Here is a 43,093-nt window from a genome sequence, read left to right on the forward strand (position 1 = left end):
ATGGAACTCCCCGACACGTGGAGGGCGTTATCTCTCCCGAATCCGAAAGCGATACTCACTCCACAGATTCCGCCAATAGTTAACGCGACCTCCGCGCACCCCCGTTCCCCTTTAGATGACGCTCTCTTTGTTGCAGTCGGAATTCCGGAAAAAACGACAGGCTTCCGACCGAATTTCATCGTGACCATCGATTTAATGGGGGAAAACCCGATACCCCTCGATGAAATTATTCCCGGCTGGATGACTATCGAAGAGACACGTTTCCCGATCCCAAATGATGACACACTGATGACTACCGGCCTTTACATTGACGAAGGACTCTCCTACACAGCGATCCAGTGGACCTGGACTCAGACAGTTAGTAACAGAACTGTCCGCCTCTATGCGACAGCAACCGCAACGACGACTTCAATTAATTCAATCGCTGATCAACTTCCCCGAATGCTCGAAACTTTACAGGTCACTCCATGAATACAAAAGATCGCCCCACAATTTCAATTCCGACTTTCCTCACAGAAGCGTTTCGCACTGCAGCTCTCGAGTCAGACAATGGCGAAAGGATATGGTTAGAAGCTGAAGAAGCAGCTGGACAACGCATTGAATCCGTTTTTTCTGCAGGCTGCCTGACCAAGGATGCACTGAATCTGTTTGCCCCTATCCAGAAGAGCACTCATCCGATCACTATTTATTCGCTCTCACCTCATTACACACCCAGCGTAATACGTCAGCTCTGTATTTTTCAGGCCCCGGTTTCGACAACAGTTTTACGCTCCGTCGGAGAAGAAAGCCATATCTATCTGATCGATACAGAAGAAACCCCCCACGTTTTACTGGCAAACTCCCCGATCTTCACTCGTGAGAACGATTTCGACGCTCCAAGATACATTCAGTCGCAGGCAGTTGAGGCACTCAGTAGAGGTGATATCGAAGAAGCCAAAGGACTGCTCATAGATCGGACGACTCGATATATGAATCCAAGGTTTCACCGGGAAATTGAGGAAGATAACTGGGAATATTCGGCGTGGACTCGATGGAAGCGCGTTGCCAGGCGCTATGAGCCAATTTCCAGCATCGCAACGCTATCAACTCCTTCGGCAAGCTACAAGATCGCAACCTCACGTGTGCCATCCAGCTACCTCGCTCCGCCCTGCATGGTTCGTAAACAACGTTCAGATCCGGCACGAGTTGGGCTCGAGGGCTACTACCAAACGATGCTCTGGTGCGAGCTCGCCAACTACTTCAACCTCTAGGAGGTAAGGTGTCTCAGGATATCGAATGGCATCCAGAATACGTGGCTCAAGCTGCGAAAAAAGCTGATGACGCCGGAGAAAGCGCGGCAAAAACACGACTCTCATCTATCCCAGCTGCTGGCACCAGCCAGGAGATACTCGATTCATTGATTGGTGAAATGAACAATCTAGCCGATCAGATAGTATTCGCTGCTGCAGGTATATCGCATGCGGTGACAGAGGTAAATCAAGCATTTATCCGCGTTGAAGCAGACAATCAGGATATAGCCAAATCGGCGATTATTTCATCCTGAAATAACCACCAATTTAGGAGCCCACCTGGTTTGGGACGAGAGAGAATATCCCCCGCCCCAAACCAAACTAGAAGATCAATCGACCTGTGCACCTCGGTAATGAGGGTTCGCAAGGTTTTCCGGCGAAAGAATCGCCTCGACCTCTTCATCCGAAAGCAATCCCATCTCGGCAATCACTTCGCGAACGGTCTTTCCCTCTGCAGCAGCGCGCTTACCCACAACATCGCCGAGGTGGTGCCCGATCACATCATTGAAGTACGTAACAATACCAATAGAGTTCTCAACGTAGGAGCGGCAGACCTCGGCATTTGCCGTGATTCCATTGACGCAGCGCTCACGAAGAGTGTCGCACGCATTCACAAGAAGATCGATGGATTCGAAGGTTGCTTGCGCAATAACAGGCTCCATGACATTCAACTGAAGCTGGCCAGCTTCAGCAGCCATTGTCACAGTTTGGTCATTTCCGATGACCTTAAAGCACACTTGGTTGACGACCTCGGGAATAATCGGATTCACCTTTGCAGGCATGATCGACGAACCTGCAGCCATCTCAGGAAGATTAATTTCATTCAAACCGGCGCGTGGCCCCGAAGCAAGCAAACGAAGATCATTACAGATCTTCGACAGTTTCACGGCTGTGCGCTTAATCGCTGCATGCATGGACACATATGCTCCGGTGTCGGAAGTTGCCTCAACCAAATGGGTCGCAGCCTTAACTCGAGAGCCGGTAATGCGACGCAGGTGACGGACAACAACGTCCTGATAACCAGTAGGGGTATTTAGCCCCGTACCGATCGCCGTTGCACCCAAGTTTGTTTCGAGGAGAAGCTCTGCATTCACTTCAAGACGTGGATCTTCCTCACGAAGCGTAACTGCAAAGGCCGACATTTCCTGCCCGAGCGTCATCGGCACCGCATCTTGCAGCTGAGTACGCCCCATGGTCAGCACATCACGGAATTCATCGCCCTTCGCTGCGAAAGCATCGGCAAGATCCTCCACAGCCCTGCGAAGCCTCTCGATCTTTCCATGAAGCGCCAACCGGAACGCAGTCGGATAGGCATCGTTCGTCGACTGCGAATGATTCACGTGGTCATTGGGGTTGATCACGTCATAATCACCGCGAGGAAGCCCCAGCATCTCCAGTGCACGATTCGCGATGACCTCATTGGCATTCATATTGACGCTGGTACCCGCGCCACCCTGGAATTGATCAATCGGAAATTGATCCATGCAGGTTCCATTAGTCAAAATATCGTCACAAGCCGCAACAATAGCCTCTGCGGTCTTAGCGCTGATCACATGAAGTTCACGATTTGCCAGAGCGCAGGCCTTTTTAACCTGGACGATTGCGCGGATCATCTCAGGAACTTGGTTGATTGTCCGACCACTGATTTGATAGTTCTCAAGGGCACGAAGCGTGTGGATTCCCCAGTATGCTTCATCAGGAACTTCTCGCGTACCCAGCAGATCTTCTTCGATTCGTGCCACCTGTGATTCTCCTTGAGTTGGTGTGGTCGCAGACAATGACACCATTCTAGGTCAGAAGTTTGAGACTACCTCACCAGCTCACCGACACTGCTCGTAATATCTCCGATGGTCACCCATTGGGATACCGCGGCATCCGGGATAGTGATAGCCAGTTCATGCTCGATGGCTGAAACAGCGGCATACAGAGATAAGGTGTCCAGATCAAGCGCGCTCAATAAACACGCATCATCGAGATTCTCTGGAACTACTGACGCGTTTGAAACAAGCGCATCCTGTACAACCTGACGCACGTGCTCAGCGCGTTCCTCTGCTGCCTGCTCGCGTGCGCCTTCAATTGCCTCAACGGGTGCAGCTTCAGAATTCGAGGCTAAGGCCTGTCCCAGCGCATCACCTAAAAGGTCACCGATAGTACCCATAGATTATTAGCCTACGCGGTTGAGCCAGCGAACGGGCGCTCCTGCTCCTGCGTGACGGAAGGGTTCCAGCTCATCATCCCAAGCCTGACCCAAAGCCAGATCGAGTCCTTCACGCAGCTCTTCATAAGAACTTGCCTTTTCGATAGCTGCACGCACACGGTCTTCGGGAACGACGACATTACCGACGCTGTCCATCTGCGCATGGAAAATACCCAATGACGGAGTATGCGACCAGCGTCCCGCATCGCAAGAGGGACTAGCTTCTTCGGTGACCTCGTAGCGCAGGTGCTCCCATCCGCGTAGTGCCGAGGCCAAGCGAGCTCCCGTACCGGCGCTTCCCACCCAGGAGTATTCGCAGCGGAGCATTCCCGGGGCCGCCTCTTGGGGGGTCCACTGAAGGTGAACTTCGCTTCCCAAGGCAGCACCGACAGCCCACTCGATGTGCGGACATAGAGCGGGCGGCGTTGAGTGTACGAAAAGTACACCGCGGGTATAGGACCCTCGCATTGTGGCCTCCTGTGTTTGAGGATCGTCTTCCCCTACGCCCTCAATCCAATGCCACAGCAAACGGTGTATGCACATTCTAACGCAAAAACTGCGGCGGATCGCGTGGGATCCGCCGCAGTTGCGCAAAGATCAGTTCGACATCTGTCTTTTAATAGTTTGCCTCGCGAATTTCACGCAGAGCGCGTTTACGCGTCTTGCGATCCAGTCGGTCAATATAGAGCATGCCATCAAGGTGATCACACTCATGCTGAATGCAACGAGCCATCAGCTCTTCACCCTCGATGACTACTGGCTTTCCATCCAAGTCAATACCTTCGCAGCGGGCATACCACGCACGCTGCGTGGGGAACCAGAGCTGAGGAACAGACAGACAGCCTTCATCACCGTCCTGATACTCGTCTTTGCTGAGCTCAACAATCTTCGGGTTCAGAACGTAGCCGATCTCGCCATCAATGTTGTAGGAGAATGCACGCAGCCCCACACCGATTTGGTTTGCTGCAAGACCTGCACGCCCATCCATATCAACAGTCTCAAGCAAGTCTTCGACCAATGCCTTCACAGAAGCATCGATATCAGTAATGGGATCACAGGGGGTTCGAAGGACTGGATCACCGATCACACGGATCTCACGCAGAGCCATTTACTTACCCTCCCCCATCAGCTCACGATGAAGCTCTTCGATACGCTCAACTGCTGATTCAACCGGAACCTCGAAAGACTCTCCACTTGCACGCAGACGGATCTCGACCTTGCCCTCTGCCAATCCACGGCCAACAACAACCGCAATCGGAAGACCGACCAGTTCGGCATCGGCGAACTTCACACCGGCGGATACTTTGCGGCGATCATCAAAGAGGACATCAAAACCATCACGGTCCAATGCTGATGAGATCGACTCAGCAACCTCGAAAATCTCATCCGTCTTACCCGTAGCAAGAACGTGAACATCGAATGGCGCGATATTTGCAGGCCATGCCAGACCACGCTCGTCACTATTGGATTCAGCAAGTGCGGCTAGGACACGCGAAACACCAATGCCGTATGAGCCCATGGTAACAACCTGGCTCTTGCCATTTTGGTCTAGAACGGTCAAACCCAAGGACTTTGCGTACTTGCGGCCAAGCTGGAAGATATGACCAACTTCGATGCCACGTTCCAAGTGAAGCGGACCAGAGCCATCTGGAGCCTGATCGCCCTCCCGGACCTCGGCGGCCTCGATGGTACCGTCGGCGGTAAAATCACGCCCCATCGTCAGCCAGTACACGTGCTTCCCGGGAGTATTTGCACCAGCGATCCACGTGGTTCCATCAACCACGCGTGGATCAACCAAGAAGCGAATACCACCCACAGGATTACCATCCTCATCGAGGTGGCGAGCAGGCGAGTTCGGTCCTGCAGCCATGGGACCGATGTAACCGGGAACTAACTCGGGGTGCTTCGCCAGATCTTCCGAACCGGCCATTTCAACTTCTGCCGGAGCGACCGAAGCCTCGAGACGCTTCATATCGATATCGCGATCACCGGGCACACCCAAGAGGACGACCTCACGCTCACCATCAGGGTGCGTGAGCGTGACAACGAAACTCTTCAATGTATCCGAGGCTTGCCACGGGCGATCATCGCGGGGGTAAAGCTCATTGGAGCGCTCAACCAAGGCCTCGATAGTCGGCGCATCGGGAGTTTCACGCATCTCGAATTCGGGAATACCATCGAAAGGAATCGGCTCGGGAGCGGGCGTCACCACGGCCTCGGCGTTAGCGGCGTAGCCTCCTGGAGAGCGCACGAAAGTATCCTCGCCAATCGGGCTGGGGTGAAGGAATTCCTCGGAACGAGAACCACCCATAGCACCCGACATCGCGGAAACAATCACGTACTCCAAGCCCAGACGCTTAAAGATGCGCTCGTAGGCATCGCGCTCATTCTGGTAAGCAGCATCCAGACCAGCATCATCAATATCGAAGGAATACGCATCCTTCATGACGAACTCACGGCCGCGGATCAGACCCGCGCGCGGACGGGCTTCATCACGATACTTCGTCTGAATCTGGTAGATCGTCAGAGGCAGGTCCTTGTACGAGGAGTACTGATCCTTCACCAAGAGGGTGAACATCTCCTCGTGGGTAGGAGCCAAGAGATAGTCCCCGCCCTTACGATCTTGCAGCTTGAACAGGGTCGGGCCATATTCATCCCAGCGATCGGTCGCCTTGTAGGGCTCTGCCGGAAGAAGTGCAGGAAGGTGGACTTCCTGGGCACCGATACGGTCCATCTCTTCACGAACAATTGCCTCTACCTTGCGCAACAGACGCAGGCCAAGAGGAAGCCACGTGTAGATACCCGGGGCAGTACGACGAATGTAGCCCGCACGGACAAGAAGCTTATGGGAAACAACTTCGGCATCAGCCGGATCTTCGCGCAGCGTGCGCAGGAAGAAAGAGGAAAGAGTTCTTAACACACCTCAATCCTAAAGCACAGCGGGCACAGGCACGAAGCCTGCACCCGCGGTGGACTATTGTTCAGCTCACAAAGCCTCTGCTGCTTCCTTCAAATCGCGCAGCATCGACATGGTTGAGTAGGACTCGGCACACACGCCAGCCCAGAGGCGCCAGAGTGGAGTCGACTCGGTAGCCTGGTGGCGCTCACGCAGGTGAAGGCGGGTACGGCCATTGGCCTCGGGAAGAAGAGCAAAAGTGCAGGTACCGGTGTACTCATCCACTTCGTCTTCCCACTCCAGATTGCGTCCCGGGGCGGGAACGCGGATCACCAGGCAATCGCCCTCCTGGCGGATCAGGACACGACCGTCCTCATCCTCTTCAAAAGCAGCATCAATCACTTCCCACACGCGAGTCGGCAGCGCGTCAATCTCTACCGCACGATCAACGACGACATCAGCATTCGGAAGCTCAAGATCGCCGGGAAGGGAAACCGAGGCCTCGGAACGAGTCAGTCCAATACGACGCGGAAAACCCGTCGCGTAAATTGCGCCAGCACAGCCCAGGACCCCCAGAGCAGCTACGGTACGAATCTTCATAACAAATCCCCTTTGATCAGGCTGTTACATTCAATGTTCTTATATGGAAGGATACGTGAATTCTTCGCGATTGTTGCCTTTATCGAATAACCGGAAGAACCTCGACAGATCCTTCACCTTCTTCAAGTCCCATTTCTTCAGCAAGCAGGTTCGCATGCTTAATGAGGGTTGGGACAATGTCATCTTCGGGAACGGTCTCGACGACCTCCCCACGGATGAAGATCTGTCCCTTGCCATTGCCCGAGGCCACACCGAGGTCAGCCTCACGAGCCTCGCCTGGACCGTTGACAACGCAGCCCATGACGGCAACGCGCAGGGGCACAGTCAGATCCTTGAGGCCTTCAGTGACATCTTCTGCCAGTGTCCAGACATCAACCTGCGCACGCCCACAGGAAGGACAGGAAACGATCTCAAGGGTCTTTTCACGCAGGCCCATGAACTCCAAGAGCTTCGTGCCGACCTTGACCTCTTCAACAGGAGGTGCAGACAGAGAGACACGGATCGTATCGCCAATGCCATCAGCCAAAAGCACGCCGAAAGCCGCGCAGGACTTAATGGTTCCCTGGAAAGCTGGCCCGGCCTCGGTCACGCCAAGGTGAAGCGGCCAATCGCCCTTTTCAGAGAGCAAACGGTAGGCCTGAATCATCGTCAAAACATCGTGGTGCTTGACCGAAATCTTAAAATCATGGAAGTCGTTCTCTTCAAAGAGCGATGCTTCCCAGACTGCTGATTCGACAAGGGCTTCAGGGGTCGCACGACCGTACTTCTTGAGAAGACGCGGATCCAAAGAACCCGCATTCACGCCAATGCGCAGCGAGGTTCCATGGTCGGAAGCGGCGCGGCAAATTTCCTTCACCTGATCGTCGAACTTACGAATATTTCCGGGGTTCACGCGAACCGCACCGCAACCGGCCTCAATCGCTGCAAAAACATACTTCGGGTTGAAGTGAATATCGGCAATAACAGGAATGCGCGATTGCTTAGCAATAATTGGCAGTGCTTCAGCATCCTTATCAGTCGGGCACGCAACACGAACAATGTCGCAGCCCGCTGCGGTAAGCTCTGCGATCTGCTGCAGCGTCGCACCGATATCGTGAGTCTTCGTTGTGGTCATCGACTGAACAGAAACGGGAGCACCCCCACCAACAGGCACATCCCCCACCATGATTTGACGAGTCTTGCGACGCGGAAAAGGAGCTTCGTGGACGCTGGGCATCCCTAAGTTAATTTCAGTCACCTTGTCATTATCTCCCACTTGTATGCAGCTGGCACCCGGGCCAGCCAGACGCTGATGAAATCGATGAAAGCTCGCAGTGCTATGAGCGACCTATTGAAGGCTGATTGGCACGACAATATCTGCAATCATCAGCAGAACGGTCATCGCTACCAAAATGGTGCCCATCGTGTATGTCAGTGGCATGAGCCGCGCAGTATCGACCGGTGGCGGCACTTCCCTTCCACGTACCCGAGCAAATCCTCGCCGAATCCATTCATAGATTGCCGGAACGATATGTCCTCCATCAAGCGGCGGGAAAGGAAGAAGATTAAACACAAAGAGCGCCATATTCAGGGAAGCCAGGATCGACAGCAAAAGGGCAGCCGATCGCATCCAACCACCGCTGCTTGCCGTCACATCAGACGATGTTGCATCTGCAGCAATCCTGCCGATACCGACAACCGACATGACCCCACCCGAATCACGGGGTGCGCCTGTGAAAATCGAACGACCAACATCCCACAGGGCAATTGGTAGACGGGCAACGACGCTCACTGTGCCGGTGAAGGTCTCCCCCACGGCTGAGGCAACAGTTCCCGCGCTGGCGGCTTGATATTCGGTCCCCGCAATGACACCGATGCTGACGCTATCTCCTGATCGCAGCGGATCGACTTTCGCGTGGAAAAGTTGGCCATTTCGCAGGTAGTCAATATCGATACTGCCCTGTGAGTCTGCAATGTTCTGGCGCATCTGCTCCCACGAGGTGACGGCGCTGCCGTTGATTCCCGTGATCGTATCCCCCGCTCGAATACCTGCGGCGTATGCCGGAGCATCGACGGTGGCTCCCTGGGTAGTCAGCTGCTGGGGAACCTCGCTCAGGGTCAACGAGGCTTTGGGAATTCCAATCCCAACCAGAGCAATCGATAGGAAGAGAATCGACAGGAATAGATTGACCAGCGGACCACTGATCATGACGATGATCTTCTGAGCGGGATGAAGAAGATAGAATGCGCGAGAGCTGTAGCCTTCTGGAATTTCTTCCATACTGGCCTCACGAGCCTCCTGTGCAAGGGTCGGCTTTCCGCGTCGATTCGTCGTTTTCACCCCGTCGCGAGCGGGTGCAAACATCCCTACCAAACGAACGTAGCCACCCAGAAGAATCGCTCGAAGGGAATAGGTCGTCTCCCCTTTTTTGACGCCAAAAATCTGAGGTCCAAAACCAACAGCAAACTCAGGAACGTAAACGCCAAATTTTTTTGCAGGAATCATGTGGCCACATTCGTGAAGTGCGACAGAGATCAACAATCCCACGACGATGACTAGAACACCAATAATTCCCACGAAAAACCTTTTTCTTTCCTCTCACAGGATGTGAGAACGAGCAGAAGCCTTGGCCCACTCTTGGGCGCCAAGAATATCCTCCAGCGTAGGCTCATCGATGCCTTCGTGCTCGGCCAGAACCTCCTCAAGAAGATCCACGATTGATAGATACGGAAGCTGTCCGCGTAGAAATGCCTCAACGAAAACTTCGTTTGCAGCGTTGTACACAGCGGGATGGGTCGGAGATTCAGTAACAGCAGCTCGTGCCAAATTGATTGCCGGGAAGGTTTGGGAATCAACCGGCTCAAAAGTCCATTCTTGTCGCTGAAGGAAATCCACTGGTCTTTCGATATCTGGAAGTCGCTTGGGCCATGTCAATCCCAATACAATAGGAAGCTTCATATCGGGGGGCGAGGCCTGGGCAATCGTCGCCCCGTCCTTCCATGTCACCATAGAGTGGACGATGGACTGAGGATGAACAACTGGGACAATATCCGAGGCCGGAACATCGAAGAGAAGATGCGCCTCGATGAGTTCTAGGCCTTTATTGACCAGCGTGGATGAGTTAATGGTGACAACTGGCCCCATATTCCACGTTGGGTGCGCCAGCGCCTGCTGCGGGGTTACTTCCGCCAGATCAGCGCGTTTCTTTCCCCTAAAAGGCCCTCCCGAGGCCGTGAGCACCAATTGCGCAAGTTCACTCTTGCCAGTGACTCGCTGCGCGGTCAAACCTTTTTCATGAACTCCACTGGCGAGACATTGGGCAATGGCCGAGTGTTCTGAATCGACAGGGACAATTTGCCCATCACGCTTCATCGCACGCCGGACTAGAGGCCCACCAACAACCAGAGATTCTTTATTTGTCAAGGCAAGAGTTGATCCGGCCTCGAGGGCCGCAAGGGTGGGACCAAGCCCAACACCGCCGGTAATACCGTTAAGGACGACTGCGTGAGGGAAGGATCCCGCAATTTGCGTTGAAGCATCCGAGCCGACCAAAATCTCTGGAATTTCACCAGCAGCCGCAGCAATCAGGTGCTCAAGCCTGTGCGCATCACCATCGTGGATTCCAACGACCCGAGGTCGATAACGAACGCATTGTTCTGCCAAAAGCTCAAGAGAACGGCCGCCAGCGCTCAGGGCAACAACTTCGAAATTTTCGTGGTGCTGGTCAATAACCTCAAGCGCCTGTGTACCGATTGATCCCGTAGAACCAAGCAGAACGACCTGTGTACTCATGTGTCAGTTGACTGAAAGAAGGATTTCAACAGCGCGCCCAAGATAGGCATCGACCGGACCCATTGCATAGGCCTTTTTACCGCGAGCGGACTTGAAAAGCGCATGCCGCACATCATCAGCAGCCAGATCCTCACGATCATCAAAGAAAGCTGCAATCTGATCCAAAAGGTCATCGACCTGTTCAGCGTTGTAGCCAATTCCCGAACGGGGATGTGAAAAACGCTGTCCATAGGGACGGAGCAGACGCGGATACAATGTCGTCGCACGATCGGCTACCTTTTCGTACCAAGCACCTTCGCCATTAACAGCGATGTGGTCGGCGCGGTCGCGCTGGACAAAAGCAGCTTCAAGTCGACTCATTGCCGCATCTACCGCTTGGGTGTCATAGCCATTACGTTGCCTTGGGAAGGACGCCTGACGAACCTGTTCAGCACTGAACTGTTCAGCCGGAAGCCCTCCTTCGTATGCATGACGAGCATCGATGAAGAACTCATCTACGGCATCCTTACCGTAACCGCGCCGGAAAATTCCCGTAGTCGGGAAAGCGTCGCCCATCACTTCTCCTCTTCGTGTGCACTATTATCACGTGCACTCTGACGTGCACGCTCACGGTTATTAACAGCCGTTGCGAGCTGACCGCAAGCCCCGTCGATATCGGAACCACGTGTGTCTCGAATCGTTGTCGAGATTCCATTGTCTCGCAGCGTCTTCACAAATGCATCCTGCGCCCGACGGGTGGATGCAGTCCAGATCGAACCAGGGGTCGGATTCAAAGGAATGGGATTGACGTGTGCCCATCCCCTGCCTCTCTTGTTGAGCTCATCTGCCAGCAACTGAGCACGCCAAACCTGATCGTTCATGTCTTTAATCAGCGCATACTCAATAGAAACGCGCCGACCAGTAGCTACAAAGTACCTGCGAGCCGCGTCCAGAAGCTCTCCCACTTTCCATTTGGAATTAATGGGGATGAGCTCATCACGAAGGTCATCATCCGGGGTGTGCAGTGAGACCGCAAGAGTCACCGGCAGACCTTCTTGAGAGAGACGATCAATTGCGGGAACCAAACCGACCGTTGAAACCGTCACGTTCCGTGCAGACATCCCAAAACCGGCAGGTGCGGGATCGATGATGCGGTGAAGAGCTGCGACCACCGCCTTGTAGTTCGCTAAAGGCTCCCCCATCCCCATGAAGACCACATTTGACAGGTGTGTTGAAGAACCCCCAACCAGCCCTTCTTCACATGCCTGGTGGGCAGCGCGCACTTGATCAATGATCTCTGCGGTTGAAAGATTTCGGGTTAGTCCCATCTGACCTGTAGCGCAGAAAGGACAGCCCATACCGCATCCAGCTTGGGAAGAGATGCAAAGCGTCGTACGGTCGGTGTAACGCATCAGAACGGATTCAACACGGGCGCCATCATAAAGCTCCCATAGGTGCTTGAGTGTTTCTCCGCCATCAGCTTCCAGAACAGCAACCTCACGAACAAGAGATGGAAGGAGAGTCGATGCAATGAGATCATGAGCACTCTTTGGCATATCCGTCATCAAGGCCGGATCGCTGATATGACGCTCAAAGTAGTGGCGCGACAACTGATCAGCGCGGAAGGAAGGGAGTCCGGCCTCGGACACAAATTCCTTGCGTTCCTTCTGATCAAAATCTGCAAGGTGGCGAGGAGCCTTACCGCGCCGACGCGCTGTAAAAGTAACTTGAGGCTTCGCATCAGGCGAGGTCGCACCCTCAGGTAACTGGTCTGTCGGGCGAACTTCTCGTCTTGCTCGATTGGTTGTGCTCATTCGTTGCTCCTCCTCTCCCCGTGCATAGCCTAGTCGCATGCGCCCTCAAGTGCTTTCATTCAGATGCGAACTTAACGCAAAGCGAAAATAAAGATCACATAGAAAACCGGGGCGGTCATCAGCAGCGAATCGACACGATCAAGCACACCGCCGTGCCCTGGGATCAATCTTGACATGTCTTTGAGCCCAACCTCACGCTTAATCAAAGATTCGGTGAGGTCCCCGATCGTCGCACACACGCAGCCACAAACACCGGCAATGACACCCCACCACCACGTCGCGCCCAGCAGTACGAATCCGCCGATTCCCATGAGGATGCAAAAAACCAAAGAGCCGATGAAGCCTTCCCACGACTTCTTCGGAGACAGTCGTGGTGCCATGGGATGTTTACCAAACATAATCCCCGCAAGCCATCCACCGATGTCATTGAAGCAGGTGACAAGGACATAAACACCGATCACCGCGGGCGAGCGAAAATCTCGCAGCAAGAGGACAACAAAGCAGGCCAAGAAAGGAACGTAGATGGCACTGAAGACACTCGCAGTGATGTCAGTGATTCTGGAAGGAGTCGGCGCATCAACCAATCTCCATGCGACGACAGCAAAAACCGTCAAGTACAGCGCCATTGTGACGGCCTCGGGCCCCAAGAACCACGCGCACACCATCATCCCAATTGCGCCAAGATACAGCGGCGACATGGCAAGACGTGTCCCCACGCGAGCAAAGGCTCCACCCAACTCCCATAAACCGAGGAGTGCAATGCAGCATACAAAGGCAACAAAAATACCTTGAACAACAAGCAGTGACGCGACAAGAAGGGCAATCAGCACGATTGCGGAAGAAACCGCTGCCGGAAGATTCCGTCCTGCCCGTCCGGTGGGTGCAAGTGGCTGAGTGTTTTCGCGCGGCTCCGGAGAGAAGACGCGCGAAAACACTGAGGGATGCGGTTGATGGAATGAAGCCGACATCAGATTGTCAGGAGTTCACTTTCCTTCGTAGCCAAGAGCTTATCGATCAGCTCAACACGTGCCTTCGTGGCGGATTCAAGAGCCTTTTCTGCGCGTTCGACCTCATCCTCACCTGCATCGCCATCCTTCTTTAGGCGATCAAGAGCTTCCTTGGCCTTACGACGGATAGAACGAACAGAAACGCGAGCGTCTTCGGCTTTATTCTTAGCCTGCTTCACGTATTCCTTACGACGCTCTTCAGTCAGCGCAGGCAGAACCACGCGGACAACATTGCCGTCATCGGTCGGGTTGACGCCCAGATCCGACTCACGCAGGGTCTTAATGATTTCTTGAGTCGCAGTGCGGTCGAAAGGAGAAATCAGAACCGTGCGGGCCTCGGGAATCTGGAAAGAAGCGAGTTGCTGCATGGGCGTCGGCGCACCGTAGTAGTCCACCAAGAGCTGTTCAAACATGCCGGCATTTGCACGGCCAGTACGGATATTTCCAAACTCGTGGCGGGCAGCCTCGACCGTCTTATCCATCTTGTCTTCTGCTTCGAGCAGGATGTCATCAATCACGGAAGTGTTCCTTTCAGTGTGATTCGCTGAGCACAAGCGTACCGATTTTTTCACCTCGTAGCGCTGCAGTAACGTTACCAGCTTCAGACATGCCAAAGACGCGCATTGTGAGACCGTTTTCCTGCCCAAGAGCAAACGCTGCAGCATCGACAACTTTCAGGCCTCGACTCAAGGCATCCTGGTAGGTGACAAAGTCGAGTTTCTTCGCATCGGGGTTAATACGGGGATCGTCATCATAGACGCCGTCTACACCATTCTTTGCGACAAGCAGTTCATCGCAATGAGTTTCCAAGGCTCGCTGCGCAGAGACGGTATCGGTGGAGAAATATGGAAGGCCCGCGCCAGCACCGAAAAGAACGACACGGCCTTTCTCCAAGTGGCGGATTGCGCGCAGAGGAATGTAAGGTTCGGCGACCTGCTGCATGGCAATCGCACTCTGAACGCGCGCCGGAACACCGGATTGCTCAATAAAGTCTTGAAGCGCAAGGGCATTCATGACGGTTCCGAGCATCCCCATGTAGTCTGCGCGGGAGCGGTCAAGCCCCTGTCGAGAGAGCTCAGCACCGCGGAAAAAGTTACCGCCACCAACGACGACTGCAACCTGGATCCCTGCATGAACGGCATCTGCGATCTGTTCTGCGATTGAACGCACTACCGTGGGATCGAGGCCGACGGAGCCTCCGCCGAAAGCCTCACCTGAGAGTTTGAGCAGGACACGACGAGCAGCTGGCATGGATTCTTCTCCTTTGAATATGTGCTGAGTCGAAAGAGATAGGGCGATGGCCCCGCCAGAAGCGGGGCCATCACACGAAATCAGGCGCCGACGTGGACGCGCACGAACTGGGTGACCTTTGCACCAGCGTCGCGCAGGACCTGTCCGACGGACTTTGAAGGATCGCGAGCAAATGCCTGATCGACCAGGCAGTTGTCCTTGAAGAACGCCTCAAGACGTCCCTGAACGATCTTGGGGACGATCTTCTCGGGCTTGCCTTCCTCGAGGGTGATCTTCTCGAGGGTGGCGCGTTCCTTCTCCAAGACATCGGCCGGAACCGAGTCACGATCAAGGTAAGCGGGCATGTAGGCGGCGACGTGCATCGCGATATCGTGTGCAACGCCTGCTCCAGCTGCGTCGGTGACGACGAAGACGCCAACCTGCGGGGGCAGGTCGGGGCTGGTCTGGTGCAGGTAGAGATCAACGTTCTCGCCTTCAACACGAATCACGCGACGGATCTCGAGCTTTTCGCCGATAACTGCGGCCATTGCGTCAAGCTGTTCCTTGACAGTGGAGTCGCCCATCGGAGCTGCAAGCAGCGAGTCGACATCGGATGCGCCGGAGGCAACAGCGGCCTCGAGGACAGAGTGTGCGAAGTCGATGAACTTCTGGTTCTTAGCAACGAAGTCAGTCTCTGAGTTGACCTCGACCATGACGCCCACGCCGTCCTGGACGGACGCAGCGAGCAGGCCGGCGGATGCCTGACGGCCTTCGCGCTTGGACAGCGACTTGAGGCCCTTCAGACGAATGATTTCGAGAGCCTTCTCGGCATCGCCTTCGGCTTCCTGGAGCGCCTTCTTGACGTCCATCATGCCTGCGCCGGTCTTCTCGCGCAGAGCCTTCACATCAGCGGCAGTGAAATTAGCCATTACTGAATTCCTTTCTCAGCTCAGTCCTGTGCAGGCTTTTCAGACTCTTCGGCAACGGCTTCTGCTGCGGACTCGTCAGCCGCAACTTCACCTTCGAGGAGCTCACGCTCCCACTCAGCCAGAGGCTCAACTGCGGAGGAATCCTCAGAAGCATTCTTACGGCCGGCGCTGCGTGCAAGCAGGCCCTCAGCAACTGCGTCTGCAATCACGCGGGTCAGCAGTGCAACCGCGCGAATCGCGTCGTCGTTGCCGGGAATGCGGTAGTCGACCTCATCCGGATCAGCATTGGTGTCCAGGATGGCAACGATCGGGATGTTGAGCTTGCGAGCTTCGGAGACAGCGAGGTGTTCCTTCTTGGGGTCAACGATCCACACTGCGGAAGGAACCTTGGCCATATCGCGGATACCACCGAGGGTGCGAGCGAGCTTATCCTTCTCGCGGCGCATCATCAGCAGTTCCTTCTTGGTGCGGCCGGAAGAGGCAACATCATCGAAGTCGATCTGCTCAAGTTCCTTCAGGCGCTGGAGGCGCTTGGAAACGGTGGAGAAGTTGGTGAGCATACCACCGAGCCAGCGGTGGTTCACATAGGGCATGCCAACGCGCTGTGCCTGCTCGGCGACAGCTTCCTGTGCCTGCTTCTTGGTGCCGACGAAGAGGATGGTTCCGCCGTGTGCAACGGTTTCCTTGACGAAGTCGAAGGCGATATCGATATCGGCAATGGTCTGCTCGAGGTCGATGATGTAGATGCCGTTACGCTCGGTCAGAATGAAGCGCTTCATCTTCGGGTTCCAACGACGGGTCTGGTGCCCGAAGTGAACGCCAGATTCCAGAAGCTGGCGCATGGTGACGACTGCCATTGCATCGTCCTTTCCCCGCTGAGCGGGATCATGGGGTTTCCCCCGGTTTTCTCGGTTAATGTGCCTTTCGGCCCTGGTGCCATGACGTTGCGACCCATTGGACCGTGACGCAACTGCCCCGGCACTTTCACTTCCGTGAGGTGCTCGGAAAATGGCACGCGAAGTCATCCGCATAGCGAATGCTGTTCAATCCTACCGTATTCGTCACAGAGATTCGGCTTTCAGAAGGTGCACAATGACGAAATTCAGCTTGTGATTGCTCACTTTTTATCCACAGGGTGTACGCCCTCTCCGTATTTTCCACAGATTCAAGCATGCTCATGCATACAGACGATTTTTAAAGAGATCGTGGTCTATGGCGATATTTCTTAATCTTCGCAAGATGCTGACACACATAGGACTGGTGGCATTCATCGTTTTCGGATTTCTTGTCCAACCAACATATGGTGCTGCTCCTGCCCATTCCGCTTCGCAGTGGCGCCAGCCTTTCGGAGGCGGCTTCACCTTGGTTAAAGCTTTTAACCCACCGGATAGACCCTGGCTGAGTGGATCTCGGGGAGTATGGCTCAACCTCCATAACCCACAAGGAACAATCGAATCACCATGTGACGGCAGGGTGATCTACAGCGCCGAGCTCGCTGGTCGCAAGGTTCTTTCAATTGACTGCGGCGGGATCCATTCGACTTTTGAACCGGTGGTCACCACGCTGCACGCCGGCCAACGCGTGGCGCGTGGAGAGCAAATTGCGTCAGTTCCTCCCTTAGCGAGCGCATGGACAAGCACATCTCTTCGAGAGGGAGAGATTCACTGGGGCGCAAAAGTCTCGCGCACTCGATATATCAACCCATTGCGGATGCTCACTGGGCACCCCAGGCTTAAAACCCTTTGAACACACTAGGCACGAGGGTGTGCTTGCCGATAAATCGCACTCAGACGCTGGGCATCAACATGCGTATACCTCTGTGTCGTCTGAAGCGAGGAATGCCCGAGCATTTCTTGCACTGCCCGAAGATCGGCTCCCCCACCCAAAATATGCGTTGCTGCGGTATGCCGAAGGGCGTGAGGTGCAATATCTCGAACCCCCGCTCGTGCGCACATCCGGTGGAGCATTCCTCGGATTACGCGCGGGTCGATGCGTTTACCTTTGTCTCCAACAAAGAGCGCTTTCCCTGCTTCTGGATGGGCAATCTCTTGCCTTGGACCATTGAGCCAACGCTGAAGGGCATTGAGACAAGTTCGAGTAAAGGGAACAATGCGTTCCTTGTTTCCTTTACCGATCACACGAAGGGTCATTCCCTGTTGATCAACCGAAGTCGTATCCAAGGAGCAGACTTCGCTCACACGTATTCCAGTTGCGTAAACGGTCTCCAGAATTGCCCAATCTCGTACTGCTGCTGGTGTGGGATCATCACTGGCTTGGAGCGCAGCACATGCAAGGAGGCGTTCAGTGTCAGAAACTGTTTGGACCTGAGGAAGCTTCTGATCACCGCGAGCGCTGGTCACAAGCAGCCCAGGATCAGTTGTGAGATAACCTCGACGGTGCGCCCATGCCGTAAATGAGCGTATCGAGGCAGTCTTGCGTGACACGGTCGACCGTGAGTTCCCCTTGCGAAGTTCATCTGCAAGCCACATGCGAATTGCGCGCAAGGTAACGACGTCATTGACGTTTTCTGCTGTGATCTCTTCAGTACCCGAATCTTCAAGGAATGAGTGCAAGTCTGCGGTATAGGCACGCAAGGTATGCGGAGAAACTACGGCATTAGCGCGCAGGTAAGTCTCCCACGCCTCCAGCAGTCTTTCCTCCATACCCTGCAGTTTAGCGATGCTGGGTTTTACTTCGATACCAGCCGCGCTCATCGTTTGCGACATAACCTTCTAATTGAAGCCGAACAAGCGCAACCTTCACGCTTTCCTCATCCAGACCAGCAGCAACTGCCGCTCTTTCAATCGTCATTGAACGCCTCTGCGGAAGCGCCTCAAAGACTCTGCGCATCAGCGGCTCGAGCGCATCAATCCCATCATCGGGAGCTGTTGGGTCCCCAAATAGTGGCATTTGGTTTTCTTTAGGAATCTTCTCCCCAATCATGTCGATGATATCCGCCCAATCACGAACGATTATCCCGCCATTACGTAACAGTTCGTGGACACCGCGTGAAGACTCGGCATAGACCGAACCGGGAACTCCACCAACGGGGGTTCCCATCTCAAGTGCCCAACGCGCAGTTGCTAGCGCACCCGAGCGCGGCGAAGCCTCGACGACAACAACCCCAGCGGCAGCTGCAGCGATCAGGCGGTTCCTTCCTAAGAAGCGCCACTTAGCGGGCCGGAAAGTGCAGGGGAGTTCGGATACTAACGCCCCTCCACACCTCAGAATCCCGCGAAAAAGATCGCTATTGCTGGCTGGGTAGAGGTTTCCTAATCCGCCAGCCATGTAGGCACAGGTATGGCCTCGAACATTAACGCTTCCCTGGTGCACCGCGGTATCTATTCCTATTGCTCCGCCCGAGATTGTCCCATAACCACGATGACACAGCTCTGAAGCCAGTTCACTAGCTACTTCGTTTCCATAGTGTGACGAGGCTCGAGCACCAACGATTGCGATAGAGGGGGACTTCGGCATCTCTCCGATGACCCAGAGTATTCGAGGCTGCCCCTCCCCTAGTTTTTCAAAGCCGCCTGGCCAGTCAGGATCGCTCGGAAGAACAAGACGCCCACCGATTTTATTCAGGATTTCCAATTCAACGTGTGGATTCGCAGCCAAAGCACGCGGTCGCCAGCGCTTCCAGCAGGAACGAAATACATCTTCCTCATTTCTCAAACACTGAGGGATTACGGGCTCCGAGGCTAAGATCCAGGATTTTGCATGCTCGTCTCCCAAACGCAGTCGTAAAAGATCAAGGTGCACATCCGATGGTTCGCTCACGCTATTCCACCAGATTTCGTCGAGTAGTTTCGGTGTCTCATCCGATGCCATAGTTCTCTCCTCCTTGCCTGAGCTGGAGAGCAGCAGAGAACTCATCCAGTCCAATCGAGTTTTTTCCCGAATAATCTGCGCAGGTCCACATAAGTCGCAGTAAGCGATCTGCTCCCCTCATTGAGAGTTGTCCTCGATCAACTGAGCGATCGATCATGCTCAGGATGTGATCCGAAGGTGGGTGAAGCGATCGAATCCACGAGCCAGCAACATCCCGATTGAGTCGCCATTGAGTATCTTTAAGCCGATGAGCAGCTCGTTCACGCGCTTCGCAGACCTTGTCTTTGAGTGAATGTGAGGTGAAGTGAGATGTACAAGCAAGTTCCGCCTGGCTGGGAACACGCATTGACAGTGTGATGTCGATGCGATCAATCAGAGGTCCCGAAAGACGTGCCAGGTAACGCCTTCTTTGAATGGAAGAGCAGGAACACGAACGGATTCGTCCGCCTAGGTGCCCACACGGACAGGGATTTGTTGCCATCACCAATTGGAAAGAAGCCGGGTAACGCGCCGTATGGCCTGAACGCTGGATACGCACCCACCCTGACTCCAGTGGTTGCCGAAGAGAATCCAGAACTGCCGGCGCAAATTCTGTCGCTTCATCAAGAAACAGAATTCCTGCATGTGCCAATGAAGCGGCACCTGGGCGGATGAGACCGCTGCCTCCACCGACCATTGCAGGGATTGACATCGAGTGATGCGGAGCTTGAAATGGAGGTTCTGTAAGCAACTCTCCGCTACTCAGGTCCCCGGCGATGGAATGAATAGCGCTAGCGGTTAAGGCATCGCTCTGCTCGAGTTGCGGAAGGATTGACGGAAGTCTGGAAGCCATCATCGTCTTCCCGCTTCCAGGTTCCCCGATCATCATCAGATGATGGCCGCCCGAGGCCGCGATGGCGACAGCCTCGATTGCGCAGTTGTGTCCGCGTACTTGAGAAAAGTCTCCTGCTCCCCCACTTCGCGTTCTTTCTTCCTCTACGTCCTTAAGCACCGGTTCTTCAGCGACTAGACCAAGTACTGTCGCTCGTTTTGCCTGCCCACCGAATGCCTGGACGAAGTCCGCGAGGTGCGCGAATGCGCACACTTCTATCCCTGGAACGAGTTGGGCTTCGTTCCGCGCCTCGAGAGGAACGAATACTCGGGTAATACCCGATCGTCGCGCCGAAATTACCGCAGGCAGAATCCCCGGAAGAGTATGCAGACTGCCGTCCAAAGCAAGTTCGCCAATAAAGACTTCACCTGCGACTCCTGTGCTTCGGATCTTAGAAGTCGCCAGAAGTATTGAGGCGGCAATAGAGAAATCAAATCCCGAGCCCGATTTTGGAAGCCCAGCGGGAGAAAGCCCGACCGTAACGTGCCGGTCGAGAACTTCCAGCTCACAAGCCTGGAGCGCTGAGCGAACACGATCGCGCGATTCTCTTAAGGATGCATCCGGAAGCCCGACTAGGGTGAAATTCACTAACCCGCGGCCGACATGCGTTTCAACGTCGACGATATTTCCATCGAGGCCCACCAAAGCAATTGCGCGAGTACGTGCAAGCGAAGAAGTCATGCGATCCCCCTGAGCCATTCAATCTTCGGGGGATATCGCAAGAAATCTACAGTTCCGCCTTCTCGCAGTTCTTGTCCGCAGGCTCTAGGCACCGTCAAGGCGATAATGTCGATACGCAGTTTTGAGAAGAGCCTGCGCTGGCGAGCCCACTGGGCCGCAAGCCGGCGGAGTTTCAGTACCTTCCGTGTATCAATTGATTCGAGTGCACTGCCGTAACCACTTCCGACGCGAGTGCGGACTTCGACAACGACTGCGGTATTTCCTTCGCGAGCAAGAATGTCGAGCTCTCCGCGGTTTGAGTCGCGCCAATTCCGTTCAAGAACTTCTAGTCCTTGTTCTTCAATGAAACGACAAGCATAGTCTTCCCCCGCTTGACCGAGGTATTTTCTGTAGTCCAACACAGCTCCTTCCCACTGAAGGAAGGATGACAAAACAGGGACTACGGGAAGCGCTCACATGAAATTCTGTGGAAAACACCGATGAGGTGTCAGCCCTGTGGACAATACGCACGCCTAAACAACGAGATGTGCAACAGACAATGAAGCACGCATCGGATGACCCGATACGTGCTTTCCAATAGCAACCCCAAATTAAGCGAGAGGTAGCTCAGGCTTATTGAGTTCCTCGACGTTGACATCCTTGTAGGTAACGACGCGCACTGAGTGTACGAATCGTGAGGAACGGTAAATATCCCAGACCCATGCATCGGTCAGGGTCAATTCAAAAAAGATATCTCCGCCAACGGGACGAGCCTGCACATCGACGTGGTTACACAGGTAGAAGCGACGCTCAGTTTCAACGACATACTTGAACAATCCAATGACATCGCGATATTCGCGAAACAGTTCAAGTTCGAGGTTGTTTTCATACGATTCGATATCGCCAGCCATGATCGCCTCCTGTGTTGCTCCCAGTATCTTAGAGCGCGACCGAGTAATTCAGCTTTCGACACCCGGAAGCCGCCATGAGCGCCGGTGAAGCTCCGAGGGCCCCAAACGCTTCAAAGCATCGACATGCGCGGCTGAAGAATAGCCTTTGTTAGATGCCCATCCATATCCGGGGTCCTCGTATTCTTCCATCAAACGATCGCGAAAAACTTTCGCAGCAACTGAAGCAGCAGACACCGTCGCACACGATGCATCTGCCTTAACACGAGTAAGGACCTTTGGCGTAGAGACTGTGGGATAAAGCGGACCATCAAGATCATCAAAAAGATCTGGAGAATCACTGAGCCAATCGTGGCTTCCATCCAAAATGACAAGATCTGCTTGAAAACCACGATCGGATGCGGCCTTCAAAGCACGCCGTCCGGCAAGTCGGAGCGCAGCGATAATTCCAAAACGATCGATCTCATCATTGCTTGCCTGACCAATTTGAATGCAAGGACTCCACTGACAAACAGGCTCGAATAAAGCCTCACGGGCGCGAAGACTGAGCATCTTCGAATCGGCGAGCCCCGGAAGAACTGGAATCCCGGTAGGAGGAGCGAAAGCCAAGCCAACGCATACCGGACCGGCAAGAGATCCGCGTCCAACCTCGTCCATGCCGGCGACCACGCCGAAACTGCCTTGGAGCTCTTCTTCCCACTCACGGGTGGGAGTAATTTTGGACGAGCGCTTCGGTGCTTCTCCGCGGCTCGAGGAAGTCTGCTTGGATGCGTTCATTTGGCGTCGGGGACGTCAGCGAAGACCGAGCGGTCTCCAAGCCACGTCAGGCGGTTGGTCGGCCAAATGACCGCGAATGCTCGCCCGACCACTGCGCTTTCGGGAACGTAGGGAGATTGTCCGTTCCCCATGTGATAGCGAGAGTCTGCCGAGTTTGTTCGGTTATCCCCCATGACCCACAGAGAGCCTTCAGGAACAGTGATGTCGAAAGTTATTGACGAGGCCGCACCTTGGTTGGCAATGTAGGGCTCGGTGATCGTGACGCCATTGACCTGAAGCTTGCCATCTGCCGTACAGCACGTCACGTGATCGCCGCCTAGACCGATAACTCGCTTCACTAAGGTTTGTTCTCCACCTGCGGGAAGCAATCCGGTAAATTCAGCCGCTTTTCGCAAAGGCGAAGAGGTCTCTGTATCGCTCTTGGCAAGCCATCCCAAAGTGTCATCAAAAACGACAACGTCTCCGCGCTTGATGTCTCCCGTAAAGTGAGAAACACGAGATACAGCGATGCGGTCTTTTTCAACCAGAGTATTACGCATCGATGCGGAAGGGATCCAAAAGACCTGCACAAGGAAAGCGCGTAGGAGCGAGGAGATCACCAAGGCACAGACGATAATAACGGCAAGCTCACGCAGCCAATTGAAGGGGTTCTTCCGTGCCCGACGTTCTTCGCGTTCGATGTCCTTAATCGAAGGGCCGTGAGCGACCGGCATTCGGACGACTTTCCCACGTGCGCCTGATCGACTCATAAACAGATCCCTTTCCTATGTCTACCGTAAATTCTCACACGTATGCGAAAACCCGGCATCCTTAAGGATACCGGGCTTATATCGCGAGCGAGTGTCACTCGGCAGATCCGGAGCGGTGCTCCTTGATCTTTGCGGCCTTACCGTGGCGCTCACGCAGGTAGTAGAGCTTTGCGCGGCGCACGTCGCCCTTGGTCACGACCTCGATCTTGTCGATCGTGGGTGCGTGCAGGGGGAAGGTACGCTCAACACCGACACCGAAGGAAACCTTGCGGACGGTGAAAGTTTCGGAAACACCGTGGCCACGGCGTGCGATAACAACGCCCTGGAAAACCTGGATACGTGAGCGGTTACCTTCGATAACCTTCACGTGAACCTTAACGGTATCGCCTGCACGGAAAGCAGGGATGTCTTCGCGCAGCGATGCTGCATCGACGGCGTCCAGCTTTTGCATTTTCACTCCTTGACGCTTCTGCCGCAGGTCAGTCACGTCTTTTCGGCAGGTCAAGCCTGCGTTTCTTCATATATCTGCATGATCCGGCGGCCCCCCACGGCAGGCTACGCCACACACAGACCGTATAATTGTGCCACAGCTCAGGTACTAAAGAACACCCCGAAAGCCCAGAAGTGTGAGCACAGAGCGGTGATTTCGCTAACTCTCCATGGGGCGAATCATGACGACGTCGGTGGCCTCGGTATTGGCACTCAAACGAAAACGACGCCTTCCTGCCTTTTTAAAACCATGCTTGCGATAAAACCGTTGTGCGCGTTCGTTATAGATGTGTGTTCCTAAAACAATTTGGCTTGCGCCTTCTTCTCTGGCAATACGAATCGTATGCTCCAGAATCGCTCCAGCAATACCTGTTCCGTGAGCATCTTTTCGCACATAGCACTTCGAAAGATAGGCAGCATGATCATCCAGCGGATACTTGCCATTTCCACGCGGCATGTCTTTCGGACTGCGCAAGAAAATCAAGGTGTAGGCAAGAAGCTGGCCTTCACTGACTGCAAGGAAACAGCGCGCATTGGGATCAGCAAGATATTCCTCAAAAACCTGCGGATTCAATCCATCAGAAATAAAAGCCTGGACATCTTCCTCAGGAATAAAGTCCGGAGGTGCCATGGGGAAAGTGAGGCTCGCAAGCTCACTGATGCGCTCGGCCTCGTCAGGGCGCGCAGCACGAATCTCAACGGGCGTAATGCGATCCTCACGCATCAGCACGCCGTTTTCCGCCAGGATTTCCCTGTCCCGAGTACTCAGTTGATCAGCTGAAGAACGCGCTATGCGGGCAACGATATCCGGGCGTCGTTGCGCTGTTCGCTCAAGACTGCGATCTAAACGCCAACGATCGATCTTAGCGTGGTCACCGGACATCAATACATCGGGAACCTGGTGCCCGCGCCATTCTTGTGGCTTCGTGTAAACCGGGTATTCCAAGAGACCAATACCGCTGTGGGATTCTTCAACCAGAGAATCTGGGTTCCCAATCACTCCGTCAATCAATCGACCAACAGCTTCAACCAAGACCAAGGCTGCCACTTCCCCACCGTTGAGGACGTAATCCCCGATGGAGAATTCTTCAACTACAACACCGCGATTACGGTAGTGATCAGCAACGCGCTGATCAATGCCCTCGTATCGTCCGCAGGCGACGATGATTCGATCGAAATGTGACAGTTCCTCAGCTTTTCTCTGGTTAAAGGGGATTCCCGAAGGTGTGGGGATAGCTAGAACGCACTTTCCAGGCTCTGCTCCGATGACGGTGTCCAGTGCCTCCCCCCAGACATCAGGCCTCATGACCATACCCGCACCCCCACCATACGGGGTGTCATCAACCGTTCGATGACGATCATGAGTCCATGAACGCAGGTCGTGGACGTGAATGTCCAGTTGGCCGCTTTGACGGGCCTTCCCCATGAGAGAGAGGTCAAGAGCGGCGAAGTACTGCGGGAAAATACTCAGCAGATCGATACGCATAGGCTTTCTCTTCCTCAGCGGGCCTCAATGGCTTGATCATCAAAAAGCCCGGGGAGCGGCTCGATCGTCACGGTACCGTTTGGGATGTCAACCGTGGGAACAAGTTGATGAACAAAGGGAACCATGACAGTGCCTGCGGAGGTCTTCACTAATAGGAGATCCTGAGCGGCCCCCATTTGGAGCCCTTGAACCACGCCCAGTTCATTCCCTTGAGGATCAACTGCGCGCAGGCCCTTGAGCTGGTGCGGATACCATGCATCTTCTTCTTCCCTCTCGTCGACAAGCAGACGAGCGCCGCGCAGCGCTTCGGCGTCCTCACGGCTTGAAACCTCATCAAACAAGGCGATCACACGATCTTTTTGCTGACGAATTGAAGAAAGCGTGAGCTTGGGGAACTGCGCATTCGAGGTCGAGAAGCTCTCTCCGGGGGTAAAAAGCTGCGGATCGTCGCTTCGAATATCCACAATGACTTCCCCACGCAGTCCGTGTGCGGGTCCAATCTGTGCTGCCGTCATAAGCATGGGATGAATCCTTTTCGGGGGTATGCCAAACGGGGACCTGTTTAAGCCAGGTCCCCGTTTGAGATCACTAAGTTGTCACTCGCGGTCGGTGTCAACGACATCAACGCGGACATTCCCCCGGGGAGAAAGCGCGTTCATTACCGTGCGCAGCGCACGGGCCGTACGACCTCCGCGGCCGATGACACGCCCCAGATCCTCAGGGTTCACGCGAACCTCAAGCATCTGCCCACGACGCATATTGCGAGAAGAAACCCGCACGTCTTCGGGGTGATCAACGATTCCGCTGACCAGGTGTTCGAGTGCATCAGCGAGCATGATCAGGCTTCCTCGCCGGCTTCTTCAGCCTTGGGCTCTTCTGCAGCTTCTTCAGCGGCAGCAGCCTGTGCGGCTTCCTCTTCAGCCTTGCGAGCAGCTTCTTCCTCAGCCTTCTTGGCGGAGGCGTCTGCCTTGCGCTTCTCAGCAGCGGCTTCGGCGTCCTTGATCGCCTGAGCAGCAGCGGCTGCCTTGTCGGCATCTGCGTACTGCACGCGGGACACTGCGTCTGCCTTGCCATTGAAGCGAGCGATGTCACCGGTCAGGACCAGCAGGTTACGAACCTGATCCGAAGGCTGTGCGCCAACGCCGAGCCAGTACTGAACGCGGTCAGACTTGATCTCGATGGTCGAGGGGTTCGGGGTCGGATCATACAGACCGACCTCTTCGATGACGCGTCCGTCACGCTTCTTGCGCGAGTCAACGACAACGACACGGTAAACGGGTGCATGGATCTTGCCCATGCGCTTCAAACGAATGCGAACTGCCACTGTTGTGGTCACTCCTGTTTCAAATCGGTGTGGAATAGACATACGTCAGGTAGGGAAACACAGACGATGATTATCCCGGGACGCGACGAACTCAGATGAGAGGGCTCTTCGCACGTCGAGTACAGCGATTAATTATGCCAGTTTTAGCTGGTCTTTCCAAGCCAATCGGCACCAGACTGAGTCAATTCACGGTGGTCTTGGTCACCGCTCATGCGAAGACGTCGAAGAAAGCGCAACGAGCTCTCCGCCTCGGCAGACCCAAAGTGGTGCAAGAAGCGTATCAATGTCGTCGGGACAAGCAGAGTATCCGACAAGATCAGCGCTTCCTCCAACGAGTCCTTCGTCAACTCCCAGATAGTGGCGCGTTTCCAGCGTTGCCCTTTGAAGAATTTCACGAGGCCTCAATCCAAGTTCACCCCAAGCACGCAGTTCCGCGAGGATACTTCCGGGCTGTTGGTAGCCGCCCGTATCACTTGCGGGTAAGACCGTAATTCCAGAGTCGAAGAGCTCTTGAGCTTGCTCATATCGGCGTTGCCACAGCGTATTCATTGTCGCTGAATATCGGGGATATTTACCTGCCGCCTGCTCAGAAAAATCCTTGAACAATTCGCGCTGAAGCATGGTGACAGATACCGCGATCCCACGTTTTTTCGCCTCTAGGATCTGATCTTTATCCATGCCACTGGCATGTTCAATATCATCAACGCCTGCTTCAATAAGGTCATCAATCACACGCGAGGAAAAGGCATGAACCGCCACACGACCCCCGGCCTCGTGAACCCCGGCGACGGCATCGATAAGAATTTCGCGGGGCCACAGGGGATCAAGATCGGCCTCCGCTCCCCCGCTGCGGTCAATCCAATCACCAACGATCTTTACCCACCCGTCACCGCGCGCACACTCTTCACGCGCAATATCTGGCAGCTCACGAACATCGTTGATCTCACGCGCAAGACCTCGGATATACCTCATCGGCCGAGCGATATGACGACCGCACCGAATGAGAGTTGGATATCGGGACTCGTCATTCACCCAGGAAGTATCAACGGGAGATCCACAATCGCGTAGAAGAGTCACCCCCGCATGAAGCATGGAATCAAGTTGCTCACGCTGCTCAGTGCGGCCAAGAGACGTCGCAGCTGCACCGACACCGACGTGGCAGTGAACATCAGCGAAAGCGGGGGCAGCCCACCCACTCAGAACGTGCGAATAGGCAGGAATCTCATCGACGGGCGAGATGACTGGAGTTAAATTCCACTGACCACTGACCCATCCTGAATCAGTAAAAAGATGCCCGTCGAAATACATCAGCCTCGGCCGAGCATACGTCGGATATCTTCGGGAAGGTCATCCAAGGTCGGGCGCGGCGCATTGGGGGCTTGCGCGGGTGTTTCGGTGACACCAAATGCGGATCCTGCAGGAGCTGAAGGGCGCTGCTCACGAGGAAGCATCGCCTCCAATTCCTGCTGACGACGCTTCGCCGGATTACCACTTCGCGCCTTCTTCGCAACACGTGCGCGCTGAGCGCGGTCCTTACGCGCCTGTGCCTTTTGCTTCGCTTTACCACCGCTACCGGGCATCGAACCAAATCCGGGCATTCCTCCCGGACCCATCTGTCCCATCTGCCCCATCATGGTCTTTGCGGCCTCGAAACGCTTGACCAGGTTATTGACCTCGGCAACCGTCACGCCTGAACCGCGGGCGATGCGCGAGCGACGAGAGCCATTGAGAATCGAAACATCGGCACGCTCAGCGGGAGTCATCGAACGAACAATCGCTTCGACGCGATTGACTTCACGCTCATCGAAGTTCTCAAGCTGATCACGCATCTGAGCCATTCCGGGGATCATGCCCAGAACCTTCTTCATTGACCCGAGCTTGCGGACCTGCTGAAGCTGGCTCAGGAAGTCATCAAGCGTGAGCTCGCCAGACATGGCCTTCTTGGCCATCTTCTCAGCTTCTTCTGCATCCAAGCGCTTTTCGGCTTGCTCGATGAGCGTCATGATGTCGCCCATATCGAGGATACGAGAGGCCATTCGGTCGGCGTGGAAACGCTCGAAGTCGTCCAAACCTTCACCCGTCGAGGCAAAGAGGATCGGAGCCCCTGTTACGCCGCGCACGGAAAGGGCGGCACCGCCTCGGGAGTCACCATCAAGCTTGGAAAGCACAACACCGGTGAAACCAACGCCATCACGGAATGCGGTCGCGGTATTGACCGCATCCTGACCGATCATAGCGTCAAGGACAAACATGACTTCGTGCGGATTGACGGCCTGGCGAATAGCAATCGCCTGATCCATCATCTCTTGGTCGACGCCCAAACGGCCCGCGGTATCGACAATCACAACATCGATGCCGTGAGTGATCGCATAATCCAAGCCGGAACGCGCCACTTGAACCGGATCACCAACACCGTTACCCGGTTCGGGTGCCCACACCTGAACGCCCGCGCGCTCACCAACAATTTGAAGCTGGCCGACAGCATTTGGGCGCTGAAGGTCAGAGGCGACAAGCAGAACGCTCTTTCCTTCTTCACGCAGCCACTTACCAAGTTTTCCGGCCAAAGTCGTCTTACCGGCACCCTGCAGACCTGCGAGCATGAAAACTGTCGGGCCTCGCTGAGCAAAATGCAGTTCTCGGGTTTCGCCACCCAGGATCTCGACAAGTTCATCATGAACAATGCGGACAACCTGCTGGCCGGGGTTTAGCGCGCGGGAACGAGCCGCTCCATAGGCCTTCTCGCGAACCTGAGTGGTGAACTGACGAACGACAGGAAGGGCGACGTCAGCATCGATCAGGGCACGACGAATCTCGCTAATAGTCTGATCGACATCAGATTCCGTCAAAACTCCGCGCGAACGGAGCCTCTTAAAAGACGCGGTCAAACGATCAGAAAGATCCGAGAAAGCCACTGTGACTACTCCTCACGAGCACAATTTCTAAATAACTAAATGTTAAGAGTAGTGGGTTTTAGCCCACGATTGCATCAACAAAGGACTGCGGATCGAAGGGGGCAAGGTCGTCCGGGCCTTCTCCAAGTCCCACAAACTTGACGGGGACACCTAATGCTCGCTGGACTGAAACAACAATTCCGCCCTTAGCTGAGCCATCCAGCTTGGACAGCACAATACCTGTTACTCCGGCGACCTCAGCGAAAACTTCGGCCTGTCGAAGACCGTTTTGACCGGTCGTCGCATCCAGAACCAGAAGGACTTCGCTGACTGGTGCGTGCTTCTCCATCACGCGCTTAACCTTACCCAGCTCGTCCATGAGCGCAGACTTCGTTTGAAGTCGGCCCGCGGTATCGACCATGACGATGTCACAGCCCCGTCGAATGCCTTCTTCAACCGATTCAAATGCAACGGATGCCGGGTCAGCACCCTCACGATCAGAACGGACAACATCAACGCCGACGCGACTTCCCCAAGTCTCAAGCTGTTCAGCGGCAGCAGCGCGGAAAGTATCCGCCGCCCCCAGCAGAACCTCGTGTCCTTCGGCGCGGAAAATACGTGCCATTTTTCCAGTGGTTGTCGTCTTACCAGTTCCGTTAACACCAACCATCAAGATAGTTGCGGGGACCTGAACGCCGTCAACATCTCGAACCGCTAAGTTCACAGAACGATCCATATCGGGATCAACAAGCTTGAGCAGTTCTTCGCGCAAAAGAGCTCGCACAACCTGCGGATCTGAAGTGTTCTCAACCTTCACTCGCGTGTGAAGGGCTTCCATCAACTCATCGGTTGCTTCCAAGCCCAAATCTGCGACCAGAAGAGAATCTTCCATCTCTTCCCAATCCGCAGCTGATAGATCGCCACGAGAAAGTAAAGAAAGAAGGGATTTACCCAAAGCTCCCGAACGTGCCAAGCGTGCACGAAGACGCCCCATTCGTGAAGGAATAGATTCGGGGACCTCAACGGTAGTGGTTTCCGGGCGCTCCTCTTCAATTCCCGAGGCCGGGGTTTCCTCCTGCAAAGACACGTGCTCCGCATGAGGGGCACCAGCCTCGGAGTGGTCAGCGGTTTGCGCTGCAGGACCATCTCGGGAACGCTGCGCGCCTTCGGCTTCACTTTCCTGAGCTTGCGGAAGCGAAGCCTCAGAGACAACGGAGGTCGACGGGGGCACTTCACTTTGTGTGCGTGACGACTTGAGCGAACGCACAACAAGCGAAACAACCGCGACAAGAACGACAATGACGCCCGCCAAAATGATGGGGGCCACGGGGTTATGAATAAAGTCCATGACAGCCTGCATAGCTCAATCTTCCCTCAGTGCGCTTCTCTTATGCATCTTTCGAGGTATCGGCCTCAGTTGGGGCGGGCTTCGCGTGTGCCCCACGCCTAGCGGCGATATCTTCAATGCGCTCAGTCATTGCTTCAACGGCTTCGAAACCTGGAAGGCCATCGGCCACCATGTACCCACGAGAACCCTTTGAGGACTCAAGGACAGCGTTCATGTTCTCTTCCCGAACACTAATTTGCGGAATCTGGGTGGGGATCTCTTGCCCCGATTGATTGCGCAGATGATCTCTCCACTGGTCAGCACTTCGCCGGTGCAATGCAAAACCTAAAATGACGGCCGAGGCGATGGCAAGCATGACGATCATCGTGACGATGTAGACCGCAATTCCTTCAATCATGCCTTAACTTTCCCATCCCAGACGCGGCCGTGCCAAGTGGACACGGTTTATTCGTTTCAATCATTGAGGCGCTGCGAAACCACACGCGTCACGCCATCTCTCATCGTCACACCATAGAGTGCATCCGCAATCTCCATCGTACGTTTTTGGTGAGTGATGACAATCAGCTGCGAAGTCGCGCGAAGTTCTTTAAATATTTCCAGCAGACGCGACAAATTGATGTCATCCAAAGCCGCTTCGACCTCATCCATCACGTAGAAGGGAGAAGGACGAGCTTTAAAGATTGCAACTAAGAATGCCAAAGCCGCCAGGGATCGCTCTCCACCCGAAAGCAAAGAGAGCCGTTTGACTTTCTTCCCAGCAGGTCGCGCCTCGATCTCGATCCCCGTATCAAGCATGGAATCGGGATCAGTCAAAACCAGACGCCCCTCTCCCCCGGGGAAAAGAACACTAAAAACATGCTCGAAGTGGCGCGCGGTGTCCACCCATGCTTCCTCAAATGCTTCTTGGACCAAGCGATCAACATCGTCAATGATCGTTAACAGATCAGACTTGGATTTCTTTAGATCCTGTACCTGGGCAACTAAAAACTCATGGCGTTTGGCAAGCGCTGCATGTTCTTCCAAGGCCAGCGGATTGACGCGTCCAAGTTTTTCAAGCTCTTTCAGTGCTTGATCAAGGGTGCGAACCTGCTCTTCACGAACATAGGGACGAGCGGGGATATCAGCGTCGTCTTCTGCCTCGACATCTGATTCTGCGGATTCTTCACTCAAAACAGGAACAAGATTGTGCGGACCGTAGTGCTCAATCAGTTCATCGCCTTCTAAAGACAGCTCCTCCATGGCACGCGTCTCTAGTTGTTCGACCCGCATGCGCAATTCGGCACGCAGAATCTCAGCTTGCTGCGAGGCTAAAGTGAGCTGCGAGATTTGCGAACGAACGTCATCAAGCTCCCGGCGTACGGCAGTAAGTTTCTCCGAATCAGCCTTTCGCGATTCTTCAATCGCATCACGGCGAGCCTTTGCGGCGGCAACCGCGCTCTGAGCGCAAGCATAGCCCTTCTGCGCTTCCTCCAAGACTCTTTGAGCGCGTGACAGTTCACGCCGACGGCGTTCTTCCCGCCGCTGGTAAGCAATGCGTTCTTCACGACTTCGTGCGGCGGCTTGGCGAAGGTTTCGTGCTCTGGACGCGGCGCCTCGGGACTCTTCTTCTGCAGCTCGTAAAGCCAAGCGCGCCTGGGTTTCTTCGTCGCGGGCTGCACGTGCGGCTGCCGCACACTCTTCGGCGTGACGGCTAGCGGCCTCAAGGTCAACATCAGGCGCCTCGAGGGCTGCGTTTTTCAGCCGTTCCTGCGCATTTTCATGAGATTCGCGCGCCTGTTCCAACTGTTCTTGCGCGCGTTTGAGGGTTTCCTCGGCGCGAGTCGTCTCAGCGCGGGCAGCTCGAAGGGCACTGTGAACGCGCGCGGCTTCCTGCGCAATCTTTGCTTGACGCGCATCTTCTTCACGAAGGGTTTTCAGAGCCTGATTCGCACCGCGAACTGCTAAGTCGAGCGCGGCGTTGGCACGTGTCAGTTCTTCTTGGACACTTCCTTCTTCCTCCATAGCTGCGCTTGCGGCAGCAGCTGCTTCCTCATATTGCGCGCGAAGCGCAAGTGGTGATGCGCTTTCTTCGCCTGCGACCAACATGGATGTCCGTGAGAGAACATCTCCCTGAGTCGTGGCAACGCGTTCGATTTCTGGGTGTGTCAAGGCTTGACGAGCTTCCTCCAGAGTCTCACAGACCCATGAACCCACGAGAAGAGCATCAACAAGCCCATCGAATGCTGTCGAAGTGACGAGATCCTTTGCCCATGCACCTGCAAGGCCATCAAGTTTCGGTGCTTTTTGAGAATCCGATGCATCGTCGACAAGAAGACGCACTTGCCCCTGGGCCTTTTGACGTGCATCGGCAGCGGTCTGCCACGCATGTTCTGGGGTATCGATGACCAGGGCGTCGGCAAAAGGAGAAAGCAACTGCGCAATTGCGTTTTCATAGCCCGCACGGATGTGAAGTGCGCTGGGTAGATCACCCTTCGCACCGGGAGCATTCATATACGAGGCGGTGCCATCACTTGGAGTAAGCGTTTGTGCGAGCGCGTCGCGGCGCGCTTCCCAGCGTGCGCGTTCTGCCCGGGCATCCCGTTCTCGCGCCAGGAGTTCATCGACCTTTTCGCGTGCTTCCTCCCGCTTCGCTTGCGCGACATTCAGGGCTTTCGCGGCAGTTGAATCGTTTTGGGGATCGCTTTCCGAATAGGCTTCGGCCTCGCGCGCAGCTTGAGCCTCACGCTCTCGTGCTGCATCCAGTTGATGCGCCGCGCGTTGTGCTTCCGATTGCGCAGCATCCAGACGTGACGCGGCCGAGGCCACCCCAGCACTCAGTCGCGCGCTAGCTTCGCGATAATCGGCAAGCAGACGATTCGCTTGCGCAAGGGCACGCTGGGCCTCGTCATCACGTTTTTCAGCCTCACCACGTTGCCTCAGCGCCTGATCGACGCGTTCTGAAGCACTTTGCACGCGCTGAAGGATCTGCGCGTCCTCATTGCTTGCTGCCTGCGCACGTTCATCCAAAGAAGCTGGGTCTTCACTTTGAGGTGCGAGCTCTGGCTGAGAATGCGTCAATACTCGTTCGCGAGCAATCGTCATGGTCGCGTTGAGACGTTCAGCGATTGCGGTAAGAGCTTGCCATTCTTCCATCGCTTGCGCGGCATGCGGATGACGCTCGGCTTCCTCTGCTTCTAACTCACGGATACGCGCTTGTGCACGCGCCTCTTCTTCTTGAAGGGAGGCCAAGCGTTCATGCTGTGTGCCCGCGTCTTCGGAACCTCGACGAAGCTTATCGCGAGCAATGACCAAATCATCAGCAAGTAATCGCGCCTTCGCATCACGTACCCGTGCTTGAATGATCGATGCACGCCGGGCAATCTTTGCTTGACGGGCAAGCGGACGTAATTGACGTTCAATCTCACTGGTTAGATCAAGAACACGAACCAGGTTTTGATCCATATCTGAGAGCTTTCGAAGCGCACGCTCTTTGCGCCTGCGGTGCTTCAGCACTCCTGCTGCTTCTTCGATGAAGCCGCGTCGCTCCTCGGGAGTCGAGGACAAAATCGTATCCAGCTGGCCTTGGCCGACAATGACATGCATCTGTCGCCCCATGCCAGTATCCGAAAGGAGCTCTTGAATATCTAAGAGCCTAGCGGGAGTTCCATTAATGGCGTATTCGCTTCCACCCCCACGAAAAAGCGTGCGTGAAATAGTGACCTCTGAATAGTCAATGGGCAGAAGGCCATCTGAATTGTCAATGGTGAGATCGACTTGAGCACGCCCCAATGCGGCCCGGCCAGATGTGCCGGCGAAGATCACATCCGCCATATTGGCGCCACGAAGAGTTTTTGCCCCCTGCTCCCCCATCACCCAAGCAAGAGCATCAACAACATTAGATTTGCCCGAGCCATTCGGACCGACGACACAGGTAATCCCCGGTTCAAGGCGAAGAGTCGTTGCGCTTGCGAAGGATTTGAATCCTCTCAGGGACAGGGTTTTCAGGTGCACGAGACCCAGCCTAAAGCTTCCTGAAGATTTTCAGCGGATTATTGATCAATGCGTGCCGCCCTCGAGCATATCGCGGGCAAGTTCCAGTGCTTTGTCGCAATCAGGTCCCTGAGCGCGAACATGAACGTGCTCACCGTGACGCACTCCCAGGGACATAATTTCCAGGACAGACGAGGCATCAACATCGTTGATCCAGACCTGAACATCCAAGGATGCGAGTGCGCGGACAAGAAGAGCGGCAGGGCGTGCATGTAAGCCTGCAGGATCAGTGACAACCATATCCGCTTCGCGAAAATTCTTCGATGCATCAAGGGATGAAAGAACATTCGAATTCGCGTCAAGGCTCACGCTAGTGATCTGCCCAAGTTCAGTACGCGCTCTGCCCGCCATATCGATCACGCTCTGATAGGCAGCTGCAGCAACTTGGCGAAGTCCCGATCCGCCGCGTGCAGCAACAGCTGCGGCAATTGTGCCCTCGACAAGAGGCGCATTGATACACATGCAGTCTTTTGGATCGCCTCGGAGTTCAAGGACTGTCTGGGCCACCATAGTTGCTGAACCAAGGTCACACATCAAAAGAACGCCCCTGCAGCATTCTTCATCACCCGGTTTATGGACCTGCGCTAAAGCGCGATCGAGCGCGTTTTCTACTTTGTGCATGGATGTGCCTAAAGCACCAGTGTCATCTCCAGCCGCGATCTCAAAGTGAACATCGGGTGCCATCTGAGTCGCAAGGTCAACGACTCCCTTTGCCAGTTCGTGACTGTGAGAAATGATCACAAAAGAAACACGCGCCATTGGGTGTCCTATTCTTCAGTGGCAGCGCGCGCTGCCTGCATGATGATGATTGCTGATGAGACGGCACCCGGGTCTAGATGCCCAATGGACCGTTCGCCTAGGTAGGATGCACGCCCCTTCAGAGCCTTCATTCCTTCGGTGAGGGTAGCACCGCGCTGCGCAGCTTGGGCAGCGCACGAGAGAACCTCATCAACAGAGGCTCCTTTCTCACACGCATCGCGAGCGGCATGGGCAGCAGGAAGCCACGCGTCAAGCATGGTCTTATCCCCGGCCTCAGCATTCCCTCGGTGGGCAATGCCTTCCGCAATGGCCTCGTACAGGAGGGCAATTGTTTCACTCGCGCCAAGGTCAGGGTGCTCTGCAATGGCGCGGCCAGCGCGCAGGAAACCTGTTCCATACAGTGGGCCCGAGGCCCCGCCAACGTGAGCAAGCAAGGTCTTTGCGACCAGAGTGAGCCCTTCACACAGGGAAGCAGGAGCCTGCTGTCCTAGGAGGTGACGAACCTCAGAGAAGCCACGCGTGATATTGATGCCGTGGTCACCGTCACCAATCTGTCGGTCAAGTTCGGTCAGTCGTTCTTCGTCTCGAAGTAATGCCGTGGCGCAAAGGTCCATCCATTGCTCGAGCCATTGTGTGTTGATGGTGGTCATTATTCACTCCATGAGGGGGCAAGTGTCGGAGTATCGTAAAGGCTAAGGATATCGGGATTTGCGCGCATAAGTGTGATTGACAGCCCGTCCATGTCTGTACTAGTGACGAATCGTCCAACTTTGGTGCGCGCAATATTGATACCTGCGTTTTCTGCGCGTTTAGCGACGCTCAGAAGAGCACTTTCCATGTCATTCGGGTCTGCCTGTCCAAGATCGTTGACCAGAACGATCAAAGGATCATGTCCAGGGACAAGCTGGGAAAAAACCTCATCGACGCAGTATTCAATCACTTCAGGTCGATGAGAGAAGGCTCGACGCTGCACTCCCCTCTCGCCATGGATCCCCACTCCCAGTTCAGCCTGCCCAGCGGGGATATCAAAAACGGGAATTCCCTGCTCATCTGAGGGAGCGCGGAAGGCAACGCCGTAGCTGACAATAGATTCGCCGATTTGGTTGGCGAGCGAGACGAGTTCTTCGCTAGTTTGTCCCAGCCAGGCTGCAGCACCCAGAATTTTCTCATAGAGTACGGTCCCCGCAATTCCGCGAGCGCCTTGAGAAACCTTTCGAGTCGCACAATCGTCGCTGACGCGAATGAGCGTGCATTCGAGCCCTGAAGCTTCCGCTAGCTCCGCGGCCAACTCAAAATTCAGTACATCGCCGGTGTAGTTCTTCACCAATGCGACAATCGTGTCGACTCCCAGCTCACTTGCTGCCTCTTCCATCAACTGGGCGATGTCAGGTGCTGAGGGTGATGTAAAACGAGGCCCCGTCACGCAGCCATGAAGCATCCCGGGAGCAACAAATCCGGAGTCAAGGGGCTCATGTCCGCCACCGCCACCGGAAATGAAGGCGAGGGCAGGGCGCACATCTGAGCGAACGGTGATCACAACTTGCGATTCAGTCAACCGTATCTACCCCCTGATCAGGCCCTTTCCCTTCATAGTACCCGTGTACATCCTGAAAATACTAGGGCTCTCAGCTACTCAACGAGGGTGTTCAGGGGCGAATATCCATTAATCGCAAAACCTCACCGGCCAACAAAACCGAGCCAAAGACGACAACACCCGTCGCAGGTGCACTTTCATCTCCAGATTCACCAAGGTTGACCGCGGTCGCGATTGCTTCGAGGATATCTTCTTGAACATCCACGCGGTCGGAGCCAAAAACTTCGCGTGCAATCTGTGCAATTTCTTCTGCAGGCTTTGCGCGAGTCCCTGGCATCTGTGTAATAACGATGAAATCCAGATAGGGTTCAACTTCACCGAGAACTCCCTCGATATCCTTATCCCCCATTGCCGAGTACACGCCAACAACTCGCTCGAAGTCAAAGGCCTCGGAAATCGACTCACCCAGAGTGTGCGCACCCGCGGGGTTGTGCGCAGCGTCAACGATAATCGTTGGCGAATGGCGCACGACCTGAAGGCGTCCCGGCGATGTGGCGCTGAGCATCCCAGCCTCGACAACCTTAGCGTCTAGAGCGCGACCTCCCATAAAGGCCTCAACTGCAGCAATAGCAGCTGCCGCATTGCTTGCCTGGTAATCACCGAAGAGAGGGACAAATACATCCTCGTAGACCGCAGCGGGCGTACGTACGGTAATCATCTGCCCGCCGACTCCCAGCTGGCGATCGAGGACTTCATAGTCCCTGCCTTCAAGGCGAACAATCGCATCGACCTGGGCGGCACGCTCTTCAATGACGCGAAGAGCTTCTTCTTGCTGCTTCGCAACAATCACGATCTGTCCGGGCTTGATAATCCCTGCTTTTTCTTCCGCAATTTCACGAATTGTCGAACCCAGCCATTTTTCATGATCGATAGCGATGGGCATAATGACACCAACCCCGGCATCGATCACATTCGTTGCATCCCAGCGACCACCCATACCAACTTCGACGACGGCAGCATCGACGGGGTGATCAGCAAATGCTGCGAAGGCCATGACAGTAAAGACCTCGAAGAAAGACAGTTTCGTCCCATCAGTTTCGCCGTGAGCACGATCGACCATCTCGATGTAGGGTGCAATATCCTCCCAGGTGCGAACGAATTCATCGGGAGAAATTGAGTCACCTTCGATCGTGATGCGCTCACGAACATCAACCAGATGCGGCGAGGTAAAGCGACCAGTACGCACACCAAAGGCGCCCAGTAGTGCATCGATCATGCGGGTCGTTGAAGTCTTCCCATTCGTTCCGGTGATGTGCACGCTGGGGTAGCTATTTTGAGGGTCACCCAAGATGTCCAGGGTTTCGCTCACGCGGTCGAGAGTCGGCTGAACCTGATGCTCAGGAACGCGAGCGATGATCTGTTGGTAGATTTCTTCAACTCTCTCGAGGACTGCTGCCGTGTGCGCGGCGTCATCAAGGGCCTCGCGGTGCGCATCTTCTGCGCGGCGTTCAGCGAGCTCTTCCTCCCAGTCCTCACCCCACTGCGAGTAGTCACCTTCGAGCTCAGCAACAATGGAAGGGTCTGGCCCCAAGAGCATGGAGTTCAGAGCCAAAGCTTCCAAGGCAAGATCACGTTCGCTCACTTCTTCTTGCTGATCGTCACTGACTAAGTCTTCCTCATCAGCGCGATCGGCTTCTTCAAGGTAGGGAATGAGATCAGCGGGAATCGTGCCGTGAAGCTGGGTGTCGTCTTCCGCACGTGCTCCCCGTGTTTCCTCGTTTGGATCGTGCGTGAAGAATGATTCGCCCGCCATGAGTCCTCCTTGGTTAGCCCTCTCACGTGGTCGGTGAGTGGCCGCGATGGGCTGTGTTTGCCGCCTAGTGAGCCGAACCTATTCTATCGACGAGGCCGCACAGACGCTGCGCGGTCGGGCCGCGGTTTGCCCCTGGCGTTCACATTTCATTCGCGCTTCCCACACAACAATTCGTCAAGCTAATGAAGGCACTTCTGGGCACAGGCGAAGGAAGAACTTTTTACAGATAATGTTTTAATAGATAACCTTCAAGGTTGGTAATGAACAAAACAGATCGATAAGGACGACATGTCTCAATTCACTCCAAATTCGGCTTCTCCCGCCCCTCAAGGCTTCCCCGTCCCCCAAGGACAGTACCAAGCGCCCCAGGCCCCACAGACGCCTCGGAAAAAGGGCGGCGCCGGAGTGTGGATTGCTATTGCTATCGTCTTAGCAATCATCTGTGGCTTCTTCTTAATGAGAGCGCTCGTTCGCAGTGGTTCATCGAACTCCGCGTCTGACCCTTCGTCATCGGCATCAAGTTCTCCGACCCCTACTTCGTCTTACCTCGACGAGGGAATCACTACCGAGATCACTACGGAAAGCAGAAAAGCGTGTTATAAAGCGGTAGACGAGTCCGGAAAGATGGATGCCATCAGCATCATCAAGACGCTCTCCGTGAGGAACCAAGGCCAAACTGAGAGTGGAGACTTGAAATATACGTATACCGCCTCCCTCACGGGTACCGCGAAGGGCGCAACGGTTGAGAGCACCTATGAGGTCACCTGTAACGTTGTTAATCCCCACGACACATATAAATACTTTGTCGACGGAGATCCGATTATGACTCCCGACCCCGCCTCATCCCACTGACCTTTCACGAGAAGGTTCACGATCGAGACGAACCTTGCTACAGACCTAACGTGCTTCTTCGCGAAGCGGATAGGAATGCGTCAGGACCTTCACGGCCTCGCGTCCGGGAACTAAGCGTCCCTCAGACACATATCCTTCTTCGCGCCCATCAAGCTCTGCGATCAGGTAGTTTCTTCCGCGAGTGAGTGCCTCGCTCGCTTCAGCGCTTCGCGCATCAGCGGAAAGTTTGCACAGATCAACCAATTCCTTGGGATCTTCATCGAGGTTGAAAAGCTGTTCGACTCCCCAAGTGGAGAACCAAACGTACTTGTAGGATCCGAAACGAATCCACTGAATCGATTGATCGAATAAGTAATGCTCACCGTGAAGGTACTCTCTCCACGGAACTTCATCATCGGCCTCGGCAATCAAGGGAAGGACAGAGCGCCCCTCAACTTCCTCAGGAATCTCCACGCCGGCAACGTCCAGCAAGGTTGGCATCACGTCACGAATCTCGACCACACTGTCCACGTGTGCGCCGGGAGTAATCCCAGCGCCGTAGAGGATGAAGGGAACGTGCGAGGAGGCCTCATAAGGGTAACCTTTTCGCCACAAACCGTGATCGCCCATCATATCCCCGTGGTCGGAGACAAAAGCGATCGCCGTATTTTCAGCCAGTCCGAACTCCCCTAGTGTCTGGATGAAGCGAGAAATCTGAGAATCGATGTGCGTCATGTGCCCGTAGTAGCCGGCGCGCGCGAGACGCACGTCCCGCTCACGATAGTGAGCAGCGAGGGCAGTCGGATCCCAATCCCGACGCTCTTCACTCATCAATTCATCCGACCAATTATCCTCGCCCGGAAGAGTGAGTTCGTCCTGGTCGTAGCTATCGAAAGCCCACTGCGGCGGGTCAAGCGGAGCGTGCGGACGATGGAAGGACAGGTAGAGAAAGAATGGACAGGTGGGGTCGCGCCGGTAGAGCCACTGCGTTGCCTCGGTGACGACCCAATTCGTGGGGTGCAGTTTTTCCGCCTTATCCCAGGGACGCGCGACCATCGAATTACATTCGAGGCCATTATCGATGTAATCCTCTGCAGCACCCGCACCTTCTTGCTCACGCAACCACGTCAGGTAATCGTCGTACATGCGAGAATCGCGCTCACGGTGACGCGAATAGTGAAGATAGCCGTCATGCAGGATCACATCATCAAAGCCGATGCGACCGCGCTCGGGCCAATAGTGCATCTTGCCGATCGCCTGAGTCTGGTAGCCGGCATCGCGAAGCGTTCCGGGGAGCGTAACCGGCATATCGAAAGTAATCCCGTCCTGATAGCCGATCCGACGGTGTGTCGTTGGGGCGGTCCCGGTCATGAGTCCCATCCGAGAAGGAACACAGGTGGGGCAAGCCGCGTAGGCCTGCGTCATCTGCGCTCCTCCCCCAGCTAGCTGATCAAGATAGGGGGTGCGCACGTCGGGGTGTCCCAGAATCGACAGGCAGTCTCCCCTCCATTGATCAACGGCAATGAGGACGATATTCGGATGGTTCTCACTCACGGTTACTCCTACTTGATACCCGTCATCGCGATGCCCTGAACGATGTGCTTCTGCGTGAGGACGAAGAGCAAGCACACAGGGATAAACAGCATGAGAGATCCCATTGCCGTCAGGTTCCAAGCGGTGAAAGATTCACTCTTAAAGATTGATAGTCCAATAGTAATTGTTCGCATCTCCAGCGAGCTGGTCGCAATCAAAGGCCACAAGAATTCATTCATCTGGAAAACGAAGGTGAACAATCCCAGGACTGTCAGTGCGGGTTTGCACTGTGGGAGAACAATCGAACGGTAGATCCGCAGCTCATTTGCTCCGTCCACGCGAGCCGCCTCGATCAAAGAGTCGGGCACGCCCGCAAGCTCGAGGCCATCAAGGCCTACAGAGACCGCGCCGGAACCGATCTCAAGAGCGCAAAAGAAGCTATCGACGCGGTTCAATAACATACTTGTCATGAGACGCGCTATCGCTTAGTGCTGAGCACCAGTCAGGATCACAGCGCACAGGGGGGCGGGCCACACATCTGTGTGGCCCGCCCCCCTACAGTCTTCACTGCGTAAAAGCGCTCAGACTCAGTGCTTGGCGACGCTCACAGCGAGCTTCTCCACCGCCTCGGTGTCCTCGACCTCGTCGGCCGCTTCCAGGTACGGGATCAGGTCGGCCGGGATGCCGCCGCGCTGATCCTCATTGGTGGTGTCTTCCCCGAAGAACGATTCGCCTGTCATGTCTCCTCCGCTGCTCGCAGTGTCTTCGCTATTTTACCGGGCCAGGCTCATCGGGCGGCTTGTTCCGCCGGTCACGGCGCGTTTTCCTGTGCACCTATACCGCGTTCATCAACGAGGCCGGAGCGAGCCACGGTCATCGCCTGTCCTCATGCTCGGTAAGCCAACCGCTCTGATAGGATACCGACCACACAGATACCCTCAATGACGTGAAGGATTTCCCATGCTGCTGGCTGGTCTCACCGAAGAACCGGGCTGGATCCGATCCAGCTTTAACCTCACATACCGCGTCTCTTGGGAGACCCTGCTCAAGGGCGTACGCGGCGTCTTCCCCTACATGCGCGGTGTCTCCCCGAACGACGGCAATCCCGAGGTTCTGGTCGACGACTCAATCATCCAGATTTCCTCCCCCGACGAGATCCTCGCCATCCCCGAAGCGGGTTCCATCACCATTCGTGGCTTCGTGCCCGTCATCAAGGCACCCGCCATGCTGGTGTTCCACAACCAGGTGCCCTACGTCAACGTCGCGGTGGGCCGCGTCGGCGAGGAATACCAAAACACTGACTACGAAAAGTTCAACAAGTCGATGTGCCAGTTCATGGACTCCATCGAGATCATGATGCATCTGCCGCCCAAGGAAGACAGCTGACGCCACTGATCCGCGTCATCCCGGAGAACGGTTGTTTCCTCCTGCACTCGCGGAAGGCGGGCGGGCCGGGCTTTCGCCCGACCCGCCCGCCCGCTTAAGCGACAGCACTCAGTGCTTGGCGACGCTCACAGCGAGCTTCTCCCCCGCCTCGACCGACACGG

The 43,093-nt window shown here is 55.1% G+C and carries 44 protein-coding genes and 1 pseudogene; 5 read left to right on the forward strand and 40 right to left on the reverse strand.

Annotated features, from left to right (window positions below; all coding sequences use genetic code 11):
• The 3 genes and pseudogenes from RW023_RS06780 to RW023_RS06790 form a co-directional block, all read left to right on the forward strand.
• Positions 1–471 (forward strand): annotated as a pseudogene (locus tag RW023_RS06780) (hypothetical protein); the annotation flags it as partial.
• Positions 468–1,250, forward strand: a complete 783-nt coding sequence (locus RW023_RS06785) for a hypothetical protein (protein ID WP_315580481.1) — start codon at positions 468–470, stop codon at positions 1,248–1,250. The pseudogene RW023_RS06780 and the gene RW023_RS06785, both read left to right, overlap by 4 nt.
• Positions 1,251–1,258: 8 nt before the next feature.
• On the forward strand, positions 1,259–1,543 hold the full coding sequence (locus tag RW023_RS06790) for a hypothetical protein (protein WP_291458591.1): 285 nt from the start codon (positions 1,259–1,261) through the stop codon (positions 1,541–1,543).
• A 75-nt stretch (positions 1,544–1,618) separates the two neighbouring features.
• On the opposite strand, the gene aspA is transcribed toward RW023_RS06790, so the two are convergent.
• The 37 genes from aspA to RW023_RS06975 form a co-directional block, all read right to left on the reverse strand.
• A complete protein-coding gene (aspA, locus tag RW023_RS06795; protein ID WP_034251059.1) occupies positions 1,619–3,031 on the reverse strand; it encodes an aspartate ammonia-lyase in 1,413 nt (470 codons plus the stop codon).
• Between the two features lie 65 nt (positions 3,032–3,096).
• Entirely contained in the window at positions 3,097–3,447 is a 351-nt protein-coding gene (locus tag RW023_RS06800; protein ID WP_315580482.1) for an acyl carrier protein, read from the reverse strand.
• Between the two features lie 6 nt (positions 3,448–3,453).
• Entirely contained in the window at positions 3,454–3,954 is a 501-nt protein-coding gene (locus RW023_RS06805; protein ID WP_009748084.1) for a DUF3145 domain-containing protein, read from the reverse strand.
• 148 nt (positions 3,955–4,102) lie between these two features.
• Positions 4,103–4,594 (reverse strand): peptide deformylase, encoded by a 492-nt coding sequence (def, locus tag RW023_RS06810; RefSeq protein ID WP_315580484.1) that lies wholly within the window; start codon positions 4,592–4,594, stop codon positions 4,103–4,105.
• On the reverse strand, positions 4,595–6,406 hold the full coding sequence (locus RW023_RS06815; RefSeq protein WP_315580485.1) for a proline--tRNA ligase: 1,812 nt from the start codon (positions 6,404–6,406) through the stop codon (positions 4,595–4,597).
• A gap of 66 nt (positions 6,407–6,472) precedes the next feature.
• The gene (locus RW023_RS06820) at positions 6,473–6,982 is read right to left on the reverse strand and encodes a hypothetical protein (protein WP_314501229.1); all 510 of its coding nucleotides are present in this window, start codon (positions 6,980–6,982) and stop codon (positions 6,473–6,475) included.
• Positions 6,983–7,061: 79 nt separating this feature from the next.
• Positions 7,062–8,198, reverse strand: coding sequence for a flavodoxin-dependent (E)-4-hydroxy-3-methylbut-2-enyl-diphosphate synthase (ispG, locus tag RW023_RS06825; protein ID WP_315580511.1), 1,137 nt, complete (start codon positions 8,196–8,198; stop codon positions 7,062–7,064).
• A gap of 111 nt (positions 8,199–8,309) precedes the next feature.
• Positions 8,310–9,539, reverse strand: a complete 1,230-nt coding sequence (locus RW023_RS06830) for a M50 family metallopeptidase (RefSeq protein WP_315580486.1) — start codon at positions 9,537–9,539, stop codon at positions 8,310–8,312.
• Between the two features lie 21 nt (positions 9,540–9,560).
• Complete coding sequence (dxr, locus tag RW023_RS06835; RefSeq protein ID WP_315580487.1) at positions 9,561–10,754, reverse strand: 1-deoxy-D-xylulose-5-phosphate reductoisomerase; 1,194 nt, start codon at positions 10,752–10,754, stop codon at positions 9,561–9,563.
• A 3-nt stretch (positions 10,755–10,757) separates the two neighbouring features.
• On the reverse strand, positions 10,758–11,309 hold the full coding sequence (locus tag RW023_RS06840) for a DivIVA domain-containing protein (RefSeq protein ID WP_291457809.1): 552 nt from the start codon (positions 11,307–11,309) through the stop codon (positions 10,758–10,760).
• Entirely contained in the window at positions 11,309–12,547 is a 1,239-nt protein-coding gene (gene rlmN, locus RW023_RS06845; protein ID WP_315580488.1) for a 23S rRNA (adenine(2503)-C(2))-methyltransferase RlmN, read from the reverse strand. The genes RW023_RS06840 and rlmN overlap by 1 nt, the downstream gene beginning before the upstream one ends.
• Positions 12,548–12,618: 71 nt before the next feature.
• A complete protein-coding gene (locus RW023_RS06850; protein ID WP_315580489.1) occupies positions 12,619–13,515 on the reverse strand; it encodes a phosphatidate cytidylyltransferase in 897 nt (298 codons plus the stop codon).
• Complete coding sequence (gene frr, locus RW023_RS06855) at positions 13,515–14,072, reverse strand: ribosome recycling factor (RefSeq protein WP_009748074.1); 558 nt, start codon at positions 14,070–14,072, stop codon at positions 13,515–13,517. Before frr ends, RW023_RS06850 begins: the two co-directional genes overlap by 1 nt.
• Positions 14,073–14,085: 13 nt before the next feature.
• The gene (pyrH, locus tag RW023_RS06860; protein ID WP_009748073.1) at positions 14,086–14,805 is read right to left on the reverse strand and encodes a UMP kinase; all 720 of its coding nucleotides are present in this window, start codon (positions 14,803–14,805) and stop codon (positions 14,086–14,088) included.
• An 80-nt stretch (positions 14,806–14,885) separates the two neighbouring features.
• On the reverse strand, positions 14,886–15,713 hold the full coding sequence (tsf, locus tag RW023_RS06865) for a translation elongation factor Ts (protein ID WP_315580490.1): 828 nt from the start codon (positions 15,711–15,713) through the stop codon (positions 14,886–14,888).
• A gap of 20 nt (positions 15,714–15,733) precedes the next feature.
• Positions 15,734–16,570 (reverse strand): 30S ribosomal protein S2, encoded by an 837-nt coding sequence (gene rpsB, locus RW023_RS06870; RefSeq protein WP_315580491.1) that lies wholly within the window; start codon positions 16,568–16,570, stop codon positions 15,734–15,736.
• Positions 16,571–17,464: 894 nt separating this feature from the next.
• A complete protein-coding gene (locus RW023_RS06875) occupies positions 17,465–18,376 on the reverse strand; it encodes a tyrosine recombinase XerC (RefSeq protein WP_315580512.1) in 912 nt (303 codons plus the stop codon).
• Positions 18,377–18,386: 10 nt separating this feature from the next.
• Positions 18,387–19,544 (reverse strand): DNA-processing protein DprA, encoded by a 1,158-nt coding sequence (gene dprA, locus RW023_RS06880; protein WP_315580492.1) that lies wholly within the window; start codon positions 19,542–19,544, stop codon positions 18,387–18,389.
• Positions 19,531–21,114 (reverse strand): YifB family Mg chelatase-like AAA ATPase, encoded by a 1,584-nt coding sequence (locus tag RW023_RS06885; RefSeq protein ID WP_399499468.1) that lies wholly within the window; start codon positions 21,112–21,114, stop codon positions 19,531–19,533. Before RW023_RS06885 ends, dprA begins: the two co-directional genes overlap by 14 nt.
• Positions 21,093–21,497 (reverse strand): YraN family protein, encoded by a 405-nt coding sequence (locus RW023_RS06890; RefSeq protein ID WP_315580494.1) that lies wholly within the window; start codon positions 21,495–21,497, stop codon positions 21,093–21,095. The genes RW023_RS06885 and RW023_RS06890 overlap by 22 nt, the downstream gene beginning before the upstream one ends.
• A gap of 189 nt (positions 21,498–21,686) precedes the next feature.
• Positions 21,687–21,986, reverse strand: a complete 300-nt coding sequence (locus RW023_RS06895; RefSeq protein WP_009748064.1) for a DUF2469 domain-containing protein — start codon at positions 21,984–21,986, stop codon at positions 21,687–21,689.
• 48 nt (positions 21,987–22,034) lie between these two features.
• Positions 22,035–22,760 carry a ribonuclease HII gene (locus RW023_RS06900; protein WP_315580495.1) on the reverse strand — a complete coding sequence of 242 codons (726 nt, stop codon included), beginning with the start codon at positions 22,758–22,760 and terminating at the stop codon, positions 22,035–22,037.
• The gene (gene lepB / locus RW023_RS06905) at positions 22,757–23,473 is read right to left on the reverse strand and encodes a signal peptidase I (protein ID WP_315580513.1); all 717 of its coding nucleotides are present in this window, start codon (positions 23,471–23,473) and stop codon (positions 22,757–22,759) included. Before lepB ends, RW023_RS06900 begins: the two co-directional genes overlap by 4 nt.
• Positions 23,474–23,603: 130 nt before the next feature.
• Positions 23,604–23,960 (reverse strand): 50S ribosomal protein L19, encoded by a 357-nt coding sequence (gene rplS, locus RW023_RS06910; RefSeq protein ID WP_019127080.1) that lies wholly within the window; start codon positions 23,958–23,960, stop codon positions 23,604–23,606.
• Positions 23,961–24,158: 198 nt separating this feature from the next.
• Positions 24,159–25,484, reverse strand: coding sequence for a tRNA (guanosine(37)-N1)-methyltransferase TrmD (gene trmD, locus RW023_RS06915; protein WP_315580496.1), 1,326 nt, complete (start codon positions 25,482–25,484; stop codon positions 24,159–24,161).
• A 14-nt stretch (positions 25,485–25,498) separates the two neighbouring features.
• The gene (gene rimM / locus RW023_RS06920; protein ID WP_315580497.1) at positions 25,499–26,005 is read right to left on the reverse strand and encodes a ribosome maturation factor RimM; all 507 of its coding nucleotides are present in this window, start codon (positions 26,003–26,005) and stop codon (positions 25,499–25,501) included.
• 75 nt (positions 26,006–26,080) lie between these two features.
• Complete coding sequence (locus RW023_RS06925; protein WP_019127083.1) at positions 26,081–26,320, reverse strand: RNA-binding protein; 240 nt, start codon at positions 26,318–26,320, stop codon at positions 26,081–26,083.
• A 2-nt stretch (positions 26,321–26,322) separates the two neighbouring features.
• Entirely contained in the window at positions 26,323–26,808 is a 486-nt protein-coding gene (gene rpsP / locus RW023_RS06930; RefSeq protein ID WP_019127084.1) for a 30S ribosomal protein S16, read from the reverse strand.
• Between the two features lie 201 nt (positions 26,809–27,009).
• A complete protein-coding gene (locus tag RW023_RS06935) occupies positions 27,010–28,116 on the reverse strand; it encodes an amidohydrolase (RefSeq protein WP_315580498.1) in 1,107 nt (368 codons plus the stop codon).
• Positions 28,116–29,720 (reverse strand): signal recognition particle protein, encoded by a 1,605-nt coding sequence (gene ffh, locus RW023_RS06940; RefSeq protein ID WP_034251044.1) that lies wholly within the window; start codon positions 29,718–29,720, stop codon positions 28,116–28,118. Before ffh ends, RW023_RS06935 begins: the two co-directional genes overlap by 1 nt.
• A 58-nt stretch (positions 29,721–29,778) precedes the next feature.
• Positions 29,779–31,059, reverse strand: a complete 1,281-nt coding sequence (ftsY, locus tag RW023_RS06945) for a signal recognition particle-docking protein FtsY (RefSeq protein ID WP_315580499.1) — start codon at positions 31,057–31,059, stop codon at positions 29,779–29,781.
• 28 nt (positions 31,060–31,087) lie between these two features.
• Positions 31,088–31,444 carry a hypothetical protein gene (locus RW023_RS06950; protein ID WP_315580500.1) on the reverse strand — a complete coding sequence of 119 codons (357 nt, stop codon included), beginning with the start codon at positions 31,442–31,444 and terminating at the stop codon, positions 31,088–31,090.
• A gap of 56 nt (positions 31,445–31,500) precedes the next feature.
• Positions 31,501–35,037 carry a chromosome segregation protein SMC gene (smc, locus tag RW023_RS06955; protein ID WP_315580501.1) on the reverse strand — a complete coding sequence of 1,179 codons (3,537 nt, stop codon included), beginning with the start codon at positions 35,035–35,037 and terminating at the stop codon, positions 31,501–31,503.
• A gap of 45 nt (positions 35,038–35,082) precedes the next feature.
• The gene (dhaM, locus tag RW023_RS06960) at positions 35,083–35,835 is read right to left on the reverse strand and encodes a dihydroxyacetone kinase phosphoryl donor subunit DhaM (protein WP_315580502.1); all 753 of its coding nucleotides are present in this window, start codon (positions 35,833–35,835) and stop codon (positions 35,083–35,085) included.
• A gap of 8 nt (positions 35,836–35,843) precedes the next feature.
• Positions 35,844–36,485, reverse strand: a complete 642-nt coding sequence (dhaL, locus tag RW023_RS06965; protein ID WP_315580503.1) for a dihydroxyacetone kinase subunit DhaL — start codon at positions 36,483–36,485, stop codon at positions 35,844–35,846.
• The gene (locus tag RW023_RS06970) at positions 36,485–37,390 is read right to left on the reverse strand and encodes a dihydroxyacetone kinase subunit DhaK (RefSeq protein ID WP_315580504.1); all 906 of its coding nucleotides are present in this window, start codon (positions 37,388–37,390) and stop codon (positions 36,485–36,487) included. Before RW023_RS06970 ends, dhaL begins: the two co-directional genes overlap by 1 nt.
• 91 nt (positions 37,391–37,481) lie before the next feature.
• Positions 37,482–39,182: a folylpolyglutamate synthase/dihydrofolate synthase family protein gene (locus RW023_RS06975; RefSeq protein ID WP_315580505.1), complete on the reverse strand. Its 1,701-nt coding sequence runs from the start codon at positions 39,180–39,182 to the stop codon at positions 37,482–37,484.
• A 288-nt stretch (positions 39,183–39,470) separates the two neighbouring features.
• On the opposite strand from RW023_RS06975, the gene RW023_RS06980 reads away from it, so the two are divergent.
• Positions 39,471–40,034, forward strand: a complete 564-nt coding sequence (locus RW023_RS06980) for a hypothetical protein (RefSeq protein WP_315580506.1) — start codon at positions 39,471–39,473, stop codon at positions 40,032–40,034.
• 45 nt (positions 40,035–40,079) lie between these two features.
• Here RW023_RS06980 and RW023_RS06985 read toward each other — a convergent pair whose 3' ends face one another.
• The 3 genes from RW023_RS06985 to RW023_RS06995 form a co-directional block, all read right to left on the reverse strand.
• Entirely contained in the window at positions 40,080–41,567 is a 1,488-nt protein-coding gene (locus RW023_RS06985) for an arylsulfatase (protein ID WP_315580507.1), read from the reverse strand.
• A gap of 8 nt (positions 41,568–41,575) precedes the next feature.
• Positions 41,576–42,016 (reverse strand): carbohydrate ABC transporter permease, encoded by a 441-nt coding sequence (locus RW023_RS06990; RefSeq protein WP_315580508.1) that lies wholly within the window; start codon positions 42,014–42,016, stop codon positions 41,576–41,578.
• Positions 42,017–42,133: 117 nt separating this feature from the next.
• Complete coding sequence (locus tag RW023_RS06995) at positions 42,134–42,286, reverse strand: hypothetical protein (protein ID WP_315580509.1); 153 nt, start codon at positions 42,284–42,286, stop codon at positions 42,134–42,136.
• Between the two features lie 220 nt (positions 42,287–42,506).
• Here RW023_RS06995 and RW023_RS07000 point away from each other — a divergent pair, with 220 nt between their 5' ends.
• A complete protein-coding gene (locus RW023_RS07000; RefSeq protein WP_315580510.1) occupies positions 42,507–42,932 on the forward strand; it encodes a hypothetical protein in 426 nt (141 codons plus the stop codon).
• The last annotated feature ends 161 nt before the right edge of the window (positions 42,933–43,093 follow it).

Source organism: uncultured Actinomyces sp., assembly GCF_963542285.1.
Taxonomy (GTDB): Bacteria; Actinomycetota; Actinomycetes; order Actinomycetales; family Actinomycetaceae; genus Pauljensenia.

What these genes read in the sequence shown, in the direction of transcription:
- RW023_RS06785 (WP_315580481.1), top strand. Translation starts at nt 468, where the DNA reads ATGAATACAAAAGATCGCCCCACAATTTCAATTCCGACTTTCCTCACA.
- RW023_RS06800 (WP_315580482.1), bottom strand. Translation starts at nt 3,447, where the DNA reads ATGGGTACTATCGGTGACCTTTTAGGTGATGCGCTGGGACAGGCCTTA.
- RW023_RS06805 (WP_009748084.1), bottom strand. Translation starts at nt 3,954, where the DNA reads ATGCGAGGGTCCTATACCCGCGGTGTACTTTTCGTACACTCAACGCCG.
- def (WP_315580484.1), bottom strand. Translation starts at nt 4,594, where the DNA reads ATGGCTCTGCGTGAGATCCGTGTGATCGGTGATCCAGTCCTTCGAACC.
- RW023_RS06820 (WP_314501229.1), bottom strand. Translation starts at nt 6,982, where the DNA reads ATGAAGATTCGTACCGTAGCTGCTCTGGGGGTCCTGGGCTGTGCTGGC.
- ispG (WP_315580511.1), bottom strand. Translation starts at nt 8,198, where the DNA reads ATGCCCAGCGTCCACGAAGCTCCTTTTCCGCGTCGCAAGACTCGTCAA.
- dxr (WP_315580487.1), bottom strand. Translation starts at nt 10,754, where the DNA reads ATGAGTACACAGGTCGTTCTGCTTGGTTCTACGGGATCAATCGGTACA.
- RW023_RS06840 (WP_291457809.1), bottom strand. Translation starts at nt 11,309, where the DNA reads ATGGGCGACGCTTTCCCGACTACGGGAATTTTCCGGCGCGGTTACGGT.
- rlmN (WP_315580488.1), bottom strand. Translation starts at nt 12,547, where the DNA reads ATGAGCACAACCAATCGAGCAAGACGAGAAGTTCGCCCGACAGACCAG.
- RW023_RS06850 (WP_315580489.1), bottom strand. Translation starts at nt 13,515, where the DNA reads ATGTCGGCTTCATTCCATCAACCGCATCCCTCAGTGTTTTCGCGCGTC.
- pyrH (WP_009748073.1), bottom strand. Translation starts at nt 14,805, where the DNA reads ATGCCAGCTGCTCGTCGTGTCCTGCTCAAACTCTCAGGTGAGGCTTTC.
- tsf (WP_315580490.1), bottom strand. Translation starts at nt 15,713, where the DNA reads ATGGCTAATTTCACTGCCGCTGATGTGAAGGCTCTGCGCGAGAAGACC.
- rpsB (WP_315580491.1), bottom strand. Translation starts at nt 16,570, where the DNA reads ATGGCAGTCGTCACCATGCGCCAGCTTCTGGAATCTGGCGTTCACTTC.
- RW023_RS06875 (WP_315580512.1), bottom strand. Translation starts at nt 18,376, where the DNA reads ATGGAGGAAAGACTGCTGGAGGCGTGGGAGACTTACCTGCGCGCTAAT.
- dprA (WP_315580492.1), bottom strand. Translation starts at nt 19,544, where the DNA reads ATGGCATCGGATGAGACACCGAAACTACTCGACGAAATCTGGTGGAAT.
- RW023_RS06885 (WP_399499468.1), bottom strand. Translation starts at nt 21,114, where the DNA reads ATGGCTCAGGGGGATCGCATGACTTCTTCGCTTGCACGTACTCGCGCA.
- RW023_RS06895 (WP_009748064.1), bottom strand. Translation starts at nt 21,986, where the DNA reads ATGGCTGGCGATATCGAATCGTATGAAAACAACCTCGAACTTGAACTG.
- RW023_RS06900 (WP_315580495.1), bottom strand. Translation starts at nt 22,760, where the DNA reads ATGAACGCATCCAAGCAGACTTCCTCGAGCCGCGGAGAAGCACCGAAG.
- lepB (WP_315580513.1), bottom strand. Translation starts at nt 23,473, where the DNA reads ATGCCGGTCGCTCACGGCCCTTCGATTAAGGACATCGAACGCGAAGAA.
- rplS (WP_019127080.1), bottom strand. Translation starts at nt 23,960, where the DNA reads ATGCAAAAGCTGGACGCCGTCGATGCAGCATCGCTGCGCGAAGACATC.
- trmD (WP_315580496.1), bottom strand. Translation starts at nt 25,484, where the DNA reads ATGCGTATCGATCTGCTGAGTATTTTCCCGCAGTACTTCGCCGCTCTT.
- rimM (WP_315580497.1), bottom strand. Translation starts at nt 26,005, where the DNA reads ATGCTTATGACGGCAGCACAGATTGGACCCGCACACGGACTGCGTGGG.
- RW023_RS06925 (WP_019127083.1), bottom strand. Translation starts at nt 26,320, where the DNA reads ATGCTCGCTGATGCACTCGAACACCTGGTCAGCGGAATCGTTGATCAC.
- RW023_RS06935 (WP_315580498.1), bottom strand. Translation starts at nt 28,116, where the DNA reads ATGTATTTCGACGGGCATCTTTTTACTGATTCAGGATGGGTCAGTGGT.
- ftsY (WP_315580499.1), bottom strand. Translation starts at nt 31,059, where the DNA reads ATGCAGGCTGTCATGGACTTTATTCATAACCCCGTGGCCCCCATCATT.
- RW023_RS06950 (WP_315580500.1), bottom strand. Translation starts at nt 31,444, where the DNA reads ATGATTGAAGGAATTGCGGTCTACATCGTCACGATGATCGTCATGCTT.
- dhaM (WP_315580502.1), bottom strand. Translation starts at nt 35,835, where the DNA reads ATGGCGCGTGTTTCTTTTGTGATCATTTCTCACAGTCACGAACTGGCA.
- dhaL (WP_315580503.1), bottom strand. Translation starts at nt 36,485, where the DNA reads ATGACCACCATCAACACACAATGGCTCGAGCAATGGATGGACCTTTGC.
- RW023_RS06975 (WP_315580505.1), bottom strand. Translation starts at nt 39,182, where the DNA reads ATGGCGGGCGAATCATTCTTCACGCACGATCCAAACGAGGAAACACGG.
- RW023_RS06980 (WP_315580506.1), top strand. Translation starts at nt 39,471, where the DNA reads ATGTCTCAATTCACTCCAAATTCGGCTTCTCCCGCCCCTCAAGGCTTC.
- RW023_RS06990 (WP_315580508.1), bottom strand. Translation starts at nt 42,016, where the DNA reads ATGACAAGTATGTTATTGAACCGCGTCGATAGCTTCTTTTGCGCTCTT.
- RW023_RS06995 (WP_315580509.1), bottom strand. Translation starts at nt 42,286, where the DNA reads ATGACAGGCGAATCGTTCTTCGGGGAAGACACCACCAATGAGGATCAG.
- RW023_RS07000 (WP_315580510.1), top strand. Translation starts at nt 42,507, where the DNA reads ATGCTGCTGGCTGGTCTCACCGAAGAACCGGGCTGGATCCGATCCAGC.